This is a genomic window from Campylobacter lari, assembly GCF_001017575.1.
GTDB lineage: Bacteria > Campylobacterota > Campylobacteria > Campylobacterales > Campylobacteraceae > Campylobacter_D > Campylobacter_D lari_C.
Genome location: NZ_CP011372.1, coordinates 112,147 through 169,817, shown reverse-complemented (window position 1 = coordinate 169,817; position 57,671 = coordinate 112,147). Strand labels below are relative to the sequence as shown.

Below are 57,671 nucleotides of genomic sequence, written 5' to 3'. Positions count from 1 at the left end.
CATTCTTGAAGTAGAATCGAGTGGATCAACAGCTGGATAAATACCTTTTTCAGCAATCGATCTATTTAAAACCGTAGTTGCATCTAAGTGTGCAAAAACAGTTGCAGGAGCAGGGTCTGTTAAGTCATCTGCTGGTACATAAACTGCTTGAACTGAAGTAATAGAGCCTTTTTTGGTTGATGTAATTCTTTCTTGGAATTTACCCATTTCACTAGCTAGAGTTGGTTGATAACCAACAGCTGAAGGAATTCTTCCTAAAAGCGCTGACATTTCTGAACCTGATTGAGAAAATCTAAAGATATTATCAATAAACATCAATACATCAAGTCCCATTTCATCTCTAAAATACTCAGCCATAGTAAGACCTGTTAGAGCAATACGATTTCTTGCGCCTGGTGGTTCATTCATTTGACCATAGCACAGTGCAACTTTATCTAATACGTTACTTTCCTTCATTTCATTATAAAGGTCATTACCTTCACGTGTTCTTTCACCAACACCTGCAAAAACTGAATATCCACTATGTTTAAATGCAACATTGTGAATTAATTCCATAATAATAACGGTTTTACCAACACCGGCACCACCAAAAAGACCAACTTTACCACCTTTAGCATAAGGAGCTAGCAAATCAACTACCTTAATACCTGTTTCAAAAATTTCGCTTTTTGTGCTTTGCTCTTCAAATGGAGGAGGATCTCTGTGAATTGACCAATGTTTATCAAAATTAATCTCTTCGCCCTCATCAATTAAATCACCCGTTACATTAAAAATTCTTCCAAGAACTTTTTCACCCACTGGAACACTGATTGGGTTACCAGTTGCTTCTACTGCTAAACCTCTAACAAGACCATCAGTCATATCCATAGCAATAGTTCTTACTTTATTATCACCTAAATGTGCAGCTACTTCAAGAACTAGCTTACATTCTTTTCCTTCTAATTCATAATTAACAATAATAGCTTCATTAATTTGTGGAAGATATTCTTTAAATTCAACATCAACCACTGGTCCTAAAACTTGAGAAATAAAACCTTGCATCATCACTCCTAAATTTATTTCATTGACTCAACACCGCTGATAATCTCTATCAATTCGGTGGTAATAGATTCTTGTCTTGCTTTATTATAAGCTAAGTTAAGTTGTTTAACTCTTGCTTTTGCATTATTGGTTGCATTATCCATAGCCTGCATTCTTGCACTATGTTCAGCCGCCAAAGAATCAACCAAAGAAAAATACATATTATATTCAAAATAAGTTTTTAGCAAATCATTTAAGATTTCTTCATCTTCTGGCTCTAAGTCCATTAAAGACTGTGATTCTTGTTCTTCCTTACTTGCAATAGCTTGTACTGGCAATAATTCATTAATACGAATTTCTTGAGAAATCATATTTTTATAGCCATTATGTACAATTACAACTTTATCGGTTACTTCATTTACAAAATCATCTACTGCACTTTGTATAATAGCACATGCTTTTTCATAGTCAGGACTAGAGCTTGTATCTAAATACTTTTCTAAAATTTCAATATTTTGAAAATTAAAATACTCTATACCTGTTTTACCAATAGCCCTTAATCTTACTTTGATTTTTTTTGCTTTACAATCTTCAAGCATTTCATTTACTGTTTTAATGGTTTTGATGTTAAAACCACCACATAAACCTTTATCGGCAGTAATAAAAATAATATCCATTTTTTCAATATTGTCTTTTTTTCTAAAAAACGGAAGTTTATCATCAAGACCCTCATATTGATTAATCTTAAATGCAATTTCAGATAAAACTTCATCAATTTTTTGAGCAAAAACTTTTGACTTTTTAGCTGCCTCTTCTGCCTTTCTTAATTTGGCAGTAGAGACAAGCTTCATAGCATTAGTTGTCTTTTGCGTGTTATGAACACTTTTTATTTTTCTTTTAATTTCTTTTAAATTAGACATTTAAAAACCTTATATGTGGTTTGCTTTAAACTCACTCAATGCTTTAGCTAATTTTTCTTCTAAATCTTTATCTAAAGCCTTTTTGGTTCTAATTTGCTCAAAAATTTCTGGATATTTAGCTTCAATAAATGGATATAAAGCCGCTTCAAATTCTCCAATTTTAGAAACTGCTATATCATCTAAATATCCTTTAGTTCCTGCATAAATCATCACTACTTGATTTTCAGCTGAAAGTGGAGAATATGGAGGTTGCTTTAAAACTTCAACCATTCTTTGCCCACGCTCAAGTTGCTTTCTACTTGCTTCATCCAAATCACTTGCAAATTGTGCAAAAGCTTGCAACTCTCTATATTGAGCTAAATCAAGTCTTAATGTACCTGAAACCTGTTTTGTTGCTTTAATTTGTGCAGCACCACCAACACGAGATACAGATAAACCAACATTAATCGCAGGACGAATACCTGAGTTGAATAAATCTGTTTCCAAGAAAATTTGCCCATCTGTGATTGAAATAACATTGGTTGGAATATAAGCTGAAACATCACCCGCTTGAGTTTCAATAATAGGTAATGCTGTTAAGCTTCCCGCGCCAAGCTCATCACTTAATTTACTTGCTCTTTCAAGCAATCTTGAATGTAAATAAAACACATCCCCTGGATAAGCTTCACGACCTGGAGGACGACGTAAGATCAAAGACATCTCACGATATGCAACAGCATGCTTACTTAAATCATCATAAACAATCAACGCATGTCTTGAGTTATCTCTAAAATATTCACCCATAGTTACGCCTGTATATGGAGCAAGATATTGCAATGCAGCAGGATCAGAAGCACCTGCATTTACTACTATACTATAATCCATTGCACCATATTCTTCAAGCTTTTTAACTACTTGAGCAACTGTGCTTTGTTTTTGACCAATTGCAACATAAATACAAATAACATCTTTACCTTTTTGGCTAATGATAGTATCGATTGCTACAGTTGTTTTACCTGTTTGTCTATCACCGATAATTAGCTCTCTTTGTCCTCTACCAATTGGAACTAAAGCATCAATTGCTTTAATACCTGTGTGTAGTGGCTCATGAACGCTTTTTCTAGCCATAATACCTTTTGCTTTTTCTTCCACAAAGCGATATTCACTTGCCTCAATCACACCTTTAGCATCAATTGGCTCACCCAAAGCATTTACAACACGTCCTATCAACGCATCGCCTACCGGAACTTTTAGAAGTTTTTTTAGTCTTTTTACGGAACTTCCTTCTTTAAGACCAAGACCTTTTCCTAAGATAACAATACCAACACTTGATTCTTCAAGGTTAAGCACCATTCCTTTTTCACCATTTTCAAATTCAACCATCTCTCCAGCCATAGCATTCTTAAGACCATAAACCTTAGCAACACCATCAGCAACTGAAATAATTTTACCAGTTTCTTCTATTTCAAGATTAAAGTCAAATTTTTCAATTCTTTCTTTTATAATAGAACTAATTTCATCTGCTTTAAATTTCATCAAATCTCCTTAAATTGCTTTTAATATATATTCATTCATTTTAGCTTTTAAGCTTTGCATTGAAAATGAAATTTCATAACCAAGACCATCTAAGCTAATCTTCACACTGTCATTATCACTTATTTTACTATCTAATCTAATTTTTGCATTAAACTTAGCGCTAAGTTTTTCTTCTAAATTTTTAATTTCTTCTGCACTTAATTGTTCTTTTGAATAAACTTGCCCTAAGAATGTATTTTCTTTTAATGCTTTTTGCTCACTCAATTCTTTAGTGATTTCTGGGATTAACATCTCCCTTTTATTATCTACGATTAAATTTATAAAATTTTTAAAAGCATCGCTTGGATTATCTAATAAAGAAAGTATAAACTCTAGTTTTTTTCCTTGTTTTATCTCATAAGAATTTAAAACATCTATAAATTTATTAGATGCAAAAGCTGAACTTAACTCTAATAAATTAGAATAAAAATCTTCAAAATCATTTCTTTCTAATATCGCCTTTGCATAAGTTTTTGCAATCACACTTTCCATCAAGACACCTTTTTCATCATGATATTTAGAATTTCTTTTTGCTGAAGTTGTAAATTTTGATCTTCAAAAATTTCTTCTAAAACCGCTTGCACAACTTCTTTTTCCATTTTTCTTATTTCATATTCTTTATGTTCTTCATAAGTTTTTTCTAAAGCCTTAATTTCCATTTTCGTTTCAGCTTCTATTTTATCTGTGATAATTTCAGCCTCTTTTTTTGCAAGAGCTACTGCATTGATCGCTTCTTGTTTGGCTAAATCTAGTTTTTTCATCATTTCTAACTTATGATTTTTACTCGCGATAAGCTTTTCTTGAATTTCATTCATTCTAGAAGCAATTTTTGCAATTCTACCATTATAAAAATTTTTCAAAGGAGTTGCAATAAAATAATACAAAATAGCAGCAAATAAAACAAAATTAACCGCTCTTGGAATTATATCATATTCACCACTTCCATTACCTGCTGCAAAAGCATAAAAAGGAAGTACTGATAACAATGCAATTTTTTTCAACATTTATCTTCCTTAAATTTTACTCAAGCTATTTTTAAAGCTTTGTTTAAATTCTGGCATTTTTAAACGCATTTCTTCTTTTAATTCTTTTTCTTTTTCTCTTAGACTTTTAAGAAAAACAAGCATTTGATCTTCTAATTCTCTTTTTCTTGTTGATAATTCTTTTTCTTGTTTTATTTTAGCTTCTTCTATTGCTTTTGCTTTAATTTGATTGATTTCATCTCTTGTTTGAATATGAATTTTTTCTAATTCACTTTCTACATTTGAAACATCATCAGAATTTTTTTTCATTTTTTCTTCATCATTTTTTATAGTTAAATCCCTAGAATCCATAAATTTAATCAAAGGTTTATAGAGCATAGAATTTAAAATCGCTATCATAAACAAAAAAATGACACCGGTGGCTATCATGATGGAAAAATGTACATCATTAAACATTAATACTCCTAAATAAATCTAAATAAAACGCGAAATTATAGCAAAATATACCTAAAAACATATTTAATTTAATGTCTTTAGAAATTCCCTAACCTCATCTTCATTTTCAAAATTTATAGTTATTTTTAAATCTTTTGCATTTACTTTTAAGCCTAAAGATTCAATTTTTTCTTTTAAATTTATTATAGATTGATATTGTTTATTTGAAATTGTGTTTTTTTCTAATTGATTTGTATTTTTAAAATTTTTAATTAATTTTTCAGTATCTCTTACATTGAGCTTTTGTCCTATGATGGTATCAACTATCATTTTTTCTTCTTCTTTTTCAAGCCCCACTAAAACCTTTGCATGACCTTGTGAAATTTTACCTTCTATAATAAAATTTTGCGTTTGCTCATTTAAATTTAAAAGTCTTAAGGTATTAGCAATTTGGGGTCTTGATTTATGGATAAGATCGGCTAATTTTTCTTGAGTGATATCATGAATTTCTAACAATTCCTTATAAGAATGTGCTAGCTCTATAGGATTTAGATTCTCTCTTTGAATATTTTCTATTAAAGCAAGCTCACGTAATTTTATATCATCTACATTTAAAACTACAGCTTTAATCTGTTCTTTTTCTAAAAGCTTACATGCTCTAAATCTTCTCTCACCTGCTATTAAAATATAATCAAATTCATCTTTTTTAAAAACCACAACAGGCTGAATCAAACCATATTCTTTAATAGAACCTGCAAGTTCTTCTAAAGCTTGGGTATCAAAATTTTTTCTTGGTTGATAAGGGTTTGGGCTAATTAAATCTATATCAATTTCTTCTATTCTACCTTCATTAGAGCCTAATTCTTTTTCATAAACCTCATCAATATCAGCCAAAATACTACTTAAACCTCTTCCTAATGCACTTTTTTTTGCCATTTTTTATCCTAATATAGAATGTGCTAAATTTTGATATGCCACTGAACCTGGAGATTTTATATCATAAAGTATAATAGGCTTTCCATAGCTTGGACTTTCAGCAAGTTTTACATTTCTTGGTATGATGATGAAATCATCTTCATTATCACCTGTTCTAAATAGCTTTTGTTTGAAATTTTGCTTTAAATCTTCCACAGTATCTTTTGAAAGATTATTTTGTGAGCTATACATAGTTGGTAAAAAGCCTTTTATTTTTAGTTTTGGATTGATAGTTTTTTTTACAAATTTAATAGTGTTTAAAACCATCGCAACACCCTCAAGTGCATAAAACTCACATTGTATAGGAATAATAACACTATCACTTGCTGCAAAAGCATTTACCGTAATGCTTCCAAGTGCAGGAGGTGAGTCAATGATAATAAAATCATAATCTTTGGCAATTTCTTTAATTTTTTCTCTTAAAATTGTTCTATATTCTCCGCTTTCTTTTACTACTTCTTGCTCAATTCCAACCAAAGAAATATTTGATGGAGCTAAGTATAATTGCGGAAGCTCAGTTTTTAAAATAATCTCAGAAAGTTTTTTCCTACCTATAAAAACATGATAAATATTATATTCATAATTACTTCTATTAAAACCAAGTCCTGTTGTAGCATTAGCTTGTGGATCAATATCTATCAAAAGAACCTTTTTTTCAGCTACTGCCAAAGAAGCCGCTAGATTAATAGCGGTAGTAGTTTTACCTACTCCACCTTTTTGATTTGCAATAGTTATTATCTCACTCATCTTAAACTATATATCCTTTTATTATCTAACAATATAGAACCATCTTTATACAATAAAGCATCTTTTAAAGATAAAATCTTACCTTCATTATGTATAAAAAAATTTCTTGATTTTTCAAATTCTAGCATATACTTGCTAAAAATATTCTTCCATAAAATTTTCTCATCTACATAAGAAAAATACTCATTTAAAAGTTTTGTTATATCCACTTCTATGTCTAAAATTTCAGCTTTAAATGGAGCATATTTAAGATTAATCCCCATTCCTACAACCAAAAAATCATTGATTTTAGAACTCATCAATCCGCCTATTTTTTTATCTTCTATATAAAAATCATTAGGCCATTTAATCCATACTTTTGAATTTTGTCTTTGCAGTACTTCTTTCATTAAAAATGCAAAATATATACTAGCAGAAGCTAAAGGAAGATCTTGTGCTAATTCTTGAGTTTTTATACAAAAAGATACATGTAAATTTCCTTGCTTACTTTGCCAAGTATTATCCCTACTACCTATACCGGCACTTTGGATAAAAGCACAAATGGCTGTATTGCTAGTAATCTCTCCACTGCGAATTTTATCACTTAAATAAACTTGAGTTGATTCAAGCTCATCAAAATAAACTATCTCCAAGTTTTAACCTTTTTCCATTTAAATAAGTCTTAGCATCTAAAGCTTTTTTTCCACTTTCTTGTAAAGTTTTAATCCTTAAAATACCTTTTTTACATGAAAGCAAAAAGCTTTCCTTTTCTATTTGTAAAATCACACCTGATTTTTGAGTTTTTTCACCATCAATTAATTCTATATCTAAAAATTTCAAACCATTTTCTAAAAAAACTCCAGGCCAAGGTGTAAAAGCTAGAAATTTTTGATAGATTTCACTTGCATTATCCAAATTAATCAACCCATCTTCTTTTTTGATTTTTTTACAATGTGTAACCAAACTTTCATCTTGCTTTTTTGGGACAATTTTTTCAAAATTTAAAAGCGTAGAAATAGTAAGCTTAGCTGCTAAATTTGAAAGCATGGTAAAAACCTCAGCTGAATTTTTACCTTCTATATCACATTCTATGTTTTCTAAAATAGCACCACTATCAAGCCCTTCTTCCATAAGCATAGTGCAAACCCCGCTTATTTTATCCCCATTTAAAATAGCACTTTGTATAGGCGAAGCGCCACGATATTTAGGAAGCAAGGAAGCATGTAAATTGATACAAGGAGCAATATCTAAAACTTCTTTTGATAAAATCTTCCCATAAGCAGCAACAACTATAAAGTCAGGTTTTAAGCTTTTTATTCCATTGATTATATTTTCATCTTTTAAGCTTTTTGGAGTGAAAATTTCTATATTTAAATTATTTTCTAAAACAAATTTTTTAGTATCACTTGGAGTTAAAATTTGCTTTCTTCCCACAGGTTTATCAGGCTGGGTAAATAAAGCTTGGACATTAAACCCTTTATCAACAAGCTCTTTTAAAATACATGTTGCATAAGAGGGAGTTCCCATAAAAATGATATTTTTCATAGTGCCGCTATCCTTTTTTGATAAGTTTTTATAGCTTTTTGATATGAAAGCTCAAGATAATCTTTAAAAATTTCAAAATTTTTTCTTGAAGGATTGTTAATACAAATATATCCCATATAAGCATAAATTGGATGAGGCATGATAAGATCAAGCATAGAAAAATCATAATTTAAACTAACAATCTCACCCTTTAAAGCTTTTTTAGGTTTTTGACCAAAAAGATTTTGATAATCTTGATCACAAAGAGAGCAACTTAGACGAAACACACCTTCTCTATTTAAATTCGAAGCTTTATCATTTATGCCATCATTTTCTTTAATAGTACAAAAATAAACTCCGTTTTTTAAAACCTTATCGGGATTATAAAAAAAGCTATGTTCTTTATACGTAAATTTATACACCAAGCCTTTAAAATTGGACTTGATATATTCTTGGATAAAATCTATAGTTAAATTTTCACTCATCAAAGATTATTTTGGTTTCTAATTTTTTTAACTTCTTCTAAAAGCATAAATTTAAGCTCTTTTAAACCTGTTTTTTCAAGGCTTGATACTTTAACAAAAAAGCTTTGTGGATTATTTTGACTTTGCAAATAAGCTTTTAACTCATTATAATCATCTTCCATTTTTTGTGCAAATTCCTCACCTAAATTTACACTATCACTTTTTGAAAGCATTAAGCCAAAATTTCTTGCATAAAGTTTGCTTGAAAATTTTTCTAATTCTTTTCTTAAAATGCAAAATTGTTCTTTTAAACTCATATCTCTTAATGGATCAAGCACAAAAAGTAAAAAAGAAGTTCTTTCTATGTGTCTTAAAAACTCAAGTCCCAAACCCCTACCATCGCTTGCACCTTCTATAATACCTGGAATGTCTGCCATTACAAAAGAATTATAATCATCTACTTCAACCATACCAAGTTTTGGAGTTAAAGTAGTAAATTCATAATTAGCTATTTCAGGTCTTGCATTAGACACTACGCTTATAAGAGTGGATTTTCCTACATTTGGAAAGCCTACAAGCCCAACATCTGCTATGAGTTTTAACTCTAAACGCACGCTTAAGGTTTTTCCTGCCACGCCTGGTTGGGCATAATCTGGGCGTTGATTAGTAGAGTTTTTAAAGTGAGTATTACCAAGACCACCTTTACCGCCTCTTAAAAAGAGTTCTTTTTGGCCTTCTACTAGCATATCAAGTAAAACTTCCCCACTTTGTGCATCAATTACTTGAGTGCCTTGAGGGACAATCAACTCTAAACTCTCCCCTCTTTTGCCATTTTTATTACGGCCCAAACCTGGTTGGCCATTTTGTGCTTTAAGTTCTTTTTTGCCTTTAAAGTGTGCTAGGGTATGAGTATTATTATCACATATAAAATACACATCGCCACCATTTCCACCATCGCCACCATCAGGTCCACCAAGTGGAACATGTTTTTCACGGCGAAAACTCACAGCGCCTTTGCCACCATTACCTGAACTTAAAACTAATTTTACATTATCTATAAACATATATAACCTTAAATAAATTAAAAAGAAGTATATCAAAATATAAATAATTTCAAAAGAGTAGCTTTTTTTAAATTTTAAAGTAGAAAATACACCTAATTTTAGAATATTTATCTCTAATTATTAGGTGTTATAGTATTTGTAACTATATATTATAGCCTCATTTATTTTTTTGATTAGGATTTAATTGCTTCCCGCGATTTCCTTGATTTTGATCATATTGCTTATTTGTTCCAGGTGTACCTTTATTTGGATTTTGCATATTTGATGCATTATCTTTGGGATCAATTTTTTTGTTCATTTAATTCTCCTTTTTTTAAAAAATTATAAAGTTAATAACTTTATAGATATAATTTTATAAAATACACTAGAGACAAATAGGGACAAAATGGAAAAACTCTATCAAAAAAAATATAAAAATAATTATCAAGAATTTATAACAAAAAATTTAAAAAAAGCCTACAAAAGCCAAAGAGAATTTATAGATGCCTATATAGACCTCCAAGAAGAGTGTGGAAAATTATATATTATAGATGAGAGAACAAGAAAACAGTATGTTGATAAATATAAAAAAATCATACAAAGAGGTGCTCCAAAAAATGAAATAGAAAAAATATATAGTTTCTTGCTAGAAAACGAAGAAATAAAAAAAGATAAAATTTATAAACCATTAATTGACGATCAATTTGAAAGAGAAATTTTTGGAGATGAATATTATAAAATTTTAATTAAACACTATTCTGAAGAATAGTGTTTTGCACACTCGATAAAACTTTTTTCATTTTTTTGACATATTTCCAATTTTGCAATACACGCCCATTTTCTTTCATGGCTTAAGTTTAATCCAACGCAAGTTGAAATAAATGCGTATTCTTCTTTTACTGTATAACGAGTTTCATTCTTATAATAATAAACTCCACTACCACCTATAATTAATGCAGTCAAAAAAGGTAAAAAATTATTTTTTCTAGAACTGCTTAATTTCTTATCAGCTAATGTATTTTTTTCTAAGATATATTTTGTTACTTCATCTATATTTTTTATATTTATTTCTGTGTATTGAAGATCCTTCATAGCTTTTTCAATAAGATCTTCTACTTGTTTTATTTTCACATCATCTGAAATTTGCTCTAGAATATATCTTCTTAATTCATCCTTGGATATTCTATACATTCAAAAGCCATCTTGTATTAAGAATTTATATTTACAAAGAATTTTCCTAGATAATCTAGGAAAATTATGCAGGATAAACAGAAACTTTTTTTCTATTTTTATCTTTTCTTTCAAATTTTACAAAACCATCAATTAAAGCAAAAATTGTATGATCTTTTCCCATACCTACGTTATTGCCTGCATGAGTTGCTGTTCCTCTTTGGCGAATGATGATGTTGCCAGCGCGAACAAATTCTCCACCAAATTTTTTAACACCTAGACGACGACCTATAGAATCACGATTATTCTGAGTTGAACCTTGACCTTTCTTGTGTGCCATTCTTTACTCCTTAAGCTTTAATATCTACTACTCTAACGCGAGTAAATTGTCTTCTGAAACCGCGTTTTAATTTTGAGTCTTTTCTACGTCTTTTTTTATAAATTACAACTTTTTTGTCTTTTCCATGAGCAATCACTTCTAAAACAACTTTTGCACCCGCAACAAACGGCGCACCTACCTTTAATTCTTTATCGCATACAGCAAGAACTTCACTTACTTCTACGCTTGATTTTGCTTCAGCTTCAAAACGATCTAGTTTAAGCTCATCACCTTGACTTACTCTGTATTGTTTTCCACTGTGTTTTATAATAGCATACATACAGCTATCCTTTCTTAAAATATTTTGGTAGCACCATAAAGCATTATGTATAAAACATAAATTTAAAAAGCTTTAGTGGTTAAAAGCGGTAATTATATCTTGATTTTATATAAAGTAAGCTTAAGACGCAAAAAGCGTCTTAAGATTTAAATTAAAGCTCTGGCTTTGGAGTTTTTTCAGTTGCTTTTGGAAGTTGAGGATAAGTAATGCTTGGTTTTTTACCTGTTAGGGCATGTAAGAAAGTTTCTATAGAAGCTGCTTCTTTGTCAGAAATTTCTATACCAAGTTGCACACTACCCATTTCTTTGATTGCTTCTTGTAAAGACCAAATAGCACCATTATGGAAGTATGGAGCTGTTTCAGCAATATTTCTTAAGGTTGGAGTTTTAACTAAACCATTTGCATCACCTTTAAAATCTCCTACATTTGCAAATTTATATTTAGCTGCTACTTGGAAAGCCTGCATACTACCACCTAAATTTACCCCTGTATGGCAAGCTGTACAGCCTTTATCGATGAAAGTTTTTAAACCTTCTTTTTCTTTTTTACTTAAAGCTTTTGTATCACCTTCTAAGAATTTATCAAATTTAGATGGAGTCAAAAGTGTTCTTTCGAATGTAGCAATAGCATCTGCGATATTGTCAAAAGTCACTCCGCTGCTTCCATAAACTTTTTTAAATTCTTTTACATATTCTGGCATAGAGGAAATTTTTTCTACTGCTAATTTAGCTGGGGTTGCCATTTCAGGTTCTGCTTCGATTGGCCCTTTTGCTTGATCTGCTAAAGTACCTGCTCTACCATCCCAAAATTGAGTTGAATTTAAAACTGAGTTATAAACTGTTGGCGAATTTAAATGATGAGGATTAGCTGTCCATTTGTGTCCTACAGCAGCTGCTATACCATCAGCACCACCCATACCTAAATTATGACAGGTATTACAAGAAATCAAACCACTTTTAGAAAGTCTTGGTTCAAAATACAATTTTTTACCAAGATTAGCTTTTTCTTTAGAAAATTTGCTAGCCTTAACTCCCATTTCTTTTAATAGTTTTTCAACACCTGCTTGATCCTTTGGTAAAGGTGCTAAACCTGCAGCTTTTGCTTCATCTAATAAAGCTCTATCATTAGCAAAAGCAGTTGATGCAACTAATAATGATGATACAACTAATAATGAAATTTTTTTCATTATCTACTCCTAAATAAGATAAAATAAAGCCTATTTAAAATAAACTTATTGAAAATATATCTATAATTTTCTTTAAACAAAATAAAAAATTTCTATTTAACAATAAAAATTATTATAGGATAAATTATCTCTTAAATATTTATTTCAGGGTTTTTTGCTATCATTTTATAAAGTTTTATAAAATCAGGATAAAAAGTAAATGGAAAATTTAATAATCTATCTTTTGGCTTATCTTATAGGTGCTATACCATTTGGACTTTTACTAGCTCAAATTTTTGCCAAAACAAATATCAAAAATGTAGGTAGTAAAAGCATAGGCGCTACTAATGTTTTAAGAGTAGTAAAAGAAAGTGATCCTAAGCTTGCCAAAACACTTGCTGTTGCAACTATTGTTCTAGATGCACTTAAAGGGATTATACCTATATTAGTAACAAAATTTTTAGGCTATGATGAAAATATCTTATGGACTATGGCGGTTTTAGCGGTATTTGGCCATTGTTTTTCTCCTTATTTAAAATTTGAAGGGGGTAAGGGGGTAGCTACTGGAGCTGGAGTTTTAGCAGTATTTTTACCTTTTGAAATTATATCTGCGGTTTTAGCTTGGTTTATCATAGGAAAGGTATTTAAAATTTCAAGCTTAGCTTCGCTTGGAGCCTTGGTTGTTTTAATCATAACTTCTTTTATATTTCATTATGATATGCCTGTGATTAACACCCATGCGCCGATATTTATTATCGCTTTTATAGTTATTTATAAGCATATACCAAATATTTTAAGATTAATCGGAAAACAAGAATGCAAAGTCATATAAAAGTTAGCTTAGAATTTAAATGTATTATAGGGCTTTTGGATTTTGAAAGAATTCAAGAGCAAAAAGTCTTAATAGAATTAGAAGCTAAAAGTAAAAAATTTTTAGATTATGCAAAATTATGTGCTAGAATAGAAAAAATCTACAAAAAGAAAAAATTTAAAACTATAGAAAAATCTTTAAAATATATATGCAAAGATATCAAAAAGCACCATAAAAAACTTCAGTTTATACATATTACCTGCTATAAGCCTGATATTATTAAAAATGCACGTGTTGGAGCTAGTTTAAGCAAAAAATATTAAAAATTTTTTAAAGAATTTTGAATATTTGCTTAATTTGTGTTATACTTTTGCACTAAAACTATCTTCAAAGGAATAAAATGCGTATTTTAGTTGTAGAAGATGAAGCATCGCTTAACAAAACCTTATCAAATACCTTAAACGAGTTTGGTTACCAAAGTGATACTTCAGAAAATTTTAAAGACGCTGAGTATTTTATAGGTATTAGACACTATGATTTAGTATTATCAAATTGGACTATAGGCAATAACGACGCAAGCGATTTGATCAATGCTATCAAACAAAAATCTCCAAGAACTGCTATAGTTACAATATGCTCAAAAGCAGACAAAGAAAATGAAATCAAAGCTTTAAAAGCTGGAGCAGATGATTATATAAAAAAACCTTTAGATTTTGAAATTTTAATGGCAAGAATCGAAGCTAGACTTAGATTTGGTGGAACTAATGTGATTAAAATTGATGATTTAGTGATTGACCCTGATGAAGAAAAAATCACTTATCAAGGAAAGGATATAGAATTAAAAGGAAAGCCTTTTGAAGTTTTAACTCACCTTGCTAGACATTCTGATCAAATCGTATCAAAAGAACAACTTTTAGATGCTATTTGGGAAGAACCTGAACTTGTAACTCCAAATGTTATAGAAGTTGCAATCAATCAAATAAGACAAAAAATGGATAAACCACTCAATATCTCTACTATAGAAACTGTGCGTCGCAGAGGATATCGCTTTTGTTTTCCTAAAAAAACTAACTAAAAATTTTTAGAATGATTCAATCATTCTAAAAATTAAATTTAATTTTTCTTTCATTTAAATTAGCTATAAGTTTTTATATAGTATAAGTTTGCTTTATTACTCATAAAAGGAAAAGTATGTCACTTTTAATCACTAGAGAATGTATATCCTGTGATGCATGCAGGGAAGAATGTCCAGATGAGGCTATTTATGATAACGATCCAATCTATGTTATAGATCCTGATCTATGCACTGAATGTGTGAATGAATTTTCAGAACCAGCCTGTATAGTAGCCTGTCCTGTAGATTGTATCATACCTGATCCTGACAATGTAGAAAGCATCGATGAACTTCGCTTGAAACATAAAAACAAAGATATTTAATGGCCAAAAAAACAGCAGTAATTGACCTTGGTTCTAATTCCGTTCGTATGGTGGTTTTTGAAAGAACCTCAAGATATGGTTTTTTCATTTGTAGCGAACACAAAAAGAAAGTAAGACTTGGAGAAAATGCCTATAATAATAACAAAATCCTCCAAGAAGAAGCTATGCTTAAAGCAGAGAAAGCTTTGGCTTACTTTAAAGAAAAAGCTTTAAAAGAAAAATGTAGAAAAATTATTGCTGTTGGAACTTCTGCGCTAAGAGATGCACCGAATGCTAAAGATTTCATATCTAGAATAGCAAAAAATGTAGGTTTAAATATCAAATGTATCAACGGAAAAACCGAATCATTTTTAGGCGGTCTTGCTGCGTTAAATTTGTTATCAAATATTCAAAATGCCACTACTATAGACATAGGCGGAGGATCAACCGAGCTTTGCTTGATTAAAGAAGGTAAAATTATAGATTGTATTTCACTTGATCTTGGTACGGTAAGATTAAAAGAAATCTTTTATGACACTAAAAGATTAAATGCGCTAGATCAGTTTATACAAGAAGCGCTAATGCAAGTTCCAAAGCGCTTTCAAAATGATAATATTATTGCCATAGGTGGGAGCTTAAGAGCGTTATCAAATTCTATAATGAAAAAAAACTCTTATCCATTAAAAATAATCCATAATTTCAGCTATAGTTTTGAGAAAGAAAAAAACCACATAGAAAAAATTCAAAATGCTAAAAATTTAGTTGATTTTAATATCAAAAAGGATCGTTTTGATACCATAAAAGAAGGCTGCGTAATCTTTTTAGCCTTAGCAAAAAACTTAAAAGCCAAAAATATCATCACCTCAGCAGTGGGTGTAAGAGAGGGCGTGTTTTTATCCAATCTTTTTCAAAAATATGCCAATATAAAAAACGACACTACCGATTTTTCAAAATTTAATGCTAAATTTCCACCTAATTTTAATCCGAGTTTAAAATCTTTACAAGATCGCTTTAATATAGACTATAGTGATAAAAGCGCATATTTTGCAAATAAATTATTTGATGTACTTTTACCTGTTCATAAAGTTGATATTAGCTTTAAAAAAGATCTTTTAAATGCTGCCAAACTAGCCCACATAGGCGAAAGAATTAATTTTTATTTTGCTAATGAGCATAGTGCCTACATGGCAATGAGTGGCTTAAATTTTGGCTTTTCACATAAGGAAATTTTACTTATTGCAACTCTTTTAAAGGCCAATGGTAAAAAAATCAATCCATTTGCTATTGAACATGTTAAAGAGTTATTACCAAACAATCATATATTAACTTGGCTTAATTTCATTCTTGCATTAGCAAAAAAATTAGCAAAAGATACTGATATAAATCTTGATTTTATGCTAAAAAACCATACTTTATATATTTACTCAGATAAAAAGCAAATTTATTTTTCAAAAGAAGAGATTAAAAAGATTTCAAAGCCAAAGCTTATCATTTTAGCTTTTAATCAAAAAAATTAATTATTTTGTTTTAAAAGTAAATTTTGCAATCTTTGTTTATTTTCTTCAAAATAAGAGTCAAAATCTTTTTCTTTTGGCTTTTGGGATGTTTGATTTTGTTCGTCATTTTTCATCATAGCTTCACTTGTTTCTAATACTACATTAGAATTTCCTATAATCATAGTATAGCGTTTTAAGCCATACTCAAAAACCACAAGTTGGTTATGTCTATCAAGTGGTCTTTGAAAAATCAAATTAAAATTTCTATCTAAAGGATGTTTTTGTCTTAAATACATTTTTAAAAACCAAAGTCCAATAAGCAAAAGTATCAAAACACTTACAACTAAAATATAATTTGTAAAATCATACTCTTGCATTTTTATTTCCTCATCTTTTTCATTTAAGTTTTTTTTGGTAGTTAAATTTGTGCCCTCTTTTTGCGCACGTAATCTTAATCCATACTCACCAATCGTATCTGCATTAATTTGTATCTTATCGCCAATACTTAAAGCTATAAAAGTTTTTTTACCTTCTGAAAAAATTTTTATTTTTTTAACAATATTAGAATTTATTATCTTATCTTCTTCTTTAGCACTTTGAGCATTTAGTGTAAAGATGATAATATCGCCTTTTCTCTTTTGACTAATGCCTTCTTTATAAGGAATATCAAATGAAAAAGTAATATCCACCCTATCTTCTCTAGGATAGATATTATAATCAAGAATTTTTGCCCCAAAAAGAGGCAAAGCAAGTAGTAAAATCCAAACAAATTTCATTGCAATTCTTTTTTAAAATACTGCAATACTGATTTAGAATCTAAAATCTCATTAATTCTTATTGCGAGGTTTTTTTCATACACCATTACCTCGCCTTTTCCAAAAATTCTTTTATTTAAGTAAAGCTCCACACTCTCACCTGCTGGCTTTTCAAGATCTATCACAGAACCAACTTCTAGCTTTAAAAGATCTCTTACACTCATATTAGTCGTGCCAAGCTCACTAACAAAATCAACACTAATATCTAAAATATCTTCATAAGATTGCAATAATCCTAAATGATCTTCTATCATATTTTTTTATAACCTATTCTAAAGGAAGCATTTTTTACTTCATAAGTAAATTTTTCTTTGAGTTTAATTTTTGAAAATCCATCAATACGTCCTAAATACTCAGGAACCCCTAAGCGATATTCATCTTTTCCATTAGTATCGTTAAGTAATTTTTTAGCATAACCTATAATTTGATTAGCCACTTCTTTTACTAAATCTGCTAATCCATCTTCTTTTAATTCTTCATGTAGTAAAAACAACGCAATTTCATTTAAAGCTTGTTTTTGGAAAAATAAATAAAAACTATATTCTTCATCTTTAAAATACAAAGGTATAGAAGCTCCATAAAGCTCACCCCTAATCATACTTTTTTGTGAAATTTTTAATTTTAAAATATGCTCAAAAAAATGATAAATCGAATACTCAAGTGTTTTAGTCATAGTTTTTCCTTAGATAACTTAATTAAATTTATTTTACTAAATAAACCTTTAATCATAATTAATAATTAAAATATAAAATATAGTAAATTTTTATTTAAATTAAAAAAAGGTTTTTAATGTTTATAGGAAATTTCAATTTAAATGAAAAAGTTTTCATCATTGCCGAGCTTTCAGCAAATCACGCAAACAGCCTTGAAGTAGCTTTAAAAACTATACAAGCAGCTAAAAAAGCAGGAGCTGATGCCATAAAAATTCAAACCTATACCCCAGATAGCTTAACACTAAATTCTAATAAAAAAGATTTTATTATCGAAGGTGGTTTGTGGCATGAACGCAAACTATATGAATTATATGAAGAAGCTAAGACGCCCTATGAATGGCATGAACAACTTTTTGAATGCGCCAAAAATGAAGGGCTAATCTGCTTTTCTAGTCCTTTCTCTAAAGAAGATGTGAATTTTTTAAGACAATTTAATCCCCCAGCTTATAAAATCGCTTCTTTTGAAGTCAATGATTATGATTTTGTGCGTTATGTAGCAAAAGAAAACAAACCTACCTTAGTTTCTACGGGTATAGCTTATGAAGAAGAACTTGAAATGATTGTTAAAATTTTCCAAGAAGAAAACAACCCAAATTTAATTTTACTTAAATGTACTTCAGCCTACCCTTCACAAATTTGTGATTTAAATTTAAACACCATTAAAACCTTGCAAGGAAAATTTAAAACCATAGTAGGCTTAAGCGATCATAGCGAGGGATTTTTAGCACCTACTTTAGCCGTAGCTCTTGGAGCAAGAGTGATAGAAAAACATTTTATATTAGATAAAACTTTAAATAGTGCTGATGCTAAATTTAGTCTTAACTATGAAGAGTTTAAGCAAATGTGTTCCATGGTGCGCTTAAGCGAGCAAGCACTAGGTAAAGCTAGCTTAACAATAAATGAAAAAACTTTAAAAAATCGCCATTTTGCAAGAAGCTTATATGCTAGTAAAGACATCAAAAAAGGAGAAATTTTTACACTAGAAAATGTAAAAAGTGTAAGACCAAACCTTGGCTTGCATCCTAAATTTTTGCCTATCATACTTGGCAAAAAAGCAAGTTGTGATATAGAATTTGGACAAGCGCTAAAAGAAGAAGATTTTTTGGAATGATTTATGCTTTTGCTTAAAGAAATATAAATAAGGAACTATAATGCTACTTGAACTTAATTTTTCTAAAAATTTACAAGTTTTAAAAGAAATCAACGCAAGCTTAGCTGATAAAATCTTGCAAGTAAAATCCAACGAAAGATTTGAACTTTTTGAAAAAAACTACGATATTTATGATCATAAAACAAAACAATTTTGTATACAAAATGCTTTAGATAATTTATCTTTTTATGAGCAAAATTATAAAAGACATCCATTTTTAGTTTTTTTTGGAATTGGCAACGGTATATTAATTTTTGAATTATTGAAAAATCCACTCAAAGATTATATTTGCGTTATAGAGCCTGAAATAGAACTTTTATATATTGCTTTGCATTTAAATGATTTTAGTCAAGATTTACAGGATAAAAGACTTTGTATTTATTTATATGAAGATATTAACTTTTTAACTTTTTATCGTTTTTTTGAACAAGAGAAAATTCACTTTTTTGTTAAAACTTATGATTTACTCTTAATATCAAATTTCTATGAAAACTATGAAGATGCCATAGCTAAAACCAACTCTTTGTGCATAGAAAGCATAAAATCTTTGGTTGTTAGACAAGGAAACTCATCAGAAGACTCCTTCGAAGGTATCACCCAACTTTTACACAATCTACCTTATCAATTAGCGAACCCTAGTTTAAAAGATTTACTAAAACAAAGAAAAGGTAAAATAGAAAATGCTATTATAGTTTCTACTGGTCCATCTTTAATAAAGCAATTACCTTTATTAAAAGAATATGCCAACAAAGCTAGTATTATATGTGCTGATAGTGCTTATCCTATATTAGCAAAGCATAATATAAAGCCTGATTATGTATTAATGCTTGAAAGAGATGATGTAGTTATTAAGTGTTTTGATAATGATTTTAAAGAATTTGATAAGGGTATATTGTTTATTTTAGCTAGTGTAGTACATCAAAAGGCTATAGAATACCTAAAAAGAAATAATAGACAGTTTATGCTAGTACATAGACCACTACCATTTGCACAAAGTTTAAATATGAATGACTATGGATATTTAGGTACAGGTATGAGTGTAGCCAATATGGCTTATGAGTTAGCTGTAAAACTAGGACATAAAAATATTATCTTAATAGGTCAAGATTTAGCTTATGATGAGAATGGTAAATCTCATCCTAAAGACTATGTCCATGGAGAAGCTATAGAAAATGATAGAAAAGAAGGTTTATTTATTACTGCTTATGGCGGCAATGGTAAGGTTGAGACAAATAAATGGTGGAAAGTTTTTAAAGAAACATTTGAAAAAGATATAGCCTTGATGAATCCACTAGGTATAAATACCTACAATGCCACAGAAGGTGGAGCTAGAATAGAAGGAAGTATAGAAAAACCTTTTAAAGAATTATGTGAAAATTTATTGAAAGAAAATAAGGTTTTATTTAAAAAACTACAAACTTTAAGTAAAAAAGAAATTCAAGATAAAAAAGATGAGATTGATGAGTGTTTGAGGGGGATTATTATTTTAGGAAGAAGTTACATCAACGAATGTGAAATTTTAAAATCAGATCTTGCTCGATGCTTAGAAAATTTAAATTTTGAAAATCAAGACTTTAACCCTCTAAGTCAAAGAATTTATAAAATGAAAACTAAGTTTGAGGATGAAGAATTTAAAAATTACTTCTTAGATCTTATTCGTTCAATATTTTTTCATTTTGAATATAAAATTGCACAAAATTATATAAAAAATCCTACAAACATAGAAGAAGAATATGCAAAAAGAAAAGAATATATAGAAATTCATATAAATTGGATTGATTTTATCATACCTCATATAAAATTACAAATTCAAAGCATAGAAAAAGGTCTCTCATGAACACCTATGAAGCTAACTTTAATAAAAATCTAGGGGCATTAGAAAGTTATAATGCTACTCTAGCTGATAAAATAGAAGATGTAAAAACAAATGAGCGTTTTGAGGTGTTTGCAGGAAAAAGTGCTTTTGATATCAATATATATGATCATGAATTAAAACAAAGCTTATATGATAATCCTGAAAAATTCTTTGATGAAAAATACAATGAAATTTATACCAAATATGAAAGATATCCTGTTTTATTTTTTTATGGTCTAGGTAATGGTTTATTATATAAAGCTTTATTAAAAAATGAAAATCATAAAAGTATAGTTGTTTTTGAACCTAATATTGAAATACTTTATATAGTTTTTCATTTAATAGATTTTAGTCAAGAATTAAAAGATAAAAGATTGTATGTGGTGGATACAAATGATTTTGATATGGATAGCATTATAAACTTTTTAATAGGAGAGCTTTTTGTTAGAAACTATCTTTATGATAGTAAAATTTATTCTTTAAATTCCTATTACAATCAATATAAAATACACATAGAAGAATTAGAAAAAAAACTAAATGAAAAAATTATGTATGTTTTTAACGCGCAAGGAAGCAATAGAATAGCAACTTTATCACAAGATTTAAGGTTTTCTATAGAAAATACACCAAAAATACTTACAAAAGCTTTATTTAAAGATTTTATCAATCAAAGAAAAGGGAAAAATAAAACCGCTATTATCGTTGCAAGTGGCCCAAGCTTGATCAAACAACTTCCTTTGTTAAAAGAGAATGCAGATAAAGCAACTATCATTTGTGTCGATGGAAGCTACCCTATACTTGCAAAATACAATATAAAACCTGATATTGTAATATCTCTAGATTCAAGTGAGCTTACTAGTAAATTTTTTGATAATAATCATGAAGAATTTGATAAAAATATAACTTTCGTCATTACAGCATCAACACACTCAGATACTATCAAATATTTAGAAAAAAATCATAGAAACTATTTATTAGTTTTAAGACCATTATCAAAATTTACTCATAAAATGCTAATAAATGATTTTGGAACCTTAGGTGGTTTAAATGTAGCTTATATGGGATATGAATTAGCTGTAAAATTAGAACATAAAAACATCATACTTATAGGTCAAGATTTAGCTTTTGATGAAAAAGGTAATTCTCATCCTATGGATTTTTTATACGGAGAAAACTTTGATAATAACATTCCTAGTTTAGAAAAGCGTATAAAAACTACAGCTTATGGTGGCAAGGGTGAAGTGATTACTCATCAAGGATGGAAATACTATATACAAAGCTATGAACTTTATATAAAAGAAACTGCCAAAAACAGTATTATAACCTACAATGCTACTGAAGGTGGAGCTAGGATAGAAGGCACTATAGAAAAACCTTTTAAACAAGTGTGTGATGAGTTACTAAAGGAAGATAAAATTATTTTTCCTTTTTTAAATAGCTTACCAAAAAAGGAACAGATTTTATTAGCAAAACAAAGCTATGATTATTTTTTAGAACTTATTAAATTTGCAAAAAACAAAATTTATCAATGCCAAAAGCTTTTGAAACCCATTTTAAAAGTTATTGAACAAACTAGATATCATATCGATTTAAATACTATTAATTTTATTAAAATTTTAAAGACTAATGATGAAATTCACAAAGTTAAAGAATTTTTAGAAGATGAAAAAATGTCCATATTTTCCGACCAACTAGTAGCTGCCTTAACTTTAACAGAACTTGAACTAGCCAAAATTTCACTTATGAGCGCTCATACTCAAGAAGATAAAAAAATTCGTATGATTATTTGGCTTATAAAGCATGAAAAATGGCTTAAACTGGTCATAGACACTCTAGAATCACAAATAAAAATCATGGAACAATCTATACAAGATTTAAAAGATTTTATAAAGGTAAATAATGAACACCTATGAAGCTAACTTTAATAAAAATCTAGGGGCATTAGAAAGTTATAATGCTACTCTAGCTGATAAAATAGAAGATGTAAAAACAAATGAGCGTTTTGAGGTGTTTGCAGGAAAAAGTGCTTTTGATATCAATATATATGATCATGAATTAAAACAAAGCTTATATGATAATCCTGAAAAATTCTTTGATGAAAAATACAATGAAATTTATACCAAATATGAAAGATATCCTGTTTTATTTTTTTATGGTCTAGGTAATGGTTTATTATATAAAGCTTTATTAAAAAATGAAAATCATAAAAGTATAGTTGTTTTTGAACCTAATATTGAAATACTTTATATAGTTTTTCATTTAATAGATTTTAGTCAAGAATTAAAAGATAAAAGATTGTATGTGGTGGAAAATTTTGACAAAACCTACCTAAGTATATTTTTAGGCAAGGAGTTGCAAATAAGAAATTATTTGCAAGATGTTAAGGTGTTTTCACATTCTTACTATTATAACAATAAAAATACTTCTGTTTTAGAAAAAAATATTCAGGAGCTTTGCTCTTATCTTATTACAGAACTAGGCAATGACCCTAAAGACTCCCTCCAAGGCATCACCCAACTTTTACACAATCTACCTTATCAATTAGCGAACCCTAGTTTAAAAGATTTACTAAAACAAAGAAAAGGTAAAATAGAAAATGCTATTATAGTTTCTACTGGTCCATCTTTAATAAAGCAATTACCTTTATTAAAAGAATATGCCAACAAAGCTAGTATTATATGTGCTGATAGTGCTTATCCTATATTAGCAAAGCATAATATAAAGCCTGATTATGTATTATCTTTAGAAAGGATAGAAAAAACCTCTGAGTTTTTCAATAATGACTTTAAAGAATTTGACAAAGGTATATTATTTCTTTTAGTTAGTATGGTTTTTCCAAAAACTATAGAATACCTAAAAAGAAATAATAGACAGTTTATGCTAGTACATAGACCACTACCATTTGCACAAAGTTTAAATATGAATGACTATGGATATTTAGGTACAGGTATGAGTGTAGCCAATATGGCTTATGAGTTAGCTGTAAAACTAGGACATAAAAATATTATCTTAATAGGTCAAGATTTAGCTTATGATGAGAATGGTAAATCTCATCCTAAAGATTATCATTATTTTAAAGAAGACTTTGAAGGAAGTAGAAAACAAGGTTTGTTTATTACTGCTTATGGCGGCAATGGTAAGGTTGAGACAAATAAATGGTGGAAAGTTTTTAAAGAAACATTTGAAAAAGATATAGCCTTGATGAATCCACTAGGTATAAATACCTACAATGCCACAGAAGGTGGAGCTAGAATAGAAGGAAGTATAGAAAAACCTTTTAAAGAATTATGTGAAAATTTATTGAAAGAAAATAAGGTTTTATTTGAAAAACTACAAACTTTAAGTAAAAAAGAAATTCAAGATAAAAAAGATGAGATTGATAAAAAGTTAAATCGCAAAATACAAAAAATTTCTCAAATTCTTACCAACAGCAAGAACTTTAAGGAAGAACTAAAATATATTCTAAATTATATTAATTACTCAAAAAATATTCAAAATTTAAATTTTGAAGAAATTTTAAATGTAAATGATAACCTGCATTTACTCAAAACAGATATAGAAAAAATGCTAGAATTAGGAGAAGTGCTAAATCCTGCTTTAAAAAATATAGAACTAGAACTTGCAAAAATCTCTTTAACGAGTGCTCACACTCAAGATGAAAAAAAAATTCGTATGATTATTTGGCTTTTAAAGCATGAAATATGGATACAAGAATTAATTAAATTTCTTAAAATTTTATTAAAAATTATTCAGGAAAATAAAATATGAATACTTTTGCGCATAATACCTTAAATTTATATAAAAATCATCCTATTTTATTTATCTATGGCTTGGGTGATTATGTTAAAGAGGTTTTTCATAATAAAAATTTAAAATTTTTAGTAATTTTTGAAGACGATAAAAACATCCTTAAAAAGTTCACACAAGAAACATACATCATTTGCCTCTTAAAAGAAAAAAAATTATTTCTATTTGATGTTGAAAAATTTGATTTTAATAAAGCCAAAGAATTATTTCTACAACAAAATTTTATGTTTTATAGTAAAATTGCTAAAATTTTGAAATTTAAAAACTCTACCTCCATACAAACCATACAAAATAATATCAATGAAGCCATTAAAAGTATTTTAAACGGATTGCAATCAAGTCAAGAATGCGAAATATACATAAAGCATTTTTGTGAAAATCTTCCAAAAACACTAACTCACTCTAGCATAAAAGATTTTCTAAATACTCATAAAGCCAAAAGTAAAAATGCCATCATAGTAGCGAGCGGACCTAGTCTAATAAAACAACTTCCTTTGTTAAAACAAATTCAAAACAAGGTTGCTATATTTTGTGCAGATGGTTCTTATACTATATTACACCAACATAATATTAAACCTGATTATGTATTTTGCATAGAAAGAGATTTTATTAACGGAAAAGAAGAAAAATTTACAGGTTCTTGGATTTTCTTTGATAATGATTTTGGAAATTTTGATGATAATATTTTATTTATTCTTAGCGATACCGTCCATCCTAAAATTATTAAACTTATAGAAAAAAATAATAGAAACTATATGGTTGCTCTATCTGCAAATTCATTTTCCACTAGCTTTGAGTTTGATGATTTTGGCTATTGTGATTTAAGTTTTAATTCAGTGGCAAATTTGGCATATAATTTTGCAGTATCCTTAAAATATGAAAATATTATACTCATTGGACAAGATTTGGCTTTTGGGAAAGATGGAAAATCACATCCTAAAGAATTTTTACATGGATCAAATTTAGATTTTTCACGATATAAACCTATTAAAACAACTTCCTATGGAGGTAAAGGTGAAGTTTATACCCATACAGCTTGGCTTTTATATAAAGAAAAATATGAATATGATATAGCCCAAAACAAAAACTTTATAAAAACCTATAATGCTACAGAAGGTGGAGCTAGAATAGAAGGAAGTATAGAAAAATCTTTTAAAGAACTTTGTGAAAACATTATTGACAAAGAAAGTATTAAAAATTTTCAAAAACTTTCATTGCCAGATAAAAAAGATATTCGTAAAAATCTCACAAAATCTTTAAAGCATTTTAATGCAATTAATCAAAAAGCTATAGAATTTTTAAATCAAGCTCAAGATCTTTTAGTAAAAGTCCAAAATATCTCTTTAATGCTCAACAACCTACCAACTCATTTAAGTTTAGAAAAAAGCTTAAATACGATCAATTTCAACCAAATAACAAACTTAAAACAAGAATTAAAATCATACAAAGAAAATATTTTGTCTAGTAAATATTTCTCTACAATTTTGTTAAGCTATATGTATGCCAATGAGTGTAATTTTATTGAATTAGAATGCATCGATATAAATGAAGCAAAAAAAGAAAAAATAAATGAGCTTTGCTATGTAATTAATCATGAAAGACATATCAGCGAAATAGCAAATCTTATCAAAACTCAATATTTTATAATAAATAAAACTATAGCTAATATTCAAATTTTAGTTTCTAAGGATTTTCATGAATGAACTTTTTTTAAAAAACACTCAAGCATTATTTGAAAAAGATCAGCCTTTAGCTCTAAAGCTAAGAGAGCTTAAAGAGTGTAAGCAATTTGAACTTTTTCAAGGAAGTAGTGATAATTTAGATATTAATATATTAGATAAAAAAAGAAAAGAATTTGTTTATAAAGATCCTTTAAAGGAATTAGATGAAAGTTTAAAACTTTTTAATGGAGAGTATTTAAGATATCCTGTTTTATTTTTTTATGGTTTAGGTAATGGAATTTTATATAAAGCTTTGCTTTCTAATCCTATTAGAAATCATTTAATTGTTTTTGAAGAAGAATTAGAGATTATTTATCTAGTTTTTCATTATTTAGATTTAAGTGAAGAAATAAGAAATGAAAAGGTGGTTTTGTTTTATACACCTCTAACAACTTTCACTCAACTTGATGTTTTAATGAGCTATTCAACAATAAGAAATTATTATAAAATTTATAATCTTTTTATACACAGCAACTTTTACTCTTCTTGTAATACAAACACAACAAATCAAAATATTATACAAGCCATTAAATCCAATCATTTAAGAGTAGGAAACGCACCTAGCGATTCCTTGCAAGGCATTACTCAACTTACAAGAAATTTAGTTTCACTGCTTACCAACCCTAGTTTAAAAGATTTACTAAAACAAAGAAAAGGTAAAATAGAAAATGCTATTATAGTTTCTACTGGTCCATCTTTAATAAAGCAATTACCTTTATTAAAAGAATATGCCAACAAAGCTAGTATTATATGTGCTGATAGTGCTTATCCTATATTAGCAAAGCATAATATAAAGCCTGATTATGTATTAATGCTTGAAAGAGATGATGTAGTTATTAAGTGTTTTGATAATGATTTTAAAGAATTTGATAAGGGTATATTGTTTATTTTAGCTAGTGTAGTACATCAAAAGGCTATAGAATACCTAAAAAGAAATAATAGACAGTTTATGCTAGTACATAGACCACTACCATTTGCACAAAGTTTAAATATGAATGACTATGGATATTTAGGTACAGGTATGAGTGTAGCCAATATGGCTTATGAGTTAGCTGTAAAACTAGGACATAAAAATATTATCTTAATAGGTCAAGATTTAGCTTATGATGAGAATGGTAAATCTCATCCTAAAGACTATGTCCATGGAGAAGCTATAGAAAATGATAGAAAAGAAGGTTTATTTATTACTGCTTATGGCGGCAATGGTAAGGTTGAGACAAATAAATGGTGGAAAGTTTTTAAAGAAACATTTGAAAAAGATATAGCCTTGATGAATCCACTAGGTATAAATACCTACAATGCCACAGAAGGTGGAGCTAGAATAGAAGGAAGTATAGAAAAACCTTTTAAAGAATTATGTGAAAATTTATTGAAAGAAAATAAGGTTTTATTTAAAATTATTAATACCAGCACATCCAAAATCGGAGCCAATTTAAAAACCGCAAGAAAAAATATAGAAAAAATACTTTCTTGCAATCAAAATAATATTAATAAATCTCAAATTCTTTTAGAAAAAATTCAAAAAGCTAAAATTAATTTAAAAGTTAAATCACTATTTAAGCAACTTGATGCATTTAAAAAGCAATTATATAAAACATCTAATGGAGCATATGAGCTTTATCCTCATATTTTGTATCATCATGAATTAAAAACTAATGCCCTGTTGTGCAAAAACCCAAAAAACAAAAAAGAGCAAAAGCAAATCACGAGAGAACTATTGAATATATATGAAGAAACTTTTAAAATACTTTTACATCTTTTTAATGTATTTGACAATGCTATAAAAGATGAAAGTGTAGAACTTTTTCAACTAACAAGGTAATCCCAATGAATGAACTTTTTTTAAAAAACACTCAAGCATTATTTGAAAAAGATCAGCCTTTAGCTCTAAAGCTAAGAGAGCTTAAAGAGTGTAAGCAATTTGAACTTTTTCAAGGAAGTAGTGATAATTTAGATATTAATATATTAGATAAAAAAAGAAAAGAATTTGTTTATAAAGATCCTTTAAAGGAATTAGATGAAAGTTTAAAACTTTTTAATGGAGAGTATTTAAGATATCCTGTTTTATTTTTTTATGGTTTAGGTAATGGAATTTTATATAAAGCTTTGCTTTCTAATCCTATTAGAAATCATTTAATTGTTTTTGAAGAAGAATTAGAGATTATTTATCTAGTTTTTCATTATTTAGATTTAAGTGAAGAAATAAGAAATGAAAAGGTGGTTTTGTTTCAAAATTTCTCCTTTTACAAAATCAGTAATTTTTTTGCACAAAGTAATATCAATACTTTGGCAAAAATTTACAACTTTCATCCGCTTAACTATTTTTATAGCAATAATTATATAAAATCTATCCAAGAAATTAATTCTGTCAATCTCAAATCTATTCAATATGTATCTACTACAATGGGCAATGACCCTAAAGACTCCCTCCAAGGCATCACCCAACTTTTACACAATCTACCTTATCAATTAGCGAACCCTAGTTTAAAAGATTTACTAAAACAAAGAAAAGGTAAAATAGAAAATGCTATTATAGTTTCTACTGGTCCATCTTTAATAAAGCAATTACCTTTATTAAAAGAATATGCTAACAAAGCTAGTATTATATGTGCTGATAGTGCTTATCCTATATTAGCAAAGCATAATATAAAGCCTGATTATGTATTATCTTTAGAAAGGATAGAAAAAACCTCTGAGTTTTTCAATAATGACTTTAAAGAATTTGACAAAGGTATATTATTTCTTTTAGTTAGTATGGTTTTTCCAAAAACTATAGAATACCTAAAAAGAAATAATAGACAGTTTATGCTAGTACATAGACCACTACCATTTGCACAAAGTTTAAATATGAATGACTATGGATATTTAGGTACAGGTATGAGTGTAGCCAATATGGCTTATGAGTTAGCTGTAAAACTAGGACATAAAAATATTATCTTAATAGGTCAAGATTTAGCTTATGATGAGAATGGTAAATCTCATCCTAAAGATTATCATTATTTTAAAGAAGACTTTGAAGGAAGTAGAAAACAAGGTTTGTTTATTACTGCTTATGGCGGCAATGGTAAGGTTGAGACAAATAAATGGTGGAAAGTTTTTAAAGAAACATTTGAAAAAGATATAGCCTTGATGAATCCACTAGGTATAAATACCTACAATGCCACAGAAGGTGGAGCTAGAATAGAAGGAAGTATAGAAAAACCTTTTAAAGAATTATGTGAAAATTTATTGAAAGAAAATAAGGTTTCACTATATTTAAAAAAATCTATTGATAAAACTTCTCTGCAAAAAACACTCTTATCGCATATTAGTAGCGCAGAAAACATTATCCAAAAAGCCGAAAAACTACTAGAAAAAGTCAATGAAAGCATTACCAATACTTCTTTTCAAAATTTAACACACGATATAAATAATTTTAAAATTCTCATAGCAGAAATAGATAATTTTAAAATTTCTATTTATAACAATAAAAATCCCTATTTTTATACAGAAATTTCCAAACCACTGTTTTACCACTATGAATGTAAAATAAGTGAAATTTTTATAAAAAATTATGATGATGATATGGACAAAATGCAAAAATGTGTAGAATATTTAAACGCAGGAAAATTATGGTTAAGTAATTATATAGATATTTTAAAAATACAAAATAATTTATTAAAGCAAGCCTCTTTAAATTGAGAGGCTTTGTAATTATTGTAAAAGTTTTAATACATTTTGTTGAACAGCATTAGCTTGACTCATAGCATAAGATCCACTTTGAGCTAAAATATTATATTTAGAAAAGTTCGCACTCTCAGCCGCAAAGTCAACATCTCTTATGGTAGATTCAGCTGATTTAATATTTACTTGAGTTACACTAATGTTATTAATAGTAGCTGTGATTTGATTTTGCACCGCACCAATATCTGCTCTAATATTATCAAGAGTTGTAATAGCACTATCTGCTAGATCCATTACAGCCATAGCTCCTCTAAGAGTTGTTACACCAGCGCTTTTTGGAGTAGTTATATTATCCGCTGTACTCATAGCATTAAATCCCATAGCACAAGCTATACTTGCTAAGATTTGTCCTTTAACTGATTCTAAATTTACAGTAGCCTGTGCCGCAGAAGAACCACTTTGACCAAAACCAATTGTAGAACCTCCAGAAATAAGAATATCTCTACCATCATTTTTAACTAAAGATAATCTTCCATAATTTACAGAAGCCACCGTACCACTAAGTGCTGTCCCTAAAGATCCTCCTAGCTCAATACCTCTACCATCGGCTGAATTTAAAATGAGTTTTCCATCCACTACAGAAGCTTCAACACCTGTTGTATCTTTTTTAGCATTAATTGCAGCTACTAAAGCCCCATCTTTATCTCCTGGTTTAACATCGACCTGACCTATAACAACACCATTAATAGAAAAATCAGCCCCTGTTTTACCAGCAGGTAAAGCTCCACTTGATATGGTTTGCACTACAGCAGTTGCTCTAACACCTGTTTTATCTGCCACTTTATTAATCTCATCAGCTAAAGCTCCAAGCCCTGTCCCAACGCTAGTAGAAATTACTACCGATTGGAACTTATAATCATTTACACCATCATATGATTTTAAAACCAAATTAGAAGTTCCACTTCCAGTAACCCTAACACCTGTTTCAAAACGTGTATGACCAATTTTTCCTGATTGAGTTGGCCCTATAGTAGCATGCACCGTTTGGTTTGATTGAGCACCGATTTGAAATTCTTGATTTACAAAATTTCCACTTAGAAGTTGTTTACCATTAAAAGCTGTAGTATTTGCTATGTTGTCAAGCTCTTCCATCAAACGGTTAATCTCATTTTGTATCATGGTTCTAGTTTTTGTGGTTTGACCATCTTGAGCAGCTTGAGTAGCTTTAACTTTAATGGTATCAAGTATTTTTAATTGTTCATCCATAGCTTTATCGGCTGTTTGTAAAATACCTATAGCATCATTACCATTGTTAATAGCTTGACCTAAAGATGCGGCTTGATTTCGCAAAGAATCAGCTATTGCCATACCAGAAGCATCATCTGCTGCTGAATTTATTCTCAAACCTGAACTAAGTCTTCCTAGAGATTTATCTAACTCTCTAGCTGTGATTACTGAATTTGCGTGTGCATTCATTGCACCTATGTTGGTGTTTATTCTAAAACCCATTTTAAATCCTTTCAAAATATTGCTTAGCTCATTAAAAGCAAATAGTGTTCCAAAAAATATAAAACTTTTTTATACAAAAATATAAAACTTTTTATTTTCTTTCCGATATAGCTTTAACGACAGCATGAGGGTGTCGAATATATTTAAAAGGATTTAAAATGGGATTTCGTATTAACACAAATGTAGCATCTTTAAATGCTCAAGTAAATGCAGGAATGAACTCAAGAGCATTAGATAGCTCTTTAGCAAGACTTAGTTCAGGTTTGAGAATAAATTCAGCAGCAGATGATGCTTCTGGTCTAGCTATAGCTGATAGCTTAAAAACTCAAGCTAACTCTTTAGGTCAAGCTATTAACAATGCAAATGATGCAAACAGCATGCTTCAAATAGCCGATAAAGCTATGGATGAACAATTAAAAATACTTGATACCATTAAAGTTAAAGCTACTCAAGCTGCTCAAGATGGTCAAACAGCAAAAACTAGAGCTATGATTCAAGGCGAGATCAACAAACTTATGGAAGAGCTTGACAACATAGCAAACACCACTACTTATAATGGTAAACAATTGCTAAGTGGTGCTTTTTCTAACCAACAATTTCAAATTGGTGATAAAGCAAACCAAACAGTAAATGCTACTATAGGCGCAACAAACTCAGCAAAAATAGGTCAAACACGTTTTGAAACAGGCTCTAGAATAACAGCAGGCGGAAATTTTGGTTTTACCATTAAAAACTATGATGGTGTTAACGATTTTAAAGTTCAATCTGTAGTTCTTTCTACAAGCGCAGGAACAGGACTTGGTGCTTTAGCAGCTGAAATCAATAAATCTTCTGATAAAACAGGTGTTAGAGCAACTGCTGTAGTACAAACCATCTCAAGTGGTACTATACAAGCTGGAAATACAGGTGATGAATTTAAAATCAACGGAGTTGTTATTGGTAAAGTTGCGGTGCAAGCTGGAGATAAAGATGGTTCTTTAGTAGCTGCAATTAATGCTAAAAAAGATACAACAGGAGTTGAAGCATCTGTAGTAAATGGACAATTAGTTCTTAACTCAGCTGATGGTAGAGGTATAGAAATAAGTGGTTTAGGTACTGCACTTAGTGGGCATATAGCCTCTGTAAATTATGGAAGATTATCTTTAGTTAAAAATGATGGTAGCGATATTATCATTTCTGGTGGTAGCTCTGTTGGTCTTGGAACAACTACAGCCGAAGCAACTGTAAATTTAGAATCAGTTAAAGGGCAAATTGCTGCAAGTATAGCTTGTGCTATGGGCTTTAATGCTATGAGTACAGCAGATTTAGTAGGTAAAAAACAATCAGCTGGTGTTACTACCTTACAAGGCGCAATGGCTGTTATGGATATAGCTGATACTGCTATAGCAAACCTTGACACCATTAGAGCAAACATCGGTGCTACACAAAATCAAATCACATCAACTATTAATAACATTAGCGTAACTCAAGTTAATGTTAAAGCTGCTGAATCACAAATTAGAGATGTTGACTTTGCAAGCGAAAGTGCAAACTACTCTAAAGCTAACATTCTGGCTCAAAGTGGATCTTACGCTATGGCTCAAGCAAACGCTGCTTCTCAAAATGTATTAAGATTACTTCAGTAGTCAACTTACGATTTCCTAAGCTCACCTTTTGGTGGGCTTTTCTTCTTTTCTAAGCAAAAAATTTAACTTTTTTTTATACACTTTTACTAATTTTAATCCTCACAAGGAAAATAATGAAAAATTTAATCATAGTAGAATCACCTGCTAAAGCTAAAACCATAAGTAATTTTCTAGGTAAAGACTATGAAGTAATAGCCTCTAAAGGTCACATTAGAGATCTACCTAAAACTAGCTTTGGTATAAAAATAGAAGATGAAAATTTTAAACCTGAATATAGAATTTCAAATGATCATTCAAGCTTAGTAAAAGAACTCAAAGAAAAGGCTAAAAAAGCTAAAACCATCTACCTTGCAACCGATGAGGACCGCGAGGGTGAAGCCATAGCTTATCACATAGCCAAGGCTATTAATAAAGATGAAAATTCCCTGCCACGGATAGTTTTTCATGAGATCACTAAAAGTGCTATAGAAAATGCTTTAAAAAACCCAAGATCTTTAAATGTAAATAGCGTCAATGCTCAACAAACTAGACGCTTGCTTGATCGTATAGTAGGTTATAAACTAAGTCCTTTACTCAATCAAAAAATTCAAAAAGGCTTAAGCGCAGGGCGTGTGCAAAGTGCAGCTTTAAAAATCATCGTCGATAGAGAAAGAGAAATCAAAGCTTTTGTTCCTTTAAAATACTTTAGTATAGATATGATTTTTGAAAAAGACTTACAAGCTGAATTAGTTGAGTTTCAAAATCAAAAGATAGAAAAACTAAGTCTAACTAATGAAGATAGAGCTAAGCTTATCTTTGAAACTTGCAAAAATGCTAACTTTAAAATAAAAGATATAGAAAGTAAAGATAGAAAAATAGCCCCACAAGCACCTTTTATGACCTCAACCTTACAACAAAGTGCGAGCAATCGCCTAGGTTTTAACCCTAAAAAAACCATGATGATAGCTCAAAAACTTTATGAGGGCGTAAAAACCCATCAAGGCATTATGGGTGTGATCACTTATATGAGAACTGATAGCTTAAACATCGCAAAAGAAGCTTTAGAAGAAGTAAGAAAACTCATCAAGAATGATTATGGCAAAGAGTACTTGCCAAGCAAGGCAAATATTTACACCACTAAAAGTAAAGGCGCTCAAGAAGCACATGAAGCTATAAGACCGACTAATCTTAGCTTTACCCCAAAACTTGCAAGTGAGTTTTTAGAAAAAGATGAAGCAAGATTATATACTTTAATATACAATCGCTTCCTAGCTTCACAGATGAATCCTGCCATCTCTCAAACTCAAAATGTCTATGTAAAATCAAATGAAGCAAGTTTTAAAATAAGTGGTAGAAAAATTTTATTTGATGGGCATTATAAAGTATATGGAGATATGGACAAAGATAAAATTTTACCTAATTTAAAACTAGAAGATACATTAAATATCCAAAATATAGAATTAAGCTCACATTTTACCGAGCCACCTTCAAGATACTCTGAAGCTGGGCTTGTTAAAAAGCTAGAAAATCTTGGTATAGGACGCCCTTCAACTTATGCTCCAACCATCTCTTTACTTAGCGCAAGAGAATATGTGCATATAGATAAAAAACAAATCATACCTAATGAAATAGCCTTTGTTGTAACAGAAGTTTTAGAGCAAAACTTTAGCGATATAGTAGATAGTGATTTTACTTCTAAAATGGAAGATAAACTTGACATCATAGCAGAAGGCAAAATGGACTGGCAAGAAGTTTTAAGAGAGTTTTATTTTCCTTTTATGAGAAAAATCGATGAGGGTAAAAAAAATATAAAAAGTCAAAAAACTTTTACAAAATTAGATGAAACCTGCCCTGATTGTGGTGGTGAGCTTGCTATAAGAAAAGGAAGATATGGAGAATTTATAGCTTGTTTAAATTTTCCAAAATGTAAATACTCAAGAAATTTAAAACAAGAAACACAAAATGAAGAAAAAAGTGAGAAAAAGCTCAACACCATAGGCGTAAAATGCCCAAGCTGTCAAGAAGGCGAGATCGTGGAGCGTTTTTCTAAGCGTGGTAAATTTTATGGCTGTAGTGCTTATCCAAAATGCAACTATATAAGCAAATACAAACCAAGTGAAGAAAAATGTAGCGAATGTGGCGAAACTTTGATCATCAAAGAGCTTAAAAAAGGCACATTTTTAGAGTGCTTAAAATGCAAAATTAAAAAGGAAATCTAATGCAAATCATGCTTTGTGCTATATCTAATATAGCAAGTGGAGGGTGCGGTGAGGACTGTAAATACTGCACTCAAAGTGCTCATGTGAAAACTAATATCAACAAATATAAAAGAAAAGATATAGACCAAATTGTTTTAGAAGCTAAAATGGCAAAAAAAAATGAGGCTTTGGGCTTTTGTTTGGTCACAGCAGGAGCTGGGCTTGATGATGAAAAACTTGAGTATGTGTGCAAAGTAGCTCATGCGGTGCAAAAAGAAGTAGAAGGACTTTTACTCATAGCTTGTAATGGCATAGCAAATTTAGAACAACTCAAAGAATTAAAAAAAGCAGGGATTTTTTCTTATAATCATAATCTAGAAACTTCCAAAGAATTTTTCCCAAGCATTTGTTCTACACATACTTGGGAGCAAAGATTTCAAACTAATCTTTATGCTAAAGAAGCAGGTTTAATGCTTTGCTGTGGTGGAATTTATGGTCTTGGAGAAAGTGAAGCTGATAGAAAAAGTTTTAGAGCAAGTTTAAAAGAGCTTGATCCTTTTTCCTCGCCTATTAATTTTTTCATACCAAATGAAAATTTAAAACTCAAGCAAGCTTTACTTGATCCTGATGAGGCGTTAAATATCATCAAAGATACTAAAAAAGACTTACCAAATGCACATATCATGGTAGCAGGTGGTAGAGAGGTAGTGTTAAAAGAAAGGCAATATGAAATTTTTAACGCAGGAGCTAGTGCTATAGTAGTGGGTGATTATCTTACAACTAAAGGCGAAGAACCTAGCAAAGACATACAAAAACTAAAACAAATGGGATTTAGCTTTGCTAGCTCATGCCATTGATGCTCAAGCTGCTACGGATTTAAAAATTTTATTAGTCGTAGCAGGATGTTTACTAACCTCACCTTATATTGCTAAATTTTTAAAACTCCCACTTTCAGCCACTGAAATCATGCTTGGCTCTTTTATAGGATTTTTGGGTTTCATAGGAGAAAGTGAGAATTTTAAGCTTTTTGCTAATGCAGGGTTTTATTATCTTATGTTTATTGCGGGTATGGAGATTAATCTTAAAACCTTTTTAAACACTGAAAGAAGCTTGCTTAACAAAGCTTTTATCTACATCATACTTTTATATACTTTTAGTATTTTAGCGGTTGAAAGTATAGATATTTCTTATATTTTTGTTATTATTATACCTGTTATGAGTGTGGGTTTACTCTCAACGCTTTATAGAGACTTTGGTAAAAACTGTGAATGGCTTAATGTATCCATGGTAGTGGCCACTTTGGCTGAAGTTGTAAGCATAGTTTTACTTACCATAGCTGCAGCTTTTTTGGGAAAAGGAGCCGATCTTTTCTCGCTCACTCAAAATTTATTGTATTTAGTGGGATTTTTAGCACTTTGTATTTTTGGATTTAAATTTTTAGAAGTACTTTTTTGGTGGTATCCACAGCTTAAAACCATACTCATGCCTTGGCAAGATCAAAACGAAAAAGATATAAGATTTTGCATGGCAATTTTCATAGCCATAGTTGCGATTATGATTTATTTTAAACTTGAAGTTGCACTTGGAGCTTTTATAGCAGGTTCATTTATAGCTACTTTTTTTGATCACAAAAAAGACTTAGAGCATAAACTTTCTAGTTTTGGCTATGGCTTTTTAATCCCTATATTTTTCATCTATATAGGCTCAAGCTTTAAGCTTCAAATGCTTTTAAACCCTCAAGTTTTACTCATAGCTTTTTCGCTAACTGCCTTTATGATAGGACTAAGAATACTTTGTGCTATGACTTTTGTAAAAATACTTGGCTTAAAAAACACCTTTTTATTTGGCCTAAGTCATTCTATGCCATTAACCTTACTCATCGCAGTAGCTACGCTTTCTTATCAAACTAATATCATCACTCAAGATATATACTCAGGGCTAGTGCTTACTGCTTTACTTGAAGCAATTTTGGCTATTAGTTTAATTAAATTTATCAATAATCTTAGTAGAAAATAACTCTACTAAGTATTTATATAAAACTGCTATACTTTTTTTATGAAAAATTTAGACACACTTTTAGAATTAGCCTTAAAAGCGGGCAAGGAAGCCTCAAAAGTATTGCTTGAATATAAAGACAAAAATACCTTGTGGCTTAAAGATGATGATTCTCCAGTAGGTTTAGCTGATATAAAATCTAATGAAGCTATTAGTGAGATTTTAGCTTCAAGCGATATAGCTATATGCTCTGAAGAAAATATACTCTCTTATGAAGAAAGAAAAAATTTAGAGTATTTTTGGCTTATAGACCCTCTTGATGGCACTAAATCTTACGCTAAAAAAGATAAAGAATATTGTGTTTTAATCGCATTAATCCACAAAAACACCCCTGTGCTTTCGCTCATAGGTGATGTGGAAAATCATGCATTTTATTATGCACATATTCATACTAAAGTTTATAAAAATAATGAAATTTTAAATCTTAGTTTAGAGCAATACGAAAAGGTTAAAAATATAGCCCTCTACTCTAAAAATCATGATAATAATGAAGATTTTTTTATTCAAAATCATCTTGAAGGCATTAAGGTTTCATCTGCTTTAAAGTTTGTATATTTACTTGAAGCAAAAGCTGGAATTTACCCACGTTTTGGTGGCCCAAAAGCTTGGGATATAGCTGCGGGAGATTTTTTAGTCAAACAAAATGGTGGAATTTTATATGATTTTGACAAAAAGGTCTTGGATTACAATAGTCCTGATTTTAAACTTCCAAGTTTTATAGCTTTTGCTAAGAATGAATTTAAATTAAAAGGTTTTTAGTGAGATTTTTTTTAATATTTTTTTGTTTTTTAAGTGCTATTTATGCTAACTCTTTTGCGAATAAAAAAATCGTCAAATTACAAAATAACGATGATTTTAATATCATCAATCTTGAACAAAATATAAATTATGATAAACTCTCACACATTAACACCTTAGCTTTAGTGCCAAGCTACAAAAAAGAATATAATTTTTATTTTTCAAACTTAAAAATCGATGCTAAAACCATGGCAAAAGACACGCTAAAAGCATTAAGTGCTATTTTAAATGAGCAAAATAATTTTGCCTTACTTAGTCAAAAAGAAAATCAAACTTATATCAACAGCCAAAATATCTTACAAACAAATAAAAATTTCATCAATGCAAATGAGTTTTTAGAATTTAATCGTTTTAAAAAGGCTGATTTTATTATTTTGCTAGATTTAAAAAGCATTCAAGCAAGCCAACAAAATTTCTTGCTTTTTTCCAATTTTGAAGTCAAAGCTGACATAGAGTACAAACTTTTTAATGCCAAAACAAAAAAACTAAAAGATCATAAAATCCTTACTATCAATACTCAATTTAGCACAAATGATAAAAAGAAATCTTATCAAGAATTAGTCCAAGAAATAGCTACAATTGTTTATGAAGATATTAAAAATACTATATAATCACCACTTCTTCTTCTAAAACAATCCCAAATTTTTCAAAAACTCTTTTTTTAGCAAGCTCTATCAAAAATAAAGCATCATCAAAACTAGCATGTTTTTTATTGATTAAGAAATTTGCATGTTCATTGCTAAACATCGCATCATTTTTACTAAAACCTTTAAGATTAACTGCTTCTATCAACCTTCCTGCATGATCGTTTTTTGGATTTTTAAAAATAGAGCCAAAGCTAGCGCCTTTGGGTTGATTTTTTCTTGCATTTTTTAAAAGCTCATCTTTAACTGGGTCAAATCCATATTCTAAAAAAAACTTCGCACTAAACATTACTTCTTTAATAGGATTAAACCTATAAGCAAAAGCGATGTTTTGTTTTAAAATTTCTTGATTAAAAGTGCAAATGCTGATTAAGTTTTTACTAATATCCTCATCTTTTAATCCTGCATTCATTTTTAAAATACCACCCAAAGTCCCTGGGATATTTCTTAAAAACTCAAAGCCTTTTAGGTTATTTTCTTTAGCAAAATGATACATTTTAAAAGATTTCACGCTAGAGCCTATCTCTAAAAACATACCTTTTTCATTTTGCTCTAAAATTTTAATATAATCAAAACTTTTCCCTAAAATTCCAAGTTTTTTGGGTTTTGGAGAGATTAAAAGATTATTTGCCCCACCTATTAAAAAACCATCAAATTCACAAGGCTCTTCAAGTACTTGCACTTCAAAGCTCGCGCCTATACGCACAGAAGAATACTTAGAAAAATCAATAATCATCGAATAAAACTTGGAATTTGATTTAAAATATTCGTTGTAAAATCTATCATAGAACTTATCATCCAAGGCATTAAAAATACTATCACCACGACAACAAGTAAAATTTTTGGCACAAAAGAAAGCGTAGCTTCATTAATTTGCGTTACAGCTTGAAAAATACTTATAATAAGCCCTGCGATAAGCCCTGCTAAAAGCATAGGTAAAGAAAGCATAAGTGTGATTTTAAAAGTTTGTACACCCAAGGCTACTAAAGTACTTTCCATATTTTCTCCTTAAAATTTAAATTCTATCAAGAATTTCTAAATTCTTCATACTCACTAGGTATAAGATAATCTTTGCTTTTTATTAATTTCTCATAAAATCCATGATTAAATCCAAGCTCAAAAAGCTTATCTATGGCATTGTATTGTTTATCATTCATATTTATAGAGTTTTTATTTGCATATAAATTCAAATACACATCAAGTTTTTGCGCATCAACGCGTATTAAATTACGCTCTAAAAGCATAGAGGCTAAAATTTTTCTATTATGATCGGCTACTTCTACTGCTTTAATCAAATCTTTTTCAACCGCTATTGCATCATTAAGTGGCAAAGATCTTCTAAGCGCCATACCACCCAAAGGCAAAGGCAAATCATCTTTGGCTAATTCTTGCCAAATATCCCAAAGTTCAGCCTCAACACATAAACTAGAATCAAACTCTAAAATACTCTCATGTATAAGCACTCCCGCATCAACCTCATCTTCTAAAACAGCCTTTTCAATCTCTAAAAAATTCTTATAAACTATCCTAGCTTGTGGGTATTTTATACGAAAAATTAAAGCATTAGTAGTGTGCGCTCCACTCAAAGCAACTTTAAAATTTGGCTTTAATTTTTTATCTTTTTTCTTAATAAGCTTTGGTCCATAACCCTCGCCAAAACTCACAGCAGTTTTTAACAAAGCATATTCACTAGCTATCAAAGGATAAAGCGCAAAAGATATCGCACTAACATCGTATATATTTTGCAATGCAAGTTCATTTAAAGTTTGTATATCTAAAGCTGTATTTTCATACTCATAAGCATTCCCAACCCAACCAAATTTAATCGCCATATACATAAAAATATCATCAGCATCAGGAGAGTGCGCTACGCTAATTTTTTTATTCATTTTTTTCCTTAAAAATTTAAAAAAGTATTTTAGCAAAATTCAAAATAAAAACTTATATTAAATTTCTTTTTGATACAATTTTAAACATATTATAAAAGGATTAATAAGCATGGATGATAATAAAAGAAAATCACTTGATGCAGCTTTAAAAAGTCTTGATAAAACCTTTGGAAAAGGCACTATCTTAAGACTTGGCGATAAAGAAGTTGAAAAGATTGATTCTATTCCTACAGGTTCTGTTGGACTTGATTTAGCTTTAGGAATTGGTGGGGTTCCAAAAGGAAGAATTATAGAAATTTATGGACCTGAAAGCTCAGGTAAAACCACACTTACCTTACACATCATAGCAGAATGTCAAAAAAAAGGTGGAGTTTGTGCGTTTATTGATGCTGAACACGCACTAGATGTAAGATATGCAAAAAATTTAGGTGTTGATACAGAAAATCTTTACATTTCTCAGCCAGACTTTGGAGAGCAAGCCTTAGAAATCGTTGAAACTATAGCAAGAAGTGGGGCTATTGATCTAATAGTAGTAGATAGCGTTGCCGCACTTACTCCAAAAGCAGAAATCGAAGGTGATATGGGAGATCAGCACGTAGGTCTTCAAGCAAGATTAATGAGCCAAGCTTTAAGAAAACTCACCGGTATCGTTCATAAAATGAACACTACTGTAATTTTCATCAATCAAATTCGTATGAAAATAGGCATGATGGGCTATGGCACTCCTGAAACAACAACTGGCGGAAATGCTTTAAAATTTTATGCTTCAGTGCGTTTAGATGTAAGAAAAACAGCCACTTTAAAACAAAATGATGAGCCTATTGGAAACCGTGTTAAAGTAAAAGTAGCCAAAAATAAAGTAGCTCCTCCTTTTAAACAAGCTGAATTTGATGTGATGTTTGGTGAGGGTGTAAGCCGTGAGGGTGAGTTAATAGACTATGGTGTAAAACTTGATATTATTGATAAAAGCGGTGCGTGGTTTTCTTACAAGGCTTCTAAACTTGGCCAAGGTAGAGAAAATGCCAAAGCCTTTTTAAAAGAAAACCCAGCTATTGCAGATGAAATCACTCAGGCTATACAAAACTCAATCGGTATAGATAGTATGATTTTGGGTGCAAAAGAAGACGATGAAGAAGGAGAGGAATAATGTTAATTATTGAAGATTTAAGAGCTTTTGAAGTTTTAGACAGTAGAGGCAATCCTACCATTAAAGCTGAAATCATGTTGAGCGATGGTAGCGTTGGTAGCGCTATCGTTCCAAGTGGTGCAAGTACAGGAAAAAAAGAAGCTTTAGAATTAAGAGATAATGATGAAAGATTTGGCGGAAAAGGTGTTTTAAAAGCGATTGAAAATATCAATGGCACCATAGCTGAAAATATTATAGGGCTTGATGCTTTTAATCAAACCCAACTAGATAATACTCTTTTAGAGCTTGATGGGACAAAAAACTACTCTAATCTAGGAGCAAATGCAACTTTAGGAATTTCTATGGCAACAGCACGCGCTGCTGCTAATGCGCTAGGTGTGCCTTTATATCGCTACTTAGGTGGAGCAAATGCAAGTGTATTACCTGTGCCAATGTGTAATATCATCAATGGTGGTGCGCATGCAAACAATAGCGTAGATTTTCAAGAATTTATGATTATGCCTTTTGGTTTTTCAAGCTTTAAAGAAGGATTAAGATCAGTTTGTGAAATTTATGCAGTATTAAAAAAAGAATTAGCTAATCTAGGTCACTCTACTGCTTTAGGTGATGAGGGTGGTTTTGCACCAAATTTAGCAAATAATACAGAGCCTCTTGATCTTTTAATGACTTGTATTAAAAAAGCAGGTTATGAAAATAAAATCAAACTTGCACTAGATGTAGCAAGTAGCGAACTTTACAAAGATGGTAAATACCATTTAGAAGGTAAAGTTTTCTCAAGCGAAGACTTAATCGCACGTTATGAAGAATTATGCGCTAAATACCCAATTTTTAGCATCGAAGATGGTTTAGCTGAAGATGATTATGAAGGTTGGATTAAACTTACTCAAAAGCTTGGCAATAAAGTTCAACTTGTAGGTGATGATTTATTTGTGACTAATGAAGATATTTTAAGAGAAGGTATTATGAAAAATATGGCAAATGCTGTATTGATTAAACCTAATCAAATCGGAACAATCACTCAAACCATGAGAACAGTAAGATTAGCTCATAGAAATAATTATAGATGTATTATGAGTCATAGAAGTGGCGAAAGTGAAGATGCTTTTATAGCTGATTTTGCAGTAGCACTTAATACAGGACAAATCAAAACAGGTGCTCTAGCAAGAGGTGAAAGAACTGCTAAATATAATCGCTTATTAGAAATTGAACTTGATAATGATGAGTATTTAGGAGATAAACTCTGAGTGATTTATTAAAAGAGTATGATGAGCATTCCAAAAAAAAGGAAGCTCATCATCAGCTCATCAAAACTATTGCTTTGTCATTTGTAGCTATTATTGTTGCAATGTATTTTGGTAATATGTTTTTTGGTAAATCTTCACTAGATGTGCTATTAACACTTAAAGAAGAGCAAAAAATTTTAGAAAAAAATATTATAATCTTAAAAGCTAAAAATGCCCAAGCCCAAAAAGAATACTTGCAGCTTTTAAGACTTAAAGGAGAAAATTCGCATGAGAATTAATTTTTTTATACTGCTTTTATTATCTTGTGTGCTTTTAAACGCAAAAGACAATCCTTTTGATAATAATATAGAACAACAAAACACCGAATTTGCCAAACTTAGTCCTTTTCAAAGACAAGATTTTAACTTTAATTCCAATGCGAGAATTTTAAAAAATATTACCATTACCTATATTAACCTTGATGGCTCTGAAGAACAAACTACTCTAGATATATACAAAAGTATTAATTGGCATGATACCTACTCATTTATAAAAACTAAAAGTCCAAATGCCACGCCTATACTTGATGTATCTGTAACCGTACCACAAAAACAAGGAAATAAAAACTCAAAAACAGAAGAAAGCAATACTACTTTAAACATAGAAACACCTCTTTTTAGTGGAAATATTTATAATTTTATCTCCATTGGTTTTTACAACAATAAAATCAATATCAAAACCCAAGATAAAATACTAAGACATTTATCTATAGGAGATCCAACTAAAATTATTATAGATTTTGCTAAAAAACAAAATTTCAATACCAAAACACTACAGGTAAATACAGCAAAGGTTAGAAAAGTTGTATTTGGATCACATAAAGGGTATTATCGCTTGGTTATATATCTTGATGGAAAATACAGCTATCAATATTCACATAGTGAAAATTTACACACATTTAACTACCGCTAAGAGTTTTTAAACTCTTAAGCAAATCTATGATCATAAATAATCATTTGAAATCTTTGAGCTATCATTCTAGCTCTTTCTATAATGATACTTCTTGGTTCATCTTCAAAAACTTCTTGCAAACTCTCATCAAATAAATTAAGCCAAATATCAAAAAATTCTCTAGGAAATGGAGGTAATTCATGATGGGCTCTCAAAGGTGAACCACTATAACTTGGATCAGCTAAAAACATTCCAGCCCAAAAACTTGCTATTTTTTCTTTATGTTTTTTCCAACTCTCATCATCTGTACCAATTTTCTCATTAAAAATAGGTCCTAAATCTTTATCTACCCTAACTTTTGCATAAAAAACATCCATAAGTTTTTTAATACCATCATGATTAATAGTTTCAAATTTCATACTTTTCCTTAAAATATTTTTTACTTATTGTATTAAATTTATGGATTAAAAATATAAACAAAAATCAATTTTTAGTATAATTTTAAAAATAAAGCTAAAGAAAAACTATGACTTATACCATTTTACCGCCTAATCAGTTCTTGGATGATTATGTTTTAAATGTGCAATTACACCAATTAGCAAATATCTCTAAAAACGCTTATAAATTTTGGAAAAATATTCAAGCAGCACGCTATCAAGGTACAAGAGTGGTATTTTTACACAAAAAAAGTGTTTTAAAAAAACACCAACATCTTATACAAAAATGTGAAAATTTAAGCGGCTATGTATTAGCAAGTGCCTTTTGCTCATTCACTACTTTAGCTCCATCTCATTTAGTAGAAAAAAATAATTCTCAAATTTATAAAATCTTAGATATAAAAGAAGTATGCGGAGTTAAATTTGTAAATTTAAAGGCATTTTACGATCTTTTAAAGCTAGATTATAATTATAATATTTATATCGAAAAATGCCATTTTTTTAGCCCCACTCCTTTGGAAAAGCGTATTAAAATCACTGAGAGTATGTGCGTTGGGTATTACTAAGATATTTAAACATCAAAGCACAAATAAGTGAGATTATAGCCATAGCTAACATATAAAATCCCAAAGAAAAACGAGTAATATTTTCTAAATTTGCTAAAGCAATGGTGTGCAAAAATAAAGCAAGTTGTGGAGTAAAACCACCAGCTAATGCATAAGCTATATTATATGAAAAACTAAGTCCTGAAAATTTAATCTTAGCATCAAATACTTCACTCATCATTAAAGGACAAAAATTCATCACTCCGGCAAAAAAACAAGCACTTAAATAACACACGCTCACTGTATTAAAATCAGGTGTTTTAGTATAAAGAGCATTAAAATAAAACAAGCAAGTTAAGAAAAATCCTAATGAAAAAACCACACAAGCTTTCACTATGCCTATTTTATCAGCCAAAATTCCACTTAATATACAGCCAATTACAAGTACAACTATGCCAAGCATTTGCATGTAAGTTTGAATGCTTGCATCAATACTTAAAATTTTTGCCATAAAAGAAGGTATAATCAAAATCATCACAACAATACAAGCAGTTAAAACCCAAGTTATTAACATAGAAAGCACAACGCCCAACTTGGCTTTTTTAAATACTTCTTTTAAAGGGAATTTTTCTAAGGCTTTATCTTTTTTCATTTGCTCAAAAACAGGAGTTTCTCTTAAAAATTTACGCAAATAAGCAGAAATGATCCCAAAAATTCCTCCTAAGAAAAATGGAATTCTCCATGCCCAATCATAAAGCTCTTCCTGTGTAAAAAATTTATTCATCATCAAAAATACAAAACTACCAAGTAAAATTCCACCTACCACAGAAGCTGTTAAAATCCCAAGATAAGTACGTTTTTGACCCTTTGGAGCATGCTCAAATACAAAAACCCAAGCACCAGGCAATTCCCCGCCTATAGCTATACCTTGACAAATCCTTACAAATACTAAAAATACTATACATAAATACCCTATGCTTTCATAAGTAGGTATAAAAGCAAGTAAAAAAGTTGGTATAACCATCAGTAAAATACTAAGCATAAACATTTTCTTACGACCAAATTTATCACCAAAATGCGCCATTACTATACCACCAAGCGGTCTAGCTAAATATCCTGCAGCAAAAATCCCATAAGTATTAAACATTTGCCAAAATGGGCTTAAATTTTCAGGAAAGAAATTTTTAGAAATATAACTTGCAAAAAATACAAAAATGATAAAATCATAAAATTCTAAAGTCCCTCCCAAAGAAGAAAGACCTAAAACTTTTATATCTTTTTTACTAAGATTTTTACTCACTCTTAATCCATCTCATAAGTATCATCATCACTATAATCATCATCGTATTCATAATCATCATCATCGTAATTGTATGATCTTTGATTATTTGCATAAGTATCTTCATCTATTTCATCATACATTTCATCATCATAATTTTCAAATTCTTCATCATCATAAGCCATTATAAATCCTTTAAAATTTTTTAGTAGTATTTTAATATAAAAATATACATTTTGGTATAATTTTTCAAACTTTACTTAAGGAAAAATATGAATTTAACGCACTTAGATGAAAAAAATCATCCCAAAATGGTAGATGTAAGTCAAAAAGATATCACCCAAAGAGAAGCTTGTGCAAGCGGTAAAATATACATGAGTAAAGAAGCATTTGAAGCTATCATTGAAAACAAAGCTAAAAAAGGACCTGTTTTACAAACTGCCATTACAGCAGCCATAATAGGAGCTAAACAAACTTCAAATCTTATCCCAATGTGCCATCCTTTAATGATTTCAAAAGTACAAACTCATATAGAAGAAAACAAAGAAGAAAGTTCTTTTAAACTTTTTGTAACTGTAAAATGCGAAGGAAAAACAGGAGTTGAAATGGAAAGCTTAACTGCTGTTAGCATTGGACTTTTAACTATTTATGATATGGTTAAGGCTATTGATAAAAGTATGCAAATTACTGATATAGTTTTAGAAAGTAAAGAAGGAGGAAAAAGTGGTAAATATCTGCGATCTTAAAAAAGAACCTATTATAAACTATCCTACTTTTTGGGATTATAAAGTCGTTTTTGAAGCTGGGATTGATGCTTTAGAAGTTTTTACTCAAATACTTAATGAAAGAGAATTTAAATACAAAATCTCAAATACTAGCAAACAAGGCACATACAAAAGTTATCTTTTAAGTGTTTATGTTGATAGCAAAAGCGATCGTTTAAATATTTTCAATCAATTAAAAAGCAAAGCCAAATTTGTACTATAAAAAGGAAAATTATGAAAAATTTAGCCATTATTTTTGAAAATTCTCTCCTAGCTTGTGAAAAAAATGAAATTCCAAACCTAATTGGAGATCTCGTTTTTAATTTAAGTTATAAAAAAATTAGTTTTGAAAATGCCAGCAATGAAGAACTTTTTGCTATCTTTTCTAAGGTATTAGAGAAAGTTGAACTGATAAATGAAGAAAATATTTCCAAAATAATCCAAGGTATCATTAAAGCTAGAGTAGAAGAGGATAAAAAAACATTTTTTAATTATATTAACGAATACGGTAAATTAAAAGCAAAAATTGAAGAACAAAAAAACACTATTAAATACAAAATTTGTGATAATTTTTTTGATCTAGAAAAAACTTTAAAAGATTTGAATTTAAATGAATTTAATATAAGCATCAATGATGCTATACTTTATGATATAGAAATACTGGGCCTTTTAAAAGAAACTGCCGAAAGCGCCTTTATAACAACTTTAGAAAAAGGTGAAAATATAGAACTTACCTCTTGTGAAATTGCTAAAAATTTAGTTTTTAATGCAATTTGCGAAGGAAGTTTTGAAAAAGAAAGAATTTTAAAAATTTCCCAAACAGTCTTAAATTCTGCTTTTGAACTTGCTAACGAATCAAAAGCTTTTGCTTATGATTTGTGTATAGGAAGTATTTATGGGGCACAAGATGGGATTTCTTTAGCAATTGAAAAATTTAAATCAAGCTTTGCATATAGTATTTTAGAGTATGATTTAAAAAATAAAGAAAAAGAGCTCATAGATATAGAACAAGAATTCATACAATTGCTCAAACAATTATCAGTAAAATTAAACGATCCTGTAAAAGATATACTCAAAGATCTATTGGAAAATAAATTTGATACTTTATTTGCTAAATTTAAACGCTTGATTCAAGAAAATAGAGAACAAATCCTTATCAAAATCAATGAAATCAAGCAAAATCCAAAAATTGATGATTTTAGCAAGCTAGCACAAAGCAAACTTAATATTCTAACTAAAGAGTTACGCGAGCTTGAAAAACTTGCTAGTCATAAATATAAAAGTTTAGATAAAAACAATGCAAAAGAATTAGGAGTAAGATTGTGGGAAAAAATTAACAAACTAATAAAAAAATATTAAAAAACAAAAGTTACCATTTTATCAAATACATCAAATGAAAGAGGTAACTAATGTTTAAAAATTTTAATTTAACTACAAAAATGATTTTAATTTTATCTTCTGTAATATTTATTGGCATAGGAATTTTATCTGTAACGATAATCTCAAAAAGCCAAGAAATGCTTAATGATGAAGCTCATAAACTTCTATTAAGTAGCGCCAATAGATACTCAAATGGGATTCAAGCAATTACCCAAAACGCATATTCAACACTAGAAACAGCACAAGGCGTTATTAAAAATTTTGCAAATAAAGATAATAACTTAGATATAGAAGATCTTAAAATTTTAATAAGCAGTATGCTAGATTCAAATTCTTGGACTTATTTTGCATATATTCATCTTAACCAATACCACGACAATAATCCTTTAAATCTTACTCCATCAGGAAAGTTTTTATTATTAGCAAAAGATGAAAATCCGCAACAAAAAGGATCAATTAAATTCATCCAAGCTGAAGAAGTAATCTTGCAACAAAATTCTCTCATAAAAGCTTTACAAACCAAGCAACCTGCCGTTGGAAGACCTAGAGATTATTCTATAAATGGAGAAAAATTATACTTAGTAAACATTGTTTTGCCAATTTTTGGAAAGAATAATGAAACAATTGGTGCAATAGGTATGCTTGTGCGCATTGATTTACTGAGAGAAGAATTAAATGATCCAAATAAGAGTTTATTTGCAAATGACCAACGTTTATTAATTTCAAGTGATGGTTTAATCATATCTAGCCCAAAAGCAGAATATATTGGAAAAATCATCACAGAAATTAATCCTCATCCTAGTGCAAAAACAATACTAGACATGCAAAGCACCAAAACCAATGGCTTATTTACTTTTATACCTGCTTCTACAAATGAAGAAAATTTAGCCCAGCTTGTAAATTTTGATCTTTGGGAGGGCTCTAATGATCATTGGAGTGTTGTAACTATAGCACCAAAAAAATCAGTGGAAAAGCCTGCTGATTCTTTAGCGTTTATTATATTTGCAATTTCTACAATTGTGCTTTTTATTATTATTAGTGTGATTTATTTTTATGTTAAAAAAAGTGTTGTTGGAGCAATTCATAAACTTCAAACCGGTCTCAACTCTTTCTTTGATTTCATCAATCATAAAACTAAAGATTCAGCTATGATAGATGTTAAAACAAATGATGAGCTTGGTGCTATGGCAAAAGCTATCAATGAAAACATCACCAAAACTAAAAATGCATTAGAACAAGATGCTAAAGCAGTAGAACAATCAGTAGATACAGCTAAAGAAATAGAAGGTGGTAATCTAACAGCTAGAATTACTGCAATTCCTGCTAATCCTCAATTAGTAGAATTAAAAAATGTATTAAATGAAATGCTAAATGTATTAGAACAAAAGGTTGGTTCTAATATGAATGAAATTAATAGAGTATTTGATAGCTATAAGGCATTAGACTTTACTACTGAAGTTAAAAATGCTAAAGGTGGAGTTGAAGTAACTACTAATGTATTAGGTCAAGAAATCGTAGCTATGCTAAGACAATCATCTGAATTTGCTTCTTTATTAGCAGATGAAAGTGGTAAATTACAAAGTGCTGTTAAGAACTTAACAGATTCTTCATCTTCTCAAGCTTCTTCTTTAGAAGAAACAGCAGCAGCACTAGAAGAGATTACTTCTTCTATGCAAAATGTATCGCATAAAACTAGTGAAGTTATTGCTCAAAGTGAAGAGATTAAAAATGTTACTTCTATAATAGGTGATATTGCAGATCAAATTAACTTGCTTGCATTAAATGCTGCTATTGAAGCAGCTCGTGCAGGAGAACACGGTCGTGGCTTTGCTGTTGTTGCAGATGAAGTTAGAAACCTAGCTGAAAGAACTCAAAAGTCTTTAGGTGAGATTGAAGCTAATACTAATATCTTAGTTCAATCTATTAATGAAATGGGTGAGAGTATTAAAGAACAAACTACAGGTATTACTCAAATAAATGATGCTGTAGCACAAATTGATCATGTAACCCAAGAGAACTTAAAGATAGCAAAAGATAGTGCTATAGTAGCTGATAATGTAAATAAAATAGCTAGTGATATCTTAGAGGATGCTAGGAAGAAGAAGTTTTAAATAATTAAACTAAACCCTTAGTGGGTTTAGTTTAACTACTATCCTTCATTATGTTTTTAATTGCTTTTTATAATTTTCATATATTTTTCATTATTACAAAAAATTTCTTATAAAAAATATCTATAAACTAAAAGTATAAAAAATTAAACAAGAATATTAATTATAAATAATATAAATAAATATTTAAGACTATTAAAAATTTTAGAAAATGAATATCAACATCTTATATTATTTATATATTTTTATTGAAATTTGAAAATTTTAGAAATTTTTATGATACTTTTGTAAGAAATTGTTATATAATACGAATAAGTTTATAAATGAAACTTAAATAAAACCCACAAGGAGTACATCATGGGAACAAGAAAAGAACACGACTTTATTGGTGAGTTAGAAATTTCTGATGAAGTTTATTATGGAGTGCAAACTTTTAGAGCACTAGAAAACTTCCATATGAGTGGTAGAAGATTACAAGATTATCCTTATTTTGTAAAAGCTTTCGCTCAAGTTAAAAAAGCAGCTGCTCTTGCTAACAAAGAAGTTGGAGTTCTTGATGCTGACAAAGCTGATGCTATCGCCAAGGCTTGCGACAGATTGATTGCTGGTGAATTTTTAGATCAATTTGTAGTAGATATGATCCAAGGTGGTGCTGGTACTAGTACAAATATGAATACTAATGAGGTTATCACCAACATTGCTCTTGAAAGCATGGGGCACAAAAAAGGTGAATACCAATACCTTCATCCAAATGATCATACAAACTTAGGTCAATCTACAAATGACACTTATCCAAGTTCAATCAAAGTAGCAACCTATGCAAAACTTACTGATCTTTTAAAAGCTATGGAACTTTTAAAAACCGAATTAGAAGTTAAAGCTAAAGAATACAAAGATATCATCAAAATGGGTAGAACAGAGCTTGAAGATGCAGTTCCTACAACTTTAGGAAACACTTTCAACGCTTTTGCTAGCTATATTAAAAGCGATATTGAAAAAATCACAGCAGCTCGTGAATCAATGACTTATTTAAATCTTGGTGCAACAGCTATTGGTACAGGAATCAACTGTCATCCTGATTATAAATTTGTGGTTGAGAAAAAATTAAAAGAAATTACTGGTGTTGAATTTAAACCAGCTGAAGACTTTATCGCTGCTACTCAAGATACAGCTGATTTTGTGCATGTAAGTGGTGCACTAAAAACTGCAGCTGTAAGACTATCAAAAATTGCAAACGATTTAAGATTAATGAATTCAGGTCCAAGATGTGGTTTAGCTGAAATTAGCTTGCCTGCTATGCAACCAGGTAGTTCTATCATGCCAGGTAAGGTAAATCCAGTAATTTGTGAAGCAGTAGGTGAAGCTTGCTATGAAGTTATAGGCAACGATGTTACCATTATGCTTTGCTCTGAAAGAGGAGAATTTGAACTTAATGCATTTGAACCAGGTATTGCTTATGGACTATTCAATTCTATAGTGTTGCTTGAAAATGCTATGAAAACTTTAGCTGAAAAAGCTATTAAGGGATTAAAAGCAAATCCTGAAAACTGCAAAAAACTTGTTTTAAACTCAATTGGAATTGTAACTGCATTCAACCCGGTTCTAGGTTATGAAAAATCTGCAAGTATTGCTAAAGAGGCTTTAGAAACAGGTAAGGCAGTTGGTGATATTTGTCTTGAAAGAGGTTATTTACCAAAAGAAAAAATTGATGAGATTTTAACACCAGAAAATATGTTAAATCCTCATATGACAGAAAAAAGAAAAGCTTAATAATTTAGGAGTTTAATCATGGATATTATGATTATTTTACAACTTGTTGTCTTTCTTGGGGCAATATTCATAGGTATCCGCCTTGGTGGCATAGCGATAGGCTATGCCGGAGGTTTAGGTGTTGTTATTTTAGGTCTTGTTTTAGGTATGAAACCAGGTAATATTCCTTGGGATGTTATCTTAATCATTGCTGCAGCAATTGCTGCAATTTCTGCTATGCAACAAGCAGGTGGTTTGGATTATATGGTAAAAGTTACCGAAAGAATTTTACGTAAACATCCAAGATTTATCAATTACCTTGCACCAGCTTGCGGTTGGTTACTTACTATTTTAGCAGGTACTGGTAATGCGGTATTTTCATTAATGCCTGTTGTTATTGATGTTGCAAAATCACAAAACATCAAACCATCAGTTCCACTTTCATTAATGGTTGTTGCTTCACAAATTGGTATTACAGCTTCTCCTGTTAGTGCTGCTGTTGTTTATATGACTGGTGTATTAGAACCACTTGGTTGGAATTATCCTGCATTAATTGGTATTTGGATTGTAACTACTTTTGCTGCTTGTATGATTACAGCTTTCATTGTAAGTTTAATCACTCCAATGGATCTTAGCAAAGACCCTGTATATCAAGAACGCTTAAAAGCTGGTCTTGTAAAAAGTGCTTCTGATGTTTTACAAAGTGAAGACAAACCGGGTGCAAAACTTTCAGTTGCTATTTTCTTATTCACAGTATTAGCAGTTGTTCTTTATGCTACAGCAATTTCTAACAATATCAAATGGATTGATCCAGTAGTTATCCCAAGAGATGCCGCGATTATGAGTTTCTTATTAACCGCCGCAACATTAATTACATTCTTATGTAAAGTTGAACCTGCAAAAATTTTAGATACAAGTGTATTTAAATCAGGTATGACAGCTTGTGTATGTGTATTTGGTGTTGCTTGGCTTGGAAATACTTTCGTTGCAGGTCATGAAGCTGGTATTAAAGAAGTAGCAGGTGAATGGGTTAAACAAACTCCAGCTATGCTTGCTGTTGCTTTCTTCTTTGCTAGTATGCTTTTGTATTCTCAGGCAGCTACTGCAAAAGCTATTGTTCCAGTTATCATCGCCGCATTAGGAATTTCAGCTACAAATCCTAGCGACTCTTATATGTTAGTTGCTTGTTTTGCTGCTGTTTCAGCACTTTTCGTTCTTCCAACTTACCCTACTTTATTAGGTGCAGTTCAAATGGATGATACAGGTACAACAAGAATTGGAAAATTCATATTTAACCATGCATTCTTTATCCCTGGCGTATTAGCTATAGCTATAGCTGTTGCTCTAGGTTTCTTAGCAGTAGGAATGCTTTAATACTCTAACTTTCCACTTTTAAAGTGGGAAGTTTTCTTCTTTTATTTATTAACTAATTTTAAGTAGAATGTTTTTTTAATTTCAAAGAATTAATATGACAAAATTATCCTTAGATAGAAAAAATATAAGAATATTATTTATAGGTTATATTCTAGTAGCACTTTTTGGCACTTTTATCCTTATGCTTCCCATTATGCATACTAAGCCCATATCTTTTTTAGACGCATTTTTCACTAGCGCTTCAGCTGTAAGTATGACAGGACTTATTGTACTAAACACTTCATTGGATTTTAGTTTTTATGGACAACTTGTCATCTTATTACTTATTCAAATAGGCGGTTTAGGCTATATGAGTATAGCTATGGCTTTATATATTTTAGTGCGTAAAAAAATGAGTTTTGGAGAAAAAAATCTTTTAAGAGAATCCTTGATTTATCCTGGCGCTGATGGGCTTGTAGGATTTTTAAAAAAGGTTTTATTTTTTGTATTTGCTATTGAACTTATAGGTGCGGTATTATTATTTCTAAGGTTTAAGCTTGATATGAATTTAAGCGAGGCTCTATGGGCTAGTATTTTTCACTCCATTTCTGCTTTTAATAATGCAGGATTTAGTATATTTGAAAGTGGCTTAATGCCTTATAGAGAAGATTTTTGGATTAATTTTATTATCACCTCTTTGATTATCATTGGAGGCTTGGGTTATTTTGTATTATTAGAATTATACTTTTTTTCTAAAAAGCGTTTTGCAAGCCTAAGCTTACACACAAAACTTGTTTTAACTTCTACTATTATATTGATTATTTTTGCAAGCTTAGTGGTTTTTTTATTTGAATACCATAACCCAAAAAGCATAGGAGAATTTTCACTTTTTGATAAAATTATGAGTGCTTATTTTACAGCGGTAAATTACCGAACGGCAGGGTTTAACACTCTTGATCTTAGCACCTTTAAAGATGCAAGTTTATTTTTTGGATCTTTGTTTATGATTATAGGTGGTGCGCCTGGTGGAACAGCTGGTGGTATTAAGGTAACTACTATTGCTGTATTGTTAATCTATGCTTATTGGAGTATCAAAGATAGCAATGCAAGAATTTTTAACTTTGAAATTCCTACAGAAACTATTAATAAAGCTTTTATTATAGCGGTAGGTTCTATTGTATATATCATCACTTGTGTGTTACTTTTATCTTTAATCGAGAATGATAAAAGTTTTTTACCTTTGCTTTTTGAAACAAGTTCAGCTTTTGCTACAGTAGGAGTTTCAGTGGGCGATGGTGGAACTTTATCACTTAGTGCGCTTTTTAATTCTGAAAGTAAGTTAATTATCATTTTACTTATGCTTAGTGGTAGAGTGGGTGTGCTTGCATTTTTATTTAGTATATTTTTTAAAGAAAAAGAAAAATATTTAAATTATCCAAAAGGAAAAATCATATTATGAAAAAAGAAACTTATGGTATTATAGGACTTGGAAGGTTTGGCTCTGTTTTAGCAAAAGAACTTATTGATCAGGGTAAAAGAGTTATTGTTTCAGATATTGATGAAGAAGCTGTTAAGGAATTACAAGATCATGCAGATTTTGCTTATATTTTGGATTCTACTCATACTATAGCCTTAAAAGAAGCAGGCTATGCAAATGCCGATGTTGTCATACTTAGCATAGGTGAAAATTTAGAATCAAGCATACTCACTTTCATGGCCTTAAAAGAGATAGGGGTAAAAAATATCATTGCTAAAGCAAATTCTTCTACACATGGACAAATTCTTTCAAAACTTGGGGTTAATAAGGTTATCTATCCTGAAAAAGAATCTGCAAAGCGTTTGGCTAAAATTCTTATTACTAATCCTAATTTTGAAATCATAGATCTTTCAGCTAATACCATCAAAGTGGCAAAACTTTTAGTGGATGAAAATTTAGCAGGAAAAACTTTGCAATCTATCGGACAAAATTTAAAAGTTATTGCGCATAAACAGCACGATACTTGGAGTATTATGCCAAATTTAGAAGCTACAGCCTATTTAAATGATATATTAATGCTACTTGGAACTCAAGAAGAACTAAACCGATATGAATACTGATGGTGTCAAGGGGGAGACTTGAACTCCCGACCTCCGGCTTATGAGACCAGCGCTCTAGCCAGCTGAGCTACCCTGACATAAGAAAGAAGTTAAAATTATACTTTATTTTGCTTAACATTTCATAAAATACTTATTTTGTAATTTTTATATATTTTTTAACTTTTTTGTGCTACAAATATAAAACTATATCAAAAAAGGATTTTAATGCAAATTAACTCAAGTTATAGCAATACCTTTTACACACAAAATCCTTATCAAAACGAAGACAAAAAACAAATTAAAGAAAACATTTCAGAAAAAGAAAATCCACAGCAAACAAAAGAAAATGATAACGATCAAGAAAAAGATAAAAAAACTCAAAAAGTCAACGGTAAAGACTTAAGCAATGAGGAAGTAAAACAAGTACGAGAACTTGAAAAAATCGACAGAGAAGTAAGAGCTCACGAGGCAGCCCATCAAGCAGCAGGTGGAGCTTTAGCAGGGGCTGCAAGTTTTGGCTATACAAGAGGCCCTGATAATAAAATGTATGCAGTTGAAGGAGAAGTGCCTATAAGAATACAAAAAGGCAATACTCCTGAAGAAACTATAGCAAATGCTATGCAAGTAATTGCTGCAGCTATGGCACCAGCTGATCCTAGTCCGCAAGATTATAAAGTAGCAGCTAATGCTATACAAATGCAAAATGACGCGCGCACCGAACAAGCTAAAATAAAAGCAGAAGAGCTAAAAGCACAAAATGAAAAAAGCGAAAACAAGAATAAGGAAAAAGAAAATCCAAATTCCAAAGCTATAAAATCATACACACAAAATACATCACAAGATTACATAGGAAGTCAGTATAACAAAAGCGCATAGTGGCAGAGAGGAAGGGATTCGAACCCTCGGTGAGTTGCCCCACACACGCGTTCCAGGCGTGCTCCTTCGACCGCTCGGACACCTCTCTAAAAACGAAAATTATAACTTATTTTTTTAAATTTACACTAAAAAAGGGAATTTATGAAGTTTTTTTACTCTTGTTTTTATCTTTTTGTTTTACTTTTTTTAAGCGCTTGTTCAAATCATGCTAATATTAATTTATCCTATGAAAAAGCCTTTATAAATAAACAATGTGATGAAAATATCCTAGCTTTAAAAAACGCAGATAAAGACACCATATACACAGGGTTAAATTTAGCCTCTTTAGCAAGAGTTTGTAAAGATTATGAAAAGAGCAATGCATTTTTTGATAAAGCAGAAGAAGCTTATAAATACGATGTAGATTTACAAAACGAGCTTCAAAAAGCCACAAGAAATTTTAGTGAAATTTTACTTAATGATACCATCAATGACTATCAAGGTTATTTTTATGAAAGGATTATGCTAAATACTTACAAAGGTTTAAATTATATGAGCTTGGGTGATTTTAAAAATGCAAGAGTAGAGTTTAACCGAGCTTTATACAGACAAGATAGAATGAAAGAATATTTTTATGATTACATACAAAAAGCCCAAGAAGAATACCAAAAAGAACTTCAAAAAGATAAAAAAACATATGCGAGTTTTCAACAAAATTTAAGCCCTATCTATAAACAATATGATAATCTTCTTAGTGCATTTAACGCAAATAAAAATTATACTAATATCTATGCTAGCTATCTTAGTGCCTTATTTTTCTTTTTTGACAAAGATTATATTAAAGCTTATGAGCTTTTAAAAGAAGTAGCCTTAAGCGATGTGAAAAACAAACAACTTCAAAAACAATTTCAAGTATTTGAAAAATTCACTCATTTAAAAACATCCTTCCCTAGTCAAAAATATATTTTTATTATCTATGAAGATGGTTTTAGTGCTACAAAAGAAGAATTTAATCTCACTTT

General features: G+C 29.9%; 61 protein-coding genes and 2 tRNA genes (2 of these 63 only partly in view). 34 read left to right on the top strand and 29 right to left on the bottom strand.

The genetic code is table 11. The annotated features are described in order from the left end of the window. From atpD to CD56_RS08345, 13 genes are all read right to left on the bottom strand, one after another. Window positions 1–1,041, bottom strand: the 5' portion of a protein-coding gene (atpD, locus tag CD56_RS00980) for a F0F1 ATP synthase subunit beta (RefSeq protein WP_039617358.1). 357 nt of this gene lie to the left of the window's left edge; 1,041 of the gene's 1,398 nt are visible here — the first part of the coding sequence; it begins with the start codon at window positions 1,039–1,041; the stop codon falls past the left edge of the window. Window positions 1,042–1,055: 14 nt separating this feature from the next. Beyond that, window positions 1,056–1,940, bottom strand: coding sequence for an ATP synthase F1 subunit gamma (gene atpG, locus CD56_RS00975; RefSeq protein WP_039617357.1), 885 nt, complete (start codon window positions 1,938–1,940; stop codon window positions 1,056–1,058). A 9-nt stretch (window positions 1,941–1,949) separates the two neighbouring features. Further along, entirely contained in the window at window positions 1,950–3,455 is a 1,506-nt protein-coding gene (gene atpA / locus CD56_RS00970) for a F0F1 ATP synthase subunit alpha (protein ID WP_039617356.1), read from the bottom strand. Between the two features lie 9 nt (window positions 3,456–3,464). Next, complete coding sequence (locus CD56_RS00965; protein WP_039627810.1) at window positions 3,465–3,986, bottom strand: F0F1 ATP synthase subunit delta; 522 nt, start codon at window positions 3,984–3,986, stop codon at window positions 3,465–3,467. Then, on the bottom strand, window positions 3,986–4,498 hold the full coding sequence (locus CD56_RS00960; RefSeq protein WP_039627808.1) for a F0F1 ATP synthase subunit B: 513 nt from the start codon (window positions 4,496–4,498) through the stop codon (window positions 3,986–3,988). The genes CD56_RS00965 and CD56_RS00960 overlap by 1 nt, the downstream gene beginning before the upstream one ends. A 9-nt stretch (window positions 4,499–4,507) precedes the next feature. Beyond that, a complete protein-coding gene (locus CD56_RS00955) occupies window positions 4,508–4,933 on the bottom strand; it encodes a FoF1 ATP synthase subunit B' (RefSeq protein ID WP_047207920.1) in 426 nt (141 codons plus the stop codon). Window positions 4,934–4,996: 63 nt separating this feature from the next. Continuing rightward, window positions 4,997–5,848: a ParB/RepB/Spo0J family partition protein gene (locus tag CD56_RS00950; RefSeq protein WP_039627805.1), complete on the bottom strand. Its 852-nt coding sequence runs from the start codon at window positions 5,846–5,848 to the stop codon at window positions 4,997–4,999. A 3-nt stretch (window positions 5,849–5,851) separates the two neighbouring features. Further along, window positions 5,852–6,634 (bottom strand): ParA family protein, encoded by a 783-nt coding sequence (locus CD56_RS00945; protein ID WP_012660935.1) that lies wholly within the window; start codon window positions 6,632–6,634, stop codon window positions 5,852–5,854. Next, on the bottom strand, window positions 6,631–7,266 hold the full coding sequence (locus CD56_RS00940) for a biotin--[acetyl-CoA-carboxylase] ligase (protein ID WP_039627803.1): 636 nt from the start codon (window positions 7,264–7,266) through the stop codon (window positions 6,631–6,633). The genes CD56_RS00945 and CD56_RS00940 overlap by 4 nt, the downstream gene beginning before the upstream one ends. Then, a complete protein-coding gene (gene fmt, locus CD56_RS00935; protein WP_047207919.1) occupies window positions 7,247–8,158 on the bottom strand; it encodes a methionyl-tRNA formyltransferase in 912 nt (303 codons plus the stop codon). Before fmt ends, CD56_RS00940 begins: the two co-directional genes overlap by 20 nt. Further along, window positions 8,155–8,622 carry a DUF6194 family protein gene (locus CD56_RS00930; protein WP_039627800.1) on the bottom strand — a complete coding sequence of 156 codons (468 nt, stop codon included), beginning with the start codon at window positions 8,620–8,622 and terminating at the stop codon, window positions 8,155–8,157. Before CD56_RS00930 ends, fmt begins: the two co-directional genes overlap by 4 nt. Next, complete coding sequence (gene obgE / locus CD56_RS00925) at window positions 8,622–9,665, bottom strand: GTPase ObgE (RefSeq protein ID WP_047207918.1); 1,044 nt, start codon at window positions 9,663–9,665, stop codon at window positions 8,622–8,624. The genes CD56_RS00930 and obgE overlap by 1 nt, the downstream gene beginning before the upstream one ends. 157 nt (window positions 9,666–9,822) lie before the next feature. Next, window positions 9,823–9,963 carry a hypothetical protein gene (locus CD56_RS08345; RefSeq protein ID WP_192860679.1) on the bottom strand — a complete coding sequence of 47 codons (141 nt, stop codon included), beginning with the start codon at window positions 9,961–9,963 and terminating at the stop codon, window positions 9,823–9,825. 87 nt (window positions 9,964–10,050) lie between these two features. Here CD56_RS08345 and CD56_RS00920 point away from each other — a divergent pair, with 87 nt between their 5' ends. Next, window positions 10,051–10,413 carry a hypothetical protein gene (locus CD56_RS00920; protein ID WP_047207917.1) on the top strand — a complete coding sequence of 121 codons (363 nt, stop codon included), beginning with the start codon at window positions 10,051–10,053 and terminating at the stop codon, window positions 10,411–10,413. Here CD56_RS00920 and CD56_RS00915 read toward each other — a convergent pair. From CD56_RS00915 to CD56_RS00900, 4 genes are all read right to left on the bottom strand, one after another. Then, on the bottom strand, window positions 10,398–10,835 hold the full coding sequence (locus tag CD56_RS00915; RefSeq protein WP_047207916.1) for a hypothetical protein: 438 nt from the start codon (window positions 10,833–10,835) through the stop codon (window positions 10,398–10,400). The two genes, CD56_RS00920 and CD56_RS00915, sit on opposite strands and share 16 nt — an antisense overlap. A 64-nt stretch (window positions 10,836–10,899) precedes the next feature. Beyond that, window positions 10,900–11,154, bottom strand: coding sequence for a 50S ribosomal protein L27 (gene rpmA, locus CD56_RS00910; protein WP_002862355.1), 255 nt, complete (start codon window positions 11,152–11,154; stop codon window positions 10,900–10,902). 10 nt (window positions 11,155–11,164) lie between these two features. Beyond that, a complete protein-coding gene (rplU, locus tag CD56_RS00905; RefSeq protein WP_039617324.1) occupies window positions 11,165–11,473 on the bottom strand; it encodes a 50S ribosomal protein L21 in 309 nt (102 codons plus the stop codon). A 151-nt stretch (window positions 11,474–11,624) separates the two neighbouring features. Next, complete coding sequence (locus CD56_RS00900) at window positions 11,625–12,659, bottom strand: cytochrome-c peroxidase (protein WP_047207915.1); 1,035 nt, start codon at window positions 12,657–12,659, stop codon at window positions 11,625–11,627. Between the two features lie 199 nt (window positions 12,660–12,858). On the opposite strand from CD56_RS00900, the gene plsY reads away from it, so the two are divergent. From plsY to CD56_RS00875, 5 genes are all read left to right on the top strand, one after another. Then, a complete protein-coding gene (gene plsY / locus CD56_RS00895) occupies window positions 12,859–13,470 on the top strand; it encodes a glycerol-3-phosphate 1-O-acyltransferase PlsY (RefSeq protein WP_047207914.1) in 612 nt (203 codons plus the stop codon). Continuing rightward, a complete protein-coding gene (locus CD56_RS00890; RefSeq protein WP_047207913.1) occupies window positions 13,455–13,772 on the top strand; it encodes a dihydroneopterin aldolase in 318 nt (105 codons plus the stop codon). The genes plsY and CD56_RS00890 overlap by 16 nt, the downstream gene beginning before the upstream one ends. Before the next feature lie 77 nt (window positions 13,773–13,849). Then, window positions 13,850–14,524, top strand: a complete 675-nt coding sequence (gene hsrA / locus CD56_RS00885) for a homeostatic response regulator transcription factor HsrA (RefSeq protein ID WP_039617309.1) — start codon at window positions 13,850–13,852, stop codon at window positions 14,522–14,524. A gap of 116 nt (window positions 14,525–14,640) precedes the next feature. Beyond that, window positions 14,641–14,886: a YfhL family 4Fe-4S dicluster ferredoxin gene (locus tag CD56_RS00880; protein ID WP_012660922.1), complete on the top strand. Its 246-nt coding sequence runs from the start codon at window positions 14,641–14,643 to the stop codon at window positions 14,884–14,886. After that, on the top strand, window positions 14,886–16,382 hold the full coding sequence (locus CD56_RS00875) for a Ppx/GppA phosphatase family protein (protein WP_047207912.1): 1,497 nt from the start codon (window positions 14,886–14,888) through the stop codon (window positions 16,380–16,382). Before CD56_RS00880 ends, CD56_RS00875 begins: the two co-directional genes overlap by 1 nt. Here the strand turns inward: CD56_RS00875 and CD56_RS00870 are convergent. The 3 genes from CD56_RS00870 to CD56_RS00860 are packed head-to-tail and all read right to left on the bottom strand — an operon-like array spanning window position 16,379 to window position 17,849. Then, on the bottom strand, window positions 16,379–17,137 hold the full coding sequence (locus CD56_RS00870) for a hypothetical protein (RefSeq protein ID WP_039627795.1): 759 nt from the start codon (window positions 17,135–17,137) through the stop codon (window positions 16,379–16,381). The two genes, CD56_RS00875 and CD56_RS00870, sit on opposite strands and share 4 nt — an antisense overlap. Further along, window positions 17,134–17,430, bottom strand: a complete 297-nt coding sequence (gene fliN, locus CD56_RS00865; protein ID WP_039617302.1) for a flagellar motor switch protein FliN — start codon at window positions 17,428–17,430, stop codon at window positions 17,134–17,136. The genes CD56_RS00870 and fliN overlap by 4 nt, the downstream gene beginning before the upstream one ends. Then, window positions 17,427–17,849, bottom strand: coding sequence for a hypothetical protein (locus CD56_RS00860; protein ID WP_039627794.1), 423 nt, complete (start codon window positions 17,847–17,849; stop codon window positions 17,427–17,429). Before CD56_RS00860 ends, fliN begins: the two co-directional genes overlap by 4 nt. Before the next feature lie 116 nt (window positions 17,850–17,965). Between CD56_RS00860 and pseI the strand changes: the two genes are divergently transcribed. The 7 genes from pseI to CD56_RS00825 are packed head-to-tail and all read left to right on the top strand — an operon-like array spanning window position 17,966 to window position 30,103. Next, a complete protein-coding gene (gene pseI, locus CD56_RS00855) occupies window positions 17,966–19,000 on the top strand; it encodes a pseudaminic acid synthase (protein ID WP_047207911.1) in 1,035 nt (344 codons plus the stop codon). Window positions 19,001–19,040: 40 nt separating this feature from the next. Further along, window positions 19,041–20,876, top strand: coding sequence for a motility associated factor glycosyltransferase family protein (locus CD56_RS00850; RefSeq protein WP_047207910.1), 1,836 nt, complete (start codon window positions 19,041–19,043; stop codon window positions 20,874–20,876). Next, window positions 20,873–22,807, top strand: coding sequence for a motility associated factor glycosyltransferase family protein (locus CD56_RS00845; RefSeq protein ID WP_047207909.1), 1,935 nt, complete (start codon window positions 20,873–20,875; stop codon window positions 22,805–22,807). The genes CD56_RS00850 and CD56_RS00845 overlap by 4 nt, the downstream gene beginning before the upstream one ends. Then, the gene (locus CD56_RS00840; RefSeq protein WP_047207908.1) at window positions 22,794–24,662 is read left to right on the top strand and encodes a motility associated factor glycosyltransferase family protein; all 1,869 of its coding nucleotides are present in this window, start codon (window positions 22,794–22,796) and stop codon (window positions 24,660–24,662) included. The genes CD56_RS00845 and CD56_RS00840 overlap by 14 nt, the downstream gene beginning before the upstream one ends. Next, on the top strand, window positions 24,659–26,404 hold the full coding sequence (locus CD56_RS00835; protein ID WP_052768351.1) for a motility associated factor glycosyltransferase family protein: 1,746 nt from the start codon (window positions 24,659–24,661) through the stop codon (window positions 26,402–26,404). Before CD56_RS00840 ends, CD56_RS00835 begins: the two co-directional genes overlap by 4 nt. Next, the gene (locus CD56_RS00830; protein WP_052768350.1) at window positions 26,397–28,244 is read left to right on the top strand and encodes a motility associated factor glycosyltransferase family protein; all 1,848 of its coding nucleotides are present in this window, start codon (window positions 26,397–26,399) and stop codon (window positions 28,242–28,244) included. Before CD56_RS00835 ends, CD56_RS00830 begins: the two co-directional genes overlap by 8 nt. Window positions 28,245–28,249: 5 nt before the next feature. After that, entirely contained in the window at window positions 28,250–30,103 is a 1,854-nt protein-coding gene (locus tag CD56_RS00825; RefSeq protein WP_047207907.1) for a motility associated factor glycosyltransferase family protein, read from the top strand. A 12-nt stretch (window positions 30,104–30,115) separates the two neighbouring features. On the opposite strand, the gene CD56_RS00820 is transcribed toward CD56_RS00825, so the two are convergent. Further along, window positions 30,116–31,594 carry a flagellin gene (locus CD56_RS00820; RefSeq protein ID WP_047207906.1) on the bottom strand — a complete coding sequence of 493 codons (1,479 nt, stop codon included), beginning with the start codon at window positions 31,592–31,594 and terminating at the stop codon, window positions 30,116–30,118. 158 nt (window positions 31,595–31,752) lie between these two features. On the opposite strand from CD56_RS00820, the gene CD56_RS00815 reads away from it, so the two are divergent. From CD56_RS00815 to CD56_RS00790, 6 genes are all read left to right on the top strand, one after another. Beyond that, on the top strand, window positions 31,753–33,219 hold the full coding sequence (locus CD56_RS00815; protein ID WP_047207905.1) for a flagellin: 1,467 nt from the start codon (window positions 31,753–31,755) through the stop codon (window positions 33,217–33,219). Window positions 33,220–33,332: 113 nt separating this feature from the next. Continuing rightward, window positions 33,333–35,417, top strand: a complete 2,085-nt coding sequence (gene topA, locus CD56_RS00810; protein WP_407712412.1) for a type I DNA topoisomerase — start codon at window positions 33,333–33,335, stop codon at window positions 35,415–35,417. Further along, window positions 35,417–36,253 carry a biotin synthase gene (locus CD56_RS00805; RefSeq protein WP_047207903.1) on the top strand — a complete coding sequence of 279 codons (837 nt, stop codon included), beginning with the start codon at window positions 35,417–35,419 and terminating at the stop codon, window positions 36,251–36,253. Before topA ends, CD56_RS00805 begins: the two co-directional genes overlap by 1 nt. Next, window positions 36,234–37,412, top strand: coding sequence for a cation:proton antiporter (locus CD56_RS00800; protein WP_047207902.1), 1,179 nt, complete (start codon window positions 36,234–36,236; stop codon window positions 37,410–37,412). Before CD56_RS00805 ends, CD56_RS00800 begins: the two co-directional genes overlap by 20 nt. A 39-nt stretch (window positions 37,413–37,451) precedes the next feature. Further along, window positions 37,452–38,210 (top strand): 3'(2'),5'-bisphosphate nucleotidase CysQ family protein, encoded by a 759-nt coding sequence (locus tag CD56_RS00795; RefSeq protein WP_047207901.1) that lies wholly within the window; start codon window positions 37,452–37,454, stop codon window positions 38,208–38,210. Further along, window positions 38,210–38,860, top strand: coding sequence for a hypothetical protein (locus tag CD56_RS00790; RefSeq protein WP_047207900.1), 651 nt, complete (start codon window positions 38,210–38,212; stop codon window positions 38,858–38,860). Before CD56_RS00795 ends, CD56_RS00790 begins: the two co-directional genes overlap by 1 nt. Here the strand turns inward: CD56_RS00790 and CD56_RS00785 are convergent. Genes CD56_RS00785 through CD56_RS00775 form a run of 3 tightly spaced genes read right to left on the bottom strand, consistent with a single transcriptional unit; the run spans window position 38,853 to window position 40,782 of the window. Next, window positions 38,853–39,629, bottom strand: coding sequence for a UDP-N-acetylmuramate dehydrogenase (locus tag CD56_RS00785; protein WP_047207899.1), 777 nt, complete (start codon window positions 39,627–39,629; stop codon window positions 38,853–38,855). The two genes, CD56_RS00790 and CD56_RS00785, sit on opposite strands and share 8 nt — an antisense overlap. Then, a complete protein-coding gene (fliQ, locus tag CD56_RS00780; RefSeq protein ID WP_012660903.1) occupies window positions 39,626–39,892 on the bottom strand; it encodes a flagellar biosynthesis protein FliQ in 267 nt (88 codons plus the stop codon). The genes CD56_RS00785 and fliQ overlap by 4 nt, the downstream gene beginning before the upstream one ends. 26 nt (window positions 39,893–39,918) lie before the next feature. Continuing rightward, window positions 39,919–40,782: a menaquinone biosynthesis family protein gene (locus CD56_RS00775; protein ID WP_039617276.1), complete on the bottom strand. Its 864-nt coding sequence runs from the start codon at window positions 40,780–40,782 to the stop codon at window positions 39,919–39,921. 109 nt (window positions 40,783–40,891) lie between these two features. Here CD56_RS00775 and recA point away from each other — a divergent pair, with 109 nt between their 5' ends. The 4 genes from recA (at window position 40,892) to CD56_RS00755 (ending at window position 44,124) form a co-directional block, all read left to right on the top strand. Further along, window positions 40,892–41,929: a recombinase RecA gene (gene recA / locus CD56_RS00770; protein WP_039617275.1), complete on the top strand. Its 1,038-nt coding sequence runs from the start codon at window positions 40,892–40,894 to the stop codon at window positions 41,927–41,929. Beyond that, window positions 41,929–43,173, top strand: coding sequence for a phosphopyruvate hydratase (eno, locus tag CD56_RS00765; RefSeq protein ID WP_047207898.1), 1,245 nt, complete (start codon window positions 41,929–41,931; stop codon window positions 43,171–43,173). The genes recA and eno overlap by 1 nt, the downstream gene beginning before the upstream one ends. A 74-nt stretch (window positions 43,174–43,247) precedes the next feature. After that, window positions 43,248–43,451, top strand: a complete 204-nt coding sequence (locus CD56_RS00760) for a hypothetical protein (protein ID WP_047207897.1) — start codon at window positions 43,248–43,250, stop codon at window positions 43,449–43,451. Next, window positions 43,441–44,124: an AMIN domain-containing protein gene (locus CD56_RS00755; protein WP_039617270.1), complete on the top strand. Its 684-nt coding sequence runs from the start codon at window positions 43,441–43,443 to the stop codon at window positions 44,122–44,124. Before CD56_RS00760 ends, CD56_RS00755 begins: the two co-directional genes overlap by 11 nt. 14 nt (window positions 44,125–44,138) lie before the next feature. Here the strand turns inward: CD56_RS00755 and CD56_RS00750 are convergent, their stop codons facing one another. Beyond that, the gene (locus CD56_RS00750; RefSeq protein ID WP_047207896.1) at window positions 44,139–44,522 is read right to left on the bottom strand and encodes a group III truncated hemoglobin; all 384 of its coding nucleotides are present in this window, start codon (window positions 44,520–44,522) and stop codon (window positions 44,139–44,141) included. A 107-nt stretch (window positions 44,523–44,629) separates the two neighbouring features. On the opposite strand from CD56_RS00750, the gene CD56_RS00745 reads away from it, so the two are divergent. Beyond that, entirely contained in the window at window positions 44,630–45,106 is a 477-nt protein-coding gene (locus tag CD56_RS00745) for a hypothetical protein (protein ID WP_039617266.1), read from the top strand. Here the strand turns inward: CD56_RS00745 and CD56_RS00740 are convergent. Both CD56_RS00740 and CD56_RS00735 read right to left on the bottom strand, forming a co-directional pair. Beyond that, window positions 45,075–46,385 carry an MFS transporter gene (locus tag CD56_RS00740; protein ID WP_047207895.1) on the bottom strand — a complete coding sequence of 437 codons (1,311 nt, stop codon included), beginning with the start codon at window positions 46,383–46,385 and terminating at the stop codon, window positions 45,075–45,077. The two genes, CD56_RS00745 and CD56_RS00740, sit on opposite strands and share 32 nt — an antisense overlap. Window positions 46,386–46,387: 2 nt before the next feature. After that, window positions 46,388–46,549 carry a highly acidic protein gene (locus tag CD56_RS00735; RefSeq protein WP_047207894.1) on the bottom strand — a complete coding sequence of 54 codons (162 nt, stop codon included), beginning with the start codon at window positions 46,547–46,549 and terminating at the stop codon, window positions 46,388–46,390. An 87-nt stretch (window positions 46,550–46,636) separates the two neighbouring features. On the opposite strand from CD56_RS00735, the gene moaC reads away from it, so the two are divergent. The 8 genes from moaC (at window position 46,637) to CD56_RS00695 (ending at window position 55,815) form a co-directional block, all read left to right on the top strand. Then, window positions 46,637–47,110 carry a cyclic pyranopterin monophosphate synthase MoaC gene (moaC, locus tag CD56_RS00730; RefSeq protein WP_047207893.1) on the top strand — a complete coding sequence of 158 codons (474 nt, stop codon included), beginning with the start codon at window positions 46,637–46,639 and terminating at the stop codon, window positions 47,108–47,110. After that, window positions 47,088–47,351 (top strand): HP0495 family protein, encoded by a 264-nt coding sequence (locus tag CD56_RS00725; RefSeq protein ID WP_039617258.1) that lies wholly within the window; start codon window positions 47,088–47,090, stop codon window positions 47,349–47,351. The genes moaC and CD56_RS00725 overlap by 23 nt, the downstream gene beginning before the upstream one ends. An 11-nt stretch (window positions 47,352–47,362) precedes the next feature. Then, window positions 47,363–48,487 (top strand): hypothetical protein, encoded by a 1,125-nt coding sequence (locus CD56_RS00720; protein WP_047207892.1) that lies wholly within the window; start codon window positions 47,363–47,365, stop codon window positions 48,485–48,487. Window positions 48,488–48,537: 50 nt separating this feature from the next. Then, a complete protein-coding gene (locus CD56_RS08150; protein WP_047207891.1) occupies window positions 48,538–50,619 on the top strand; it encodes a methyl-accepting chemotaxis protein in 2,082 nt (693 codons plus the stop codon). A 354-nt stretch (window positions 50,620–50,973) separates the two neighbouring features. Then, window positions 50,974–52,386, top strand: a complete 1,413-nt coding sequence (locus CD56_RS00710; RefSeq protein ID WP_039617251.1) for an aspartate ammonia-lyase — start codon at window positions 50,974–50,976, stop codon at window positions 52,384–52,386. Between the two features lie 18 nt (window positions 52,387–52,404). Beyond that, entirely contained in the window at window positions 52,405–53,739 is a 1,335-nt protein-coding gene (locus CD56_RS00705) for an anaerobic C4-dicarboxylate transporter (protein ID WP_039627765.1), read from the top strand. 94 nt (window positions 53,740–53,833) lie between these two features. Further along, entirely contained in the window at window positions 53,834–55,177 is a 1,344-nt protein-coding gene (locus CD56_RS00700) for a TrkH family potassium uptake protein (protein WP_047207890.1), read from the top strand. After that, on the top strand, window positions 55,174–55,815 hold the full coding sequence (locus tag CD56_RS00695) for a potassium channel family protein (RefSeq protein WP_039617245.1): 642 nt from the start codon (window positions 55,174–55,176) through the stop codon (window positions 55,813–55,815). Before CD56_RS00700 ends, CD56_RS00695 begins: the two co-directional genes overlap by 4 nt. On the opposite strand, the gene CD56_RS00690 is transcribed toward CD56_RS00695, so the two are convergent. Continuing rightward, window positions 55,816–55,892 (bottom strand) — tRNA-Met (locus CD56_RS00690). A gap of 127 nt (window positions 55,893–56,019) precedes the next feature. Between CD56_RS00690 and CD56_RS00685 the strand changes: the two genes are divergently transcribed. Continuing rightward, window positions 56,020–56,670, top strand: a complete 651-nt coding sequence (locus CD56_RS00685; RefSeq protein WP_047207889.1) for a putative metalloprotease CJM1_0395 family protein — start codon at window positions 56,020–56,022, stop codon at window positions 56,668–56,670. On the opposite strand, the gene CD56_RS00680 is transcribed toward CD56_RS00685, so the two are convergent. Beyond that, window positions 56,671–56,758: transfer RNA gene (locus CD56_RS00680), tRNA-Ser, on the bottom strand. Between the two features lie 53 nt (window positions 56,759–56,811). Between CD56_RS00680 and CD56_RS00675 the strand changes: the two genes are divergently transcribed. Next, window positions 56,812–57,671, top strand: partial view of a hypothetical protein gene (locus CD56_RS00675; RefSeq protein WP_047207888.1) — the 5' portion only. 487 nt of this gene lie beyond the right edge of the window; 860 of the gene's 1,347 nt are visible here — the first part of the coding sequence; it begins with the start codon at window positions 56,812–56,814; its stop codon lies beyond the right edge, outside the window.

What these genes read in the sequence shown, in the direction of transcription:
- atpG (WP_039617357.1), bottom strand. Translation starts at nt 1,940, where the DNA reads ATGTCTAATTTAAAAGAAATTAAAAGAAAAATAAAAAGTGTTCATAAC.
- atpA (WP_039617356.1), bottom strand. Translation starts at nt 3,455, where the DNA reads ATGAAATTTAAAGCAGATGAAATTAGTTCTATTATAAAAGAAAGAATT.
- CD56_RS00965 (WP_039627810.1), bottom strand. Translation starts at nt 3,986, where the DNA reads ATGGAAAGTGTGATTGCAAAAACTTATGCAAAGGCGATATTAGAAAGA.
- CD56_RS00960 (WP_039627808.1), bottom strand. Translation starts at nt 4,498, where the DNA reads ATGTTGAAAAAAATTGCATTGTTATCAGTACTTCCTTTTTATGCTTTT.
- CD56_RS00955 (WP_047207920.1), bottom strand. Translation starts at nt 4,933, where the DNA reads ATGTTTAATGATGTACATTTTTCCATCATGATAGCCACCGGTGTCATT.
- CD56_RS00950 (WP_039627805.1), bottom strand. Translation starts at nt 5,848, where the DNA reads ATGGCAAAAAAAAGTGCATTAGGAAGAGGTTTAAGTAGTATTTTGGCT.
- CD56_RS00945 (WP_012660935.1), bottom strand. Translation starts at nt 6,634, where the DNA reads ATGAGTGAGATAATAACTATTGCAAATCAAAAAGGTGGAGTAGGTAAA.
- fmt (WP_047207919.1), bottom strand. Translation starts at nt 8,158, where the DNA reads ATGAAAAATATCATTTTTATGGGAACTCCCTCTTATGCAACATGTATT.
- CD56_RS00930 (WP_039627800.1), bottom strand. Translation starts at nt 8,622, where the DNA reads ATGAGTGAAAATTTAACTATAGATTTTATCCAAGAATATATCAAGTCC.
- obgE (WP_047207918.1), bottom strand. Translation starts at nt 9,665, where the DNA reads ATGTTTATAGATAATGTAAAATTAGTTTTAAGTTCAGGTAATGGTGGC.
- CD56_RS08345 (WP_192860679.1), bottom strand. Translation starts at nt 9,963, where the DNA reads ATGAACAAAAAAATTGATCCCAAAGATAATGCATCAAATATGCAAAAT.
- CD56_RS00920 (WP_047207917.1), top strand. Translation starts at nt 10,051, where the DNA reads ATGGAAAAACTCTATCAAAAAAAATATAAAAATAATTATCAAGAATTT.
- CD56_RS00915 (WP_047207916.1), bottom strand. Translation starts at nt 10,835, where the DNA reads ATGTATAGAATATCCAAGGATGAATTAAGAAGATATATTCTAGAGCAA.
- rpmA (WP_002862355.1), bottom strand. Translation starts at nt 11,154, where the DNA reads ATGGCACACAAGAAAGGTCAAGGTTCAACTCAGAATAATCGTGATTCT.
- rplU (WP_039617324.1), bottom strand. Translation starts at nt 11,473, where the DNA reads ATGTATGCTATTATAAAACACAGTGGAAAACAATACAGAGTAAGTCAA.
- CD56_RS00900 (WP_047207915.1), bottom strand. Translation starts at nt 12,659, where the DNA reads ATGAAAAAAATTTCATTATTAGTTGTATCATCATTATTAGTTGCATCA.
- plsY (WP_047207914.1), top strand. Translation starts at nt 12,859, where the DNA reads ATGGAAAATTTAATAATCTATCTTTTGGCTTATCTTATAGGTGCTATA.
- CD56_RS00890 (WP_047207913.1), top strand. Translation starts at nt 13,455, where the DNA reads ATGCAAAGTCATATAAAAGTTAGCTTAGAATTTAAATGTATTATAGGG.
- hsrA (WP_039617309.1), top strand. Translation starts at nt 13,850, where the DNA reads ATGCGTATTTTAGTTGTAGAAGATGAAGCATCGCTTAACAAAACCTTA.
- CD56_RS00880 (WP_012660922.1), top strand. Translation starts at nt 14,641, where the DNA reads ATGTCACTTTTAATCACTAGAGAATGTATATCCTGTGATGCATGCAGG.
- CD56_RS00875 (WP_047207912.1), top strand. Translation starts at nt 14,886, where the DNA reads ATGGCCAAAAAAACAGCAGTAATTGACCTTGGTTCTAATTCCGTTCGT.
- CD56_RS00870 (WP_039627795.1), bottom strand. Translation starts at nt 17,137, where the DNA reads ATGAAATTTGTTTGGATTTTACTACTTGCTTTGCCTCTTTTTGGGGCA.
- fliN (WP_039617302.1), bottom strand. Translation starts at nt 17,430, where the DNA reads ATGATAGAAGATCATTTAGGATTATTGCAATCTTATGAAGATATTTTA.
- CD56_RS00860 (WP_039627794.1), bottom strand. Translation starts at nt 17,849, where the DNA reads ATGACTAAAACACTTGAGTATTCGATTTATCATTTTTTTGAGCATATT.
- pseI (WP_047207911.1), top strand. Translation starts at nt 17,966, where the DNA reads ATGTTTATAGGAAATTTCAATTTAAATGAAAAAGTTTTCATCATTGCC.
- CD56_RS00850 (WP_047207910.1), top strand. Translation starts at nt 19,041, where the DNA reads ATGCTACTTGAACTTAATTTTTCTAAAAATTTACAAGTTTTAAAAGAA.
- CD56_RS00845 (WP_047207909.1), top strand. Translation starts at nt 20,873, where the DNA reads ATGAACACCTATGAAGCTAACTTTAATAAAAATCTAGGGGCATTAGAA.
- CD56_RS00840 (WP_047207908.1), top strand. Translation starts at nt 22,794, where the DNA reads ATGAACACCTATGAAGCTAACTTTAATAAAAATCTAGGGGCATTAGAA.
- CD56_RS00835 (WP_052768351.1), top strand. Translation starts at nt 24,659, where the DNA reads ATGAATACTTTTGCGCATAATACCTTAAATTTATATAAAAATCATCCT.
- CD56_RS00830 (WP_052768350.1), top strand. Translation starts at nt 26,397, where the DNA reads ATGAATGAACTTTTTTTAAAAAACACTCAAGCATTATTTGAAAAAGAT.
- CD56_RS00825 (WP_047207907.1), top strand. Translation starts at nt 28,250, where the DNA reads ATGAATGAACTTTTTTTAAAAAACACTCAAGCATTATTTGAAAAAGAT.
- CD56_RS00820 (WP_047207906.1), bottom strand. Translation starts at nt 31,594, where the DNA reads ATGGGTTTTAGAATAAACACCAACATAGGTGCAATGAATGCACACGCA.
- CD56_RS00815 (WP_047207905.1), top strand. Translation starts at nt 31,753, where the DNA reads ATGGGATTTCGTATTAACACAAATGTAGCATCTTTAAATGCTCAAGTA.
- topA (WP_407712412.1), top strand. Translation starts at nt 33,333, where the DNA reads ATGAAAAATTTAATCATAGTAGAATCACCTGCTAAAGCTAAAACCATA.
- CD56_RS00805 (WP_047207903.1), top strand. Translation starts at nt 35,417, where the DNA reads ATGCAAATCATGCTTTGTGCTATATCTAATATAGCAAGTGGAGGGTGC.
- CD56_RS00795 (WP_047207901.1), top strand. Translation starts at nt 37,452, where the DNA reads ATGAAAAATTTAGACACACTTTTAGAATTAGCCTTAAAAGCGGGCAAG.
- CD56_RS00785 (WP_047207899.1), bottom strand. Translation starts at nt 39,629, where the DNA reads ATGATTATTGATTTTTCTAAGTATTCTTCTGTGCGTATAGGCGCGAGC.
- fliQ (WP_012660903.1), bottom strand. Translation starts at nt 39,892, where the DNA reads ATGGAAAGTACTTTAGTAGCCTTGGGTGTACAAACTTTTAAAATCACA.
- CD56_RS00775 (WP_039617276.1), bottom strand. Translation starts at nt 40,782, where the DNA reads ATGAATAAAAAAATTAGCGTAGCGCACTCTCCTGATGCTGATGATATT.
- recA (WP_039617275.1), top strand. Translation starts at nt 40,892, where the DNA reads ATGGATGATAATAAAAGAAAATCACTTGATGCAGCTTTAAAAAGTCTT.
- eno (WP_047207898.1), top strand. Translation starts at nt 41,929, where the DNA reads ATGTTAATTATTGAAGATTTAAGAGCTTTTGAAGTTTTAGACAGTAGA.
- CD56_RS00755 (WP_039617270.1), top strand. Translation starts at nt 43,441, where the DNA reads ATGAGAATTAATTTTTTTATACTGCTTTTATTATCTTGTGTGCTTTTA.
- CD56_RS00750 (WP_047207896.1), bottom strand. Translation starts at nt 44,522, where the DNA reads ATGAAATTTGAAACTATTAATCATGATGGTATTAAAAAACTTATGGAT.
- CD56_RS00745 (WP_039617266.1), top strand. Translation starts at nt 44,630, where the DNA reads ATGACTTATACCATTTTACCGCCTAATCAGTTCTTGGATGATTATGTT.
- CD56_RS00735 (WP_047207894.1), bottom strand. Translation starts at nt 46,549, where the DNA reads ATGGCTTATGATGATGAAGAATTTGAAAATTATGATGATGAAATGTAT.
- moaC (WP_047207893.1), top strand. Translation starts at nt 46,637, where the DNA reads ATGAATTTAACGCACTTAGATGAAAAAAATCATCCCAAAATGGTAGAT.
- CD56_RS00720 (WP_047207892.1), top strand. Translation starts at nt 47,363, where the DNA reads ATGAAAAATTTAGCCATTATTTTTGAAAATTCTCTCCTAGCTTGTGAA.
- CD56_RS08150 (WP_047207891.1), top strand. Translation starts at nt 48,538, where the DNA reads ATGTTTAAAAATTTTAATTTAACTACAAAAATGATTTTAATTTTATCT.
- CD56_RS00710 (WP_039617251.1), top strand. Translation starts at nt 50,974, where the DNA reads ATGGGAACAAGAAAAGAACACGACTTTATTGGTGAGTTAGAAATTTCT.
- CD56_RS00705 (WP_039627765.1), top strand. Translation starts at nt 52,405, where the DNA reads ATGGATATTATGATTATTTTACAACTTGTTGTCTTTCTTGGGGCAATA.
- CD56_RS00700 (WP_047207890.1), top strand. Translation starts at nt 53,834, where the DNA reads ATGACAAAATTATCCTTAGATAGAAAAAATATAAGAATATTATTTATA.
- CD56_RS00695 (WP_039617245.1), top strand. Translation starts at nt 55,174, where the DNA reads ATGAAAAAAGAAACTTATGGTATTATAGGACTTGGAAGGTTTGGCTCT.
- CD56_RS00685 (WP_047207889.1), top strand. Translation starts at nt 56,020, where the DNA reads ATGCAAATTAACTCAAGTTATAGCAATACCTTTTACACACAAAATCCT.